Genomic DNA, 57,671 nt, shown 5'->3' with positions numbered 1-57,671 from the left:
GTGGATGCCGCACACGCTCCGCGGGGCAGCCTGCCTCGCGGAACGTGAACCGACCGCCTTCCTCGACCGCACCCTCGTTCGCACCCGTGGAGCCCGCGCATGAAACGCCTGATCAATCTGACACCCTCCCGTGGTGGCCGCTGGCTGCTCGGTGGCCTGCCCTTCGCGCTACTGGCCATCCTCTACATCGTGCAGTCCAACCAGCGACTGCTCGACAACCCGAATGACCGCCTGCTGCCGTCCTTCGCCGCCATGGGCGAGTCGTTCTCGCGACTGGCCACCGAGGTCAACGTGCGCACCGGCGACCTGCCGCTGTGGACCGACACCTTCGCCAGTCTCGAACGCCTGCTGGCCGGCGTGCTGATCAGTGCGCTGATCGGCCTGACCGTCGGCCTGCTCACCGGTGGCCTGCCGCTGCTGCGTGCCAAGCTGTCACCGCTGATCACCGTGCTGTCCCTGATTCCGCCGATGGCGATTCTACCGATCCTGTTCATCGCCTTCGGTACCGGCGAGCTGGCCAAGATCGCGCTGATCGTCATCGGCATCACGCCCTTCCTGATTCGCGACCTGCAGAATCAGGCCCTGCGCTTGCCCGATGAGCAGCTGATCAAGGCCCAGACGCTGGGCGCCAGCTCCTGGCAGGTGCTGACCCGCGTACTGCTGCCCCAGCTGACCCCGCGCCTTCTGAGCGCCACGCGCCTGGCACTCGGCAGCGCCTGGTTGTTCCTGATCGCCGCGGAAGCCATCGCTGCCCAGGACGGCCTCGGCTACCGCATCTTCCTGGTGCGTCGCTATCTGGCGATGGACGTCATCCTGCCCTACGTGGCCTGGATCACGCTGCTGGCCTTCCTGCTCGACCGTCTGCTGGTGCTCGTCTCGACCCGCGCCTTCCCCTGGTACCACGCTGAGGAGAGCCAATCATGAGCCTGATCCACGCCAAGGGTCTCGAGAAGCACTACGGCCAGCAGGTCGTGCTGGAACGCATGAACCTGACCGTCGAGGCCGGAGAATTCATCACTCTGGTCGGCGCCTCCGGCTGCGGCAAGACCACCTTCCTCAAGCTGCTGCTGGGCACCGAGGGCGTCTCGCGCGGTGAGCTGCTGCTCGATGGCAAGCCCATCCCCGGCGAGCCGGGCCCGGACCGCGGCATCGTCTTCCAGAAGTATTCCGTCTTCCCGCACCTCACTGTGCTGGGCAACGTGATCATGGCCGAGGAGCTCGCACGTGCCCCACTGACCGGCAAGCTGTTCGGGGCCAAGCGCCGTGAAGCGCGGGTCGCCGCCGAAGCGCGCCTGGAAGAAGTCGGCCTGTCCCACGCACTGGACAAGTACCCGCATGAGCTGTCCGGCGGCATGCAGCAGCGCCTCGCCATCGCCCAGGCGCTGATGATGAAGCCGCGCATCCTGCTGCTGGATGAGCCCTTCGGCGCGCTGGACCCGGGGATTCGCAAGGACATGCACCAGCTGATTTTGCGCCTGTGGGAAGAACAGCAGCTAACCATCTTCATGATCACCCACGACCTGAAAGAAGCCTTCGAGCTGGGCTCGCGTGTCTGGGTGTTCGACAAGGTGCGTGTCGATGCGCAGGCCCCGCAGGCCTATGGCTCGACCATCACCTATGACCTGCCCACCGAGCGTAGCAAGACCAAGGCGTCGTCCCAGCAGCCGGGCTCTGACCAGCCGGGCTCTGTCCAAACGGGCTCTGGCCAACCGACGCCCGAGCACGAAGCGCTGACGACACCAGCCCACTCCGTTTCCCAAGCCACTCTCACCGGAGGCCAATTCAATGAACATACCGCTTGATGCCGCAACCGCCGCCCGCGCCAGCTTCACCGCCAAGTATCAGACCCATCTGCCCGGCGGCCATCACTGGTCGATGCGCATGCCGCGTGGCAGCGCGCTCAAGCTGACCGCGAGCGAGGCCAACGCCAATGTCGGCCTGGTGATGTACAACCCGCTGGATACGCTTGAGCGCCTCAATCTGCCGGATACTCTCAAGGGGCAGCACACCTTCCGCCTCACCGAAGGCCACTGCCTGTATTCCGACATGGGCCGTATCTTCGCCTCCATCATCCAGGACGATCTCGGCTGGCATGACAGCGCCAGCGGCAACCTGATGGAGCATCACTTCGCCGCCAAGGGCTGGCACAAGAAGGCCTATCAGCAAGCCTTCAATGACTTCACGCCCAGCGGTCACGACAGCCTGCTGATCGAGATGGCCAAGTACGGTCTGGGCGAGCGCGATCTGTGCGCCAACCTCAACCTGTTCTCCCGCGTGCGCGCCGATGAAGACGCCAACCTGCACTACGTCGCGGACCACTGCGCCGCCGGCGACAGCGTCACCCTGCGCTTCGAGATGGACACCCTCGTCATGCTGCACACCTGTCCGCATCCGCTGGACCCCGCCGAGGACTATCCGCTGCGCGGCGTGGACATGACCTTCGGCACCGCGACGCCGATGGATGAGCACGACGCCTGCTATCTGTCGCGCCCCGAGAATGCCCGCGCCTACGCCAACAACCAGCTCTATCACCTGGCGGGCTGAGGCGTCCCCCGACAGCAGACGGACGCCACGCCGACTGGCTCGTGGCAACTGGAAACGACGCCCCAGATGACAAGGACAAAGGACATCCCCATGTGCACCTCGACACTCGAACACCCACATTCCCACACCCCAGCCGCGACTGACGGTGCCCCGCTGAGCTACGCCGACCCCGCACAGCAGCCGCGCGAGCTTGAGCGCACCGTCGAGGCCGGCGATCACTTCATCGGCCTGGTCCGCGCCGGCCAGCACCTGCGTATCACCGACCTGCACGGCAATCAGGCCGCCGACACCCTGTTCTTCTCCGCCGACGACACCGCCGAGCGCTACAGCGCGATGGACACCGTGCGCGAGCAGGGCAAGGTCTACCTGACCACCGGCACGGTGCTCTATTCCACGCGTGGCCGTGCGCTGCTGACCATCACCGGCGATACCTGCGGTCGGCATGACACCCTGGGCGGCGCTTGCTCCAGCGAGTCCAACACCGTGCGTTACGACCTGGAGAAGCGCCACATGCACTCCTGTCGCGACAACTGGATGCTGGCCATCGCCCGCTACCCGAAGTACGACCTGACCAAGCGCGACATCGGCCACAACATCAACTTCTTCATGAACGTGCCGGTCACCGCCGATGGCGGCCTGAGCTTCGAGGACGGCCTGTCCGGCCCGGGCAAGTACGTCGAGATGGTCGCCGAGCGTGACGTCTACGTGCTGCTCTCCAACTGCCCGCAGCTCAACAACCCCTGCAATGGCTACGACCCGACACCGGTCGCCATCCGCATCAGCGACTCGCCGCTAGGTTGAGCCGCCGTCACACAAGCACACGACAAGATAGGCCGAGCCCCGCCTGACGATGTCATCTCTCTTGCATCACTCGTCAGCCCCCGAGGCTCTGCCCGGCTACCGGACGACCGGCAGCTCACAGTTTGAAGGCGGGACGACCCGCCGCCGGAAGGATGACTCCGTCATGTTCCACAAGGTCCTGATTGCCAACCGTGGCGCCATCGCCACCCGAATCCAGCGCACGCTGCGTGCCCTCGGTGTCCAGAGCGTCGCCGTCTACGCAGAAGCCGACCGTGAATCCCCCTTCGTGCGCGAGGCCGATGAAGCCTACAGCCTCGGCGAAGGTGCCGCCGCCGAGACCTATCTCGACATCGACAAGCTGATCGCCATCGCCCGCGAGAGTGGCGCCCAGGCCGTGCACCCGGGCTATGGTTTCCTGTCCGAGAACACCCGCTTCATCCAGGCCTGTGACGCCGCCGGCCTTGTCTTCCTCGGCCCGACCGTCGAGCAGATCCACGCCTTCGGCCTCAAGCACGAAGCGCGCACCATCGCCGAGAACGCCGGCGTGCCGCTGGTGCCCGGCACCGGCCTGCTGGACGACGTCGAGAGCGCACTGAGCGAGGCCGCCCGTATCGGCTATCCGGTGATGCTCAAGTCCACCGCCGGCGGCGGCGGCATCGGCATGCAGGTCTGTGACGACGAAGCCTCCCTTACCCGCGCCTTCGATTCGGTCAAGGGCCTGGGCGAGCGCAACTTCGGTGATGGTGGCGTCTTCCTCGAGGCGTACATCGCCCGCGCCCGTCACCTTGAAGTGCAGCTGTTCGGCGATGGCGAAGGCACGGTGATCGCCCTTGGCGAGCGCGACTGCTCCAGTCAGCGCCGCCATCAGAAGGTCATCGAGGAATGCCCGGCACCCAACCTGCCCGAGCACGTTCGCGAAGACATGATCGCCACCGCCATCCGCCTGGGCGAGGCCGTCAATTACCGCAGCGCCGGCACCGTCGAATTCATCTATGACGCCGAGCGTCAGGCCTTCTACTTCCTGGAGGTCAATACGCGTCTGCAGGTCGAGCACGGTGTCACCGAACTTGTGTGGGGCGTGGACATCGTCGCCTGGATGCTCAAGTTGGGCGCCGGTGAGCTGGGCAATCTGCGCGAGCTGGTCGCGCCGCTGACTCCCCGCGGCCACGCCATGCAGGCACGTGTCTATGCCGAGAATCCGCAGCACGACTTCCGCCCTTCCAGCGGCCTGCTCACCGAGGTGGAGTTCGCCAATGACGCCGTGTCCGCCGCCCTCGCCGACGACAGCCAGCTGCGGGTGGATCACTCCATCGAGGCCGGCTTCGAGGTACCCGCCTGGTTCGACCCGATGCTGGCCAAGGTGATGGTGCACGCCCCGACCCGTGAGCAGGCGCGCGGCGACCTCTCCAAGGCACTGGCGGCCTCTCGCCTCTACGGCATCGAGACCAACCGTCAGTGGCTGTCGCACCTGCTGGAAGACCCGCGCTTCATCAATGTCGAGATCTACACCCGCTGGCTGGAAGGCCTCGAGTGGGCCGCGCCGACCTTCGAGGTACTCGTCCCCGGCACTCTGACCACCGTGCAGGACATGCCGGGTCGCCTGGGCCACTGGGATGTGGGCGTGCCGCCCTCCGGCCCCTTCGATGACTACGCCTTCCGTCTCGGCAATGCGTTGCTGGGCAATGCCGCCGATGCCGCAGGCCTCGAAATCACCCTCAATGGCCCGACGCTGCACTTCCACCGCGCCACGCGCGTGGTGCTGGCCGGCGCGCCGCTGCCCGCCACGCTGTCCGTTTCAGCACCGCAAGACGGCGCTGATGACGCCGCGACTCACGAGCTTGCCCTGTGGCAGGTACATGAGATCGCCGCTGGCAGCACCCTGAGTCTGGGCAAGGTCGCCGCTGGCGCGCGCGGCTATCTGCTGATCGCCGGCGGCATCGACTGCCCGCAGTATCTGGGCTCGCGCGCGACCTTCACCCTGGGCCAGTTCGGCGGCCATGCCGGACGTGCGCTGCGCAGTGGCGACACCCTGCCGCTGGCCGATCTCGCCGAGTGCCACCCGCCCGCCCTGACCCGGCTGCCCGAGGCGCTGATCCCGCAGGGCGCGAGCTTGGTCGCGGATGAACAAGGCGGGAACGCTCAAGACAGGACACAAGGCCGCGAATGGCAGATCGGCGTGCTCTATGGCCCACATGGGGCGCCGGACTTCTTCACCGAAGACGACATCAGCACCTTCTTCGGCCACCGCTGGGAAGTGCATTACAACTCCAGCCGCACCGGCGTACGGCTGATCGGCCCGCGTCCGCAGTGGGCGCGCGCCGATGGCGGCGAGGCCGGTCTTCACCCCTCCAATATCCACGACAACGCCTACGCCTTCGGCACCATCGACTTCACCGGCGACATGCCGGTCATCCTCGGTCCGGACGGCCCGTCGCTGGGCGGCTTCGTGTGTCCGGCCACCGTGGTGCGTGCCGAGCGCTGGAAGCTGGGCCAGCTGGCCGCCGGCGATCGCATCCGCTTCGTCGCGCTGACTCTGGAGGAAGCCCGCACCATCGAGGTGCAGCAGGACGCCGTGATCGCCGCCCTCGCCAGTGGCCAGCTCGACACTCTGGGACAGCGCCTGGCGGAGACCGGCGGCGCCATGCTGAGCGCCATCGCCGCGCAACGTCCGCGCCCCGATGACTCACCGGTGCTCAAATGCCTCAGTGCCGAGCAAGGCGGCGAGCAGATCGTCTATCGCCGCGCCGGGGATGACTTCCTGCTGATCGAATTCGGCCAGATGGAGCTGGATATCGCGCTGCGCTTCCGCGCCCACGCCTGGATGCTGTGGCTCAAGGAGCACCCCCTGCCCGGCCTGATGGAGATGACCCCCGGCATTCGCTCGCTGCAACTGCATTACGACCCGCGCAGCCTGTCACTCGCCACGCTGATGGCGCATCTCGAACAGGCCGAAGTCGCGCTCAAGGATGTCGAGGACATCGAGATCGAGGCGCGCACTGTGCACCTGCCGCTGTCCTGGGATGACCCGGCGTGTCAGCAGGCCATCGACAAGTACCAGCGCTCGGTGCGCCCGGACGCCCCCTGGTGCCCGAGCAATCTGGAATTCATTCGCCGCATCAATGGCCTCGCCGATGAGGCGGCAGTGCGCGAGACGGTGCTCAACGCCCGCTATCTGGTGATGGGCCTCGGCGATGTCTATCTCGGCGCGCCGGTGGCCACGCCGCTGGACCCGCGCCAGCGGCTGGTGACCACCAAGTACAACCCGGCACGCACCTGGACTGCCGAGAACTCGGTGGGCATCGGCGGCGCCTATCTGTGCGTGTATGGCATGGAAGGCCCGGGCGGTTATCAGTTCGTCGGCCGCACGCTGCAGATGTGGAATCGCTATCGCCGCACCGAACACTTCACCACCCCGTGGCTGCTGCGCGTGTTCGATCAGCTGCGCTTCCATCCGGTCAGCCATGAAGCGCTCGAGCAGATTCGCCGTGATCACCCTCAGGGGCGTTACGACCTCAAGATCGAGAAGACCCGCTTCCGTCTCGCCGATTATCAAGCACAGATCGCCGAACACCAGGCCGAGACCGATGCCTTCCGCGAACGTCGCCAAGCCGCCTTCCAGCAGGAAATCGACGACTGGCATGCGCGCGGCCAGTTCACCTTCGAGGATCAGATCAACGAGGTGCAGGAAGCCGACAGCCTGAGTGATGACGAGCTGGGCATCGAGACGCCGGTCACCGGCAGCCTGTGGAAGCTGGAAGTCGCCGAGGGCGATGACGTCGAGGCCGGCCAGGTGGTGGCGCTGGTCGAGTCGATGAAGATGGAAGTCGAGATTCGCACCCACACCGCTGGCCGTGTCGTGCGCCTGCCGATCAAGGAAGGCAGCGGCGTCGCCCCCGGCCAACCGCTGATCGTGCTGTCGACCGCCGTGGAAGCCACGGATTCCGCTGATGCCAGCGCATCAGACAACGCCCAATCGACCCTGTCCTCCGAGGAGACGCTGTGATGATGACCCATACCCCGCTCAACCTGAGCATCACGGCGCTGAGCAAGGCCTATCAGGCCGGTGAGATGACGCCGCGCCAACTGGTGGACGAGCTGCTGGCCGCGCAGGCCGAGACCGACGCCGCCTGGATCACCCGCCTGTCAGCACAGCAGCTGGAACCCTATCTGGCACGTCTGGACGACGTGGCGTCCGAGTCGCTGCCGCTCTACGGCATTCCCTTCGCGATCAAGGACAATATCGATCTCGCCGGCGTGACCACCACCGCCGGTTGCCCGGACTTTGCCTACACGCCGAGCGATGATGCCTTCGTGGTCAAGCAGTTGATCGCAGCAGGCGCGATTCCGATGGGCAAGACCAATCTGGACCAGTTCGCCACCGGCCTGGTCGGTGAACGCGCCCTGCCGGTCTACGGCACCCCGGCCAATGCCTTCGACCCCGCCTATGTGCCGGGTGGCTCCAGCAGTGGCTCCGCCGTCGTCACCGCCCAGGGCCAGGTCAGCTTCGCGCTGGGCACGGACACGGCGGGTTCCGGGCGGGTTCCGGCCTGCTTCAACAATCTGGTCGGCGTGAAGCCGACGCTTGGCCTGCTCAGCGCAGGCGGTGTGGTACCGGCCTGCGCGACGCTGGATACCATCTCCATCTTCGCGCTGGGCTGCGATGATGCCGCGAAGGTGCTGTCCGTCACCGCACAGTTCGATGCCGACAACCGCTGGGCGCGCGAGCATGACTTCAGCGTTCACGGCCAGGCCTATGGCGTGCTGCCAGACCTGGCTGGGCTGCGCATCGGCGTGCCGCCGCGAGCTCAGTGGCATACCGACAGCGATTACAGCGGCTACATGGAAGCCGCGATGCGCCAGTGCAAGGCGCTGGGGGCCGAGCTGGTCGAGCTGGATTGCAGCCCGCTGCTGGCCGCCGCGCGCCTGCTGTATGAAGGCCCCTGGGTGGCGGAGCGCTATCACGCGGTGCGCGAACTGATCGAGCGCAATCCCGAGGCGCTGCACCCGGTAACCCGCGAGATCACCCTCGGCGGTGCCACGCCTCTGGCCGTCGATGCCTTCGATGCGCGCTATCAGCTGGCCGAATACCGCCGTCAGGGCGAGGCGCTGCTGGCGCAGGTGGACGTGATGCTGGCACCGACCACGCCGCGCCTGCCGACCAAGGCGGAGCTGGCCGAGGCGCCGATCGCGGTCAATTCGGAGCTGGGCACCTGGACCAACTTCATGAACCTGCTGGATCTCAGCGCGCTGGCCGTGCCGGTGGGCTTCAACCGCCAGGGTCTGCCGGGGGGCGTGACGCTGTTCGCGCCGGCCTTCGAAGACCTGCAGCTGCTCAGCATCGCGCGTCTGCTCGAGCACGAATTCGCGCTGCCGCTGGGTGCCAGCGCCGTCGCCCGTCCTCAGGCGCGCCTCGCGGAAAGCCAGCTGCCCGCGGCGGCCAATGGCCGACTCGAGCTCGCCGTCTGTGGTGCGCACCTCAGTGGCATGCCGCTCAATCATCAGCTCACCCAGCGCGATGCCCGTCTGGTCGCCCGCACTCACAGCGCCCCGAGCTACCGACTCTATCAACTGGATGACGCGACACCCGCCAAACCGGCCATGCTGCGTGCCCCGCAAGACGGCACCAGCATCGCGCTGGAGGTCTGGTCTCTGCCCATCGGCAGTGTCGGCAGCTTCCTCGCCGGCATCCCCTTCCCGCTGGGACTGGGCCAGATCGAACTCGAAGATGGCCGCTGGGTCGCGGGCTTCATCTGCTCGGTGTCCGCTGACAGCGGCGTGCCGATGACGGACATCAGCGAGTACGGCGGCTGGAAGGCGTGGGTCGAGCGCGAGTAAGCGCGCCGTAACCCCTGATCCGCAACCTCTGATCCATAACCCTCAGCCGCCCTGCACCACAAGACAAAGAGCAACAGATCTGAAACGAAACGCCCCGCGACCGGATGAACGGTCGCGGGGCGTTTCAGTATGACGCTTGCGTGCGTGGCCTGAATGTGTCGAACACGTGGCCTGCATGAGTGGCCCGGCAGCTGTCTCTGGCCTTCCGCATGACCAGACCCATCGCCCGATAGCACCACGTCGGGCTCATGAAGTTCCCCGAAATTTTCATTCTTGGCATCCCGCAAAGCGTGTCTGGCATTTCGCAAAACAAAAGTGCCGCCAGCGGGTAAATAATAATGATTATTATAAACAACTAGGGAACGCAGTCTTGGCTCACTCACTCCGCCGTCCAGGTTTCACTCGCTCGCCACTCGCCCTCTCCATTGCGCTCGCGACCTCGTCACTGCTCAGTGCCACCGCTATCGCGGATGAGACTCGCACACTTGAGGCGATGACCATCGTCGGCGAGGCGCAAGGCGGCACCACGGAAGAGACTCAGGCGTATACGGTCGACTCCAGCACCAGCGCCAATGGCTTGACCCTGTCACCGCGCGAGACACCGCAGTCTGTCAGCTTTCTGACCCGCCAGCAGATGGATGATGAGGCGCTGACCAGCACCACGGAGGCGATCAACCGCCTGCCGGGCGTGTCCTCCAATCGCCTGGACGGCACCCGCGCCAGCTTCCAGTCGCGCGGCTATACCATCCGCAATTTCCAGTTCGATGGCCAACAGAGCAACACCAGCAGCTTCTGGCCGTTCGGCGACGCCGAGTGGGACACCGCCATCTATGATCGCGTCGAGGTAGTCCGCGGGGCCACCGGCCTGATGACAGGCGTCGGCGACCCGTCCGCCACCGTCAACTTCGTGCGCAAGAAGCCGCTGGACGAAGCCGCGGCCAGCGTGACAGGCGCAGTCGGCAGCTGGGACCGTCGGCGTGGCGTGGTGGATGTCAGCACGCCGCTGGATGATGCCGGCAAGGTCGGCGTGCGCTTCGTGGCCGCCAAGGACCGCTCCGACAGCTTCATGGATGATGTCGAGAATGACCGCGAGACCCTCTACGGGGTGATCGCCGCCGAATTGACGCCTGACACCGAGCTGAACGTCGGGGTCGAGTATCAGCGCTATGACCAGGATGGCGCCTATCTGGGCGTGCCGCTCTACTACACCGACGGCACGCGCACCGACTTCGACCAGTCGGTCGCCAACAATACCGAATGGGCGCACTTCTTCACCGAGAACACGCGCGGTTTCGCCGACCTGACCCACTACTTCGCCAACGGCTGGAAGGCGACCGCCGCCTACAGTCATGGCGATGCCAACTACGGGCTGACCTACAACTACCGTGGCGGCTATGTGGATCGTGACAACGGCATCCTCTACTACGACAGCAATCGCGAGTATCCGACGACCTCCTATCTGGTCGACTATCGCGGTGATCGCACCCAGAAGAACCTGAACCTGAGCGCCGAGGGTCCCTTCGAGCTGCTCGGTCGTGAGCACCAGCTGGGCTTTGGCTACATGCGGCTCAAGGAAGAGTACGAGATCTGGAGCCGCACCCCGGCGAGCGCCGTGCCGGCGCTGGGCAGCTTCACCGATCGCGATGACCCGGCGCTGGCCGAGCCGGAATGGGGCGAATGGGGCCTGACCGACGACACCGAAACCGAGCAGAGCGGTTTCTACGCCGTGACGCGCTTCTCGCTGGCTGACCCCGTGCACCTGATCATCGGCGCCCGCCTGACCGATTGGGAGATCGACCAGGACTACCGTGGCGAGCGCAGCTATGAATACAACGACGAGTTCACGCCCTATGCCGGCCTGATCGTCGACATTACCGACAACCTCACCGCCTATACCAGCTACACGCAGATCTTCAACACCCAGAGCGAACGTGCCCCCGATGGCGCCCTGCTCGACCCGCTCGAGGGCACCAGCTATGAAGCGGGCCTGAAGGCGGCGTTGTTCGAGGACCGCGCTGACGTGTCCTTCGCCGTCTTCCGCAGCGAGCAGGACAATCTGGCCGTCGAGATCCCCGGCGTCTATGTCGCCGGCACCACCGATCAGGCCTACACCGAGTCAGACGGCGCCGTGGTCGAAGGCTTCGAACTGGAAGTGGCCGGTGAAGTCGCGCCGGGCATCAATCTCTCCGCCAGCTACGCACTGGTGGACGCCGAGGACGCCGATGGCACCCAGCTCAATACCAGCTATCCGCGCCAGCAGGCCAAGGTCTACGCCACCTGGCAGCTGCCCGGCGACTGGTCGCGTCTGACGCTGGGCGCTGGTGGCACCTGGCAGGGTGATACCTACAAGGATACCGACACGCCCACCGGTACCGAGAAGGTCGGCCAGGGCGATGTCTTCCTCGCCAACGCCATGGCGCGCTATCGCTTCAATGACAACTTCAGCACCCAGCTCAACGTGTCCAACCTCTTCGATGAGGAGTACTACACGCAGCAGGGCTTCTACAGCCAGTACCTGTACGGCGCGCCGCGCAGTGCGCTGCTGAGCATGACCTACGACTTCTGAGCACGGGCCCGCCCTGTCGACAGGACACTCGTCTCCACACGTAACGCTTGCCTACCCACCGACAGCCCCTCCCCGCCAGGGGCTGTCATCTCATCTCTGGCCAGCAGCGTCTGCCGCCAGCCGATCACACAAGGAGTCTCCCTTGCGACTCACGCGACTTTCCTGCGCCATCGGCCTGACCACCGCCATGGCCGCCTGCTTCACACCTGCCGTACAGGCACACGAATCAGCGACTGCACACACGTCATCTGCCAGATCATCTGCCGCCTCCGCCGAGGCAACGGCGCAGTATCCGCTCACGATCGAACATGCCTTCGGTACCACCATCATCGAGAACAAGCCGCAACGTATCGCCACCGTCGCCTGGGCCAATCATGAAGTGCCGTTGGCACTGGGTGTGGTGCCGGTGGGCTTCCCCCGTCAGGACTTCGGGGATGATGACGGCGATGGCATGATGCCGTGGGTCAAGGCGCGCCTGGAAGCACTGGGGGCCGACTCGGCCAATCTGTTCGATCAGGGCAAGACCCTCGATTTCGATGCCGTGGCCGCCAGCCAGCCGGACGTCATCCTCGCCGCCTATTCAGGATTGAGCGAAGACGATTACGCCAAGCTCAGCAAGATCGCGCCGGTCGTGGCGCGCCCGGGGCCGCGCTGGTCTTCCAGCTGGCGCGACATGATTCGCCTCGACAGTGCCGGCATGGGCATGGCCGCCGAAGGGGAAGCACTGATCGAGCGTCTCGAGGCCCAGGTCGCCGAGAACATCGCCGCCCACCCGGAGATCAAGGGCAAGTCGGCCATCACCCTGCGCTATATCGACCCTGAAGACCCGACCCGGATCGCCTTCTACAACGACAACGATGCCCGGGGGCGCTTCCTTGCCGAGCTGGGGCTGACCTCCCCGTCCTTCGTGACGGCAAGTGCCAGCGACGGCAAGATTGGCGGGCGAGTGCCCCCGCAACAACTGGCGGAGCTGGCCGACGTCGATATCATCCTGACCTACGGCGGCCAGGCGCTGATTGAGCGCCTCAACCAGCATCTTGCGGACAATGACCTGCCCACCTTCAGCAACGACAGGGTCATCCTGCTGGAGAATGACCCGATGGGCACGGCGGCCAACCCGACACCGCTCTCGATGCCGGAAGTGCTCGATGCCTACGTAACCCAGCTTGCGCGGGCAGCGAAAGCCTCGAATGGCTGATGGTGACTGGCTTGTTCTACTGAAACAGGCGACTGGCTCATTCTACTGAACCAGGCGACTGGCTCAGAACAACTGAACCAGCCGGGCGCAGCTGAGACCCGCCACCTGAAAGACGAAAACCCCGCGACCGGTGACCCGGTCGCGGGGTTTTTCATGGAGCCTGAACTCGCCCGATCTACTTCTTGAGGCTGTCGATCAGCAGCTCAGCGACACCTTCGGAAGACATCGGGTTCTGACCGGTGATGATCAGGCCATCCTGAATCGCGAAGGAGGTGAAATCGGCCTTCTTCTCATAGATGCCGCCTTTCTGCTGCAGGGCATCTTCGACCAGGAACGGCACGACATTGGTGAGGCCGACGCCTTCTTCTTCGCCATTGGTGAAGCCGGTGACACGCACGCCGTCCACGAAGGGAGTGCCATCAGGCTTGCGGGCGTTCAGCAGCACTGCCGGGGCGTGGCAGACGGAGCTGACCAGCTTGCCAGCCGCATGGAACTGCTCGATCAGACGGATGGAATCCGCGTCGTTGGTCAGATCCCACAGCGGGCCGTGGCCACCCGGGTAGAAGATGGCGTCGAAGTCTTCGACCTTCATGTCTGCCAGCACGGCGGTGGTGGCGAGGTCCTGCTGAGCAGCGGCGTCCTTGTCGAAGCGACGCGTGGCATCCGTCTGGAAATCCTCGCCTTGGCTTGCCGGATCCAGCGGCGGTTGACCGCCCTTGGGAGAGGCCAGCGTCACCTCGATGCCGGCGTCCTTCATGACGTAGTAGGGAGCCGCCAGCTCTTCCAGCCAGAAGCCTGTCTTCTTGCCCGTGTCACCCAGCGTATCGTGGGATGTCACTACTACCAGAACCTTGCTCATGATGCTCTCCTCAACGTGCGGGATAGCCCGCAACGGTCACTTCACGAAAGATGTCGGCGACGTGATGGTCACCACGTGATGCTCACCACGTGATGGCCACCAAGTGGTGCTCGCCCTGTGTTGAATGAAGCTTACTGCTCACGCCACCATCGTCATAATCGATAGTCCGGATAGCCACTATCGCACACACAAATAGTTGTCTTGCGCCAGCGTGCTTATCGAGCGCACCCGCTCGACAACTCGCATGCCGGCAACCGGCTCAATAGGTCGGCATCAGATGCACTTCGCGGATATTGGCACGCGGCGAAGCACTGATGGCGTAGAGCACGGCATCCGCCACATCCTGCGGGTCCAGCTTGTCCGGCTTTGGCTGATCGAAGAAGGCGGTATTGACCATGCCCGGGGTAATGGTGGTGCAGCGGCCTTGCCACTCGGCCATTTCCATCGCCAGGTTCTGGCCAAAGCCGTAGGCAAACCACTTGCTGGAGCTGTAGATGGAGCCCGCATGATTGGCGCGGCCGGCCACGGAACTGGTGAGGATGAAGTGGCCCTTGCTCTCTCTCAGGTGCGGCAGGGTCGCGTGGGCGGTCCACAGCAGCGCATTGATGTTGATGTCGATGACTCGCTTCCACTCCTCGGGATCGCCGTTCTCGGTGCCTGCCTGGCTGACGCCGGTACCGGCATTGGCGAACGCCACATCCAGACGGCCATGCTGGGCGACGGCCTGCTCGACGACCTTGGCGAGTTGATCGTAGTCCGTCGCATCGGCGGCAATCGCCAGCACCTTGTCGCTGCCCAGTTCCTCGACCAGCGCATCGAGACGTTCCTTGCGACGGGCGGTCGCGACGACCTTGTGCCCGGCCTTCACCAGTGTGCGCGCGGTGGCCTCACCGATACCGCTTGAGGCGCCGGTGATCAGCACGATCTTTTCCTCTTCGGCTTGCGTCCGCTTCACATCACTCATGGCTCACTCCTGTGGGTCGCTTGGATCACTCGTCGTGTTCTGATCACTACCCTACCGCCTGAACTTGCCATCGTGATAATCGATAGTACAGATAGCTGCTATCATCCAGACAAATAGTGCTCACTCGCCCGAGTGCAACCGCGACACTCCGCCTGCTCTGGTAGTCATCATGAAGCTCAACTACGACCTCAACCTCCTGCGCACCTTCCATGCGCTGTATCTCGAGCAGAACGTCACGCGCGCCGGCGAGCGTCTGCACCTGAGTCAGCCCTCGGTGAGCGCGGCGCTCTCCAGGCTGCGCGAGCTGTTCAATGACCCGCTGTTCATCCGCGACCGCCAGCGCATGCGTCCTACCGAGAAGGCCGACCACCTGTTTCCGACCATCGAGGCGGCGCTGACCGACCTCGATGGCCTGATCAACAGCGAGCGGCACTTCGACCACACCACCGAAAGCCGTCATTTCGAGATCGCCGCCAACGACTACTTCGAGGTGCTGATCCTGCCGCAACTGGCGACGATCCTGCGTGAACAGGCGCCGGGCATCACCCTCCAGGTACGCCGTCTCTCGCAGGACATGAGCGAAGCCGGCGTGATGAGCGGCACGACGGACCTCGCCTTCGGGCGTCAGGTCGATCCGCCCGAGAATCTGGTGGTCAGGGAAGTGATCACGGAAGGCATCGACTGCCTGGTCGGCAACGGGCATCCGCTATTGGAGCGTCTGGATGATGAAGGCCGCATGACAAAGGCGGATTTCGAGCACCACGCCCATGTGCTGGTGCAACCCCATACCCGCCTGAAAAGCGGCATCTTCAAGCAGCTCGAGGGCCAGGGGCTCAAGCGTGAGGTGGCCCTGGCGGTCACCTACTTCATGGCCGTGCCCTCCCTGCTGGAGCGCTCGCCACTGATCGCGAGCCTGCCCACCGGGCTATGCCAGCACTTCTGCCGCCAGTTCGCCGTCACCCGTGTGGCACCGCCCCTCGCCTTCGCCTCCTTCCCCTTCCACTTGAGCTGGCATCGCCGCTATCAGAAGGACCCCGCGCATCGCTGGATCCGCGAGCAGATCATTGAATGCTGTCAGCGTCTGGCGGAGGGGCAGCAGATGCTGCCCTGATCCCTGAAGCCCTGTGCCCTGAGCCCTGTGCCATGAGCACAGAAAATAAGCGCCCGGCTACGAAAACGGCCCCTCACCATCCAGTGAGGGGCCGTTCTTGTCATGCCATGGGATTCAGCAGGCGAGCATCAGCCCTGCCTGGCCGCCAGGGCAGCACGATGGGCGTGCAGCTTCTGGTAGCTTTCGATCAGGCGCAGGTGGCGATCGAGCCCTTCCAGCTGCATGTTGGTCGGCTCCAGACCATGGAAGCGCACCTCGCCCTGCACGGAGCCCACCACGGCAGCCATGGTGTCTTCGCCGAACATGCGGCGGAAGTTGTAGAGGTAGTCCTCAAGCTCCAGCTCGTCATCCAGCGTGATCTCCAGCACCGCCTTCATGGCCTGATAATAGAGACCGCGCACGACGGTGTTGTCGTTGTACTGCAGGAACATCTCGACGCGATCCAGCGCGTCCTCGTGCTGACCCAGCGCGAGGTTGATCATCAGTTTCAGCTCGAGAATCGTCAGCTGGCCCCAGATGGTGTTCTCGTCGAACTCGATGCCGATCAGCGTCTTGATGTCCATGTGCTCATCAAGCTGGCTCTCTTCGAGACGCTCGCCTAGGTCCGCCAGCTGCTCATCATCGAGACGATGCAGATTGAGGATGTCCTCGCGGTAATCCAGCGCCATGTTGGTGTTGTCCCACACCAGGTCCTCGACCGGATAGACCTCGGAATAGCCCGGCACCAGGATACGGCACACCGGCGCGCCAAGATCCTCGTGCACCGCCATGTAGGCCTCCTTGCCGATCTCATCGAGGATGCCGAACAGGTTGGCGACTTCTTCTTCATTGCTGCCGGAGAAGTCCCACTCGACGAACTCGATATCGGTCTTGGAGCTGAAGAAGCGCCAGGAGACCAGACCCGAGGAGTCGATGAAGTGCTCGACGAAGTTGTTCGGCTCGGACACGGCCAGCGAGTTGAAGGTCGGCGGCATGAAGTCGTTGAGACCCTCGAAGCTGCGGCCCTGCATCAGCTCGGTCAGGCTGCGCTCGATGGCGACTTCAAAGCTCGGGTGCGCGCCGAAGGAGGCGAAGACACCGCCGGTCTTCGGGTTCATCAGCGTGACGCAGGCCACCGGGAACTGACCGCCCAGCGAGGCGTCCTTGACCAGAATCGGGAAGCCCTGGGCTTCCAGCGCCTCGATGCCTTCGACGATTTCCGGGTACTTGGCCAGCACCTCCTGCGGCACGTCCGGCAGGGTCAGTTCCTGCTCGAGAATCTCGCGCTTCACGGCACGCTCGAAGATCTCGGACAGACACTGCACCTGGGCTTCCGGCAGAGTATTGCCGGCGCTCATGCCGTTGCTGAGATACAGGTTCTCGATCAGGTTGGACGGGAAGTAGATCGTCTCACCGTCCGAACGGCGAGTGAACGGCAAGGACACGATGCCACGATCCGCACGCCCGGAATTGGTGTCGATCAGATTGGAGCCACCCAGCTCGCCGTCCGGATTGAAGATCTCCAGGCAGTAGTCATCCAGCACGCCTTCCGGGATCTCGTCGTTCGGGCCCGGCTGGAACCACTTCTCGTTCGGGTAGTGCACGAACTCGCTGTCAGCGATGGCTTCGCCGAAGAACTGATCGTTGTAGAAGAAGTTGCAGCTCAGGCGCTCGATGAACTCGCCCAGTGCCGAGCACAGCGCGCTCTCCTTGGTCGAACCCTTGCCGTTGGTGAAGCACATCGGCGAGGCGGCATCACGAATGTGCAGCGACCAGACGTGCGGCACGATGTTGCGCCAGGAGGCGATCTCGATCTTCATGCCGAGATCATTCAGCAGGCCCGTCATGTTGGCGATGGTCTGCTCCAGCGGCAGGTCCTTGCCTTCGATCCAGGTGCTCTGCCCTTCTGGCGGCTCCGCCATCAGCAATGCCTGGGCGTCCTCGTCGAGGTTGTCGACCGTCTCGATCTCGAAGCCCGGGCCGGTCTGGACGACCTTCTTCACCGTGCAACGATCGATGGAACGCAGGATGCCCTGACGGTCCTTGTCGGAGAGGTCTTCCGGCAGCTCCACCTGGATCTTGAAGATCTGGTTGTAGCGATTCTCCGGGTCGACGATGTTGTTCTGGGACAGGCGGATGTTCTCGGTCGGGATGTCCCGCGCCACGCAGTACACCTTCACGAAGTACGCCGCGCACAGCGCCGACGACGCCAGGAAGTAGTCGAACGGGCTCGGCGCCGACCCATCACCCTTGTAGCGGATGGGCTGATCGGTGATGACCGTGAAGTCGTCGAATTTCGCCTCGAGCCTCAGGTTGTCGAGAAAGTTGACCTTGATTTCCATGAACGATGCACCGCTGTGAAGAGTGTGGGCGCCAGCTCGCCAGTCTGACGGCTACGCGATGGCCGCCATTATCCAGATTTTGGGGGCCTGCGTCGCGGGTGAGGCGAAAAGCGAAAACGCCGTGTCTTCCTTGACGGTAGGGGGATTGTCACCTATTGGTTAATTTATACGTATAAATACAATAATTGATGCTTTGCCATGCCTGGTTCCCTGCCATCGACACGACAGGTCACAACCCGCCCCACCAACCACAATAAAGGGGAATGCAATGAGAAAGCGCTTCACGACCCGCAAGGTCGCCATCTACGGCAGCATGCTGCTGGGATTCTTGATGCTCGAGAGTCCATTGATGCTGATGGCCAACAAGATCGAGCCCATGGTGATGGGAGTTCCGTTCTTCCTCGTCTGGAACCTGGTGTGGTGGGGCTTCCTCACCGCCGTGTTCCTGTATGCCTACCTGACCAACTGGGGTAGCGCCAGAGCCCCTTCCACCGGCGGCAAGCGCTGAGGAGCTCACCATGACTGGAAGCATCTTGATCATCGCGGCCTTCATGATCATTCCCTTGATCGTCGGGCTCGTCTCGGCCCGCAAGTCCCAGACGACGAGCGAAGACTTCTTCGTTCAGGGGCGGGCCATGGGCAGCATTGCCGTATTCTTCACGGTGGCGGCCACCTGGTGGAGCGCCTTTGCCTTCCTGGGATCGAATGCCACCTTCTACACCAGTGGCCCGATCTATCTCACCGCGCTTGCGTGGAACCTGCTCTTCGGCTTCATGTACTACTGGGTGGGCAAGCGCGTCTGGTATCTCGGCAAGCGCTTTGACTACCTGACGCCGTCAGACCTGATGGGCGATTTCTACAACAGTGAAGCACTCAGAGTCCTCGTTGCCGTCATCACGCTGATCTTTACCGTGCCATACCTGCAGATCCAGCTGACAGGCGGCGCCTACCTGATCGAGGTCGCCTCCGGTGGCGTCGTGCCCTTCTGGCTGGCCGCACTGCTGTTCTACTTCATCATCATCGTCTATGTGTGGGTCGGCGGAATTCGCGCCATCGCCTGGACAGATGTGATCTACGGGGCGCTGCTGTTCTTCGGCATGATGTATGCGGGCTACTACATCGCCGGCCAGGCAGGTGGTCCGACCAGCATGTTCGCGCAGCTCGCCAGTGACTCGCCCGCACATCTGACGCTGCCGGGGCCGAATGGCAACATGGGCTACTCCATGTGGTTCTCGCTGTTCGTGATCGTGGCCATCGGTGCCTTCATGGGTCCCCAGATCTGGCTGCGCATGTATTCGGTGAAAAGCGGCAAGCTGTTCGGCTTGATGCCCTTCCTGCTGGGGCTCGCCGCCTTCGCCTATTTCGGCTCGGTACTCACGGGGTATACCGGTGTACTGCTGGAGCCTGGCCTGGAGAATGCTGACCAGATCCTGCCTGTCATGCTTATGAACTATGCGCCCTACCTGCTGGCATCACTGATCATGGCGGCTGGCGCGGCAGCGGCGATGTCCACCGCCAACTCCCAGATCCATGCGGTATCGACCGTCGTCACCATGGATATCTACAAGCGCTACGTGAACCCGCAAGCGGATCAGAAGCGCATCGTCCACATCGGGCGCCTGTCACTGGTCGGCTTCTCTCTGGCGGCCTACATCCTGGCACTGACCGTTCCGGGGCTGCTCGTCACGATCGGGATCGCGGCACTGGCGGGCACCGCTCAGCTGATCGTGCCGACACTGGGCGCCATCACCTGGCGTAAGGCACACCCGCAAGCGGCCTTCTGGGGCCTAATTCTGGGTATCGTGACCGTCCTCTGGCTGTCCTACGGCGCCAGCGTCAGCAACCCGCTTGGCCTGCATGCCGGCATCTGGGGCCTGATCCTCAATGCGTCAGCCTTCGTCATCATCAGCCTCGCCTTGCAGCGCAAGGATGCCGATGTGGTGGAACGCTTCGCGCAGGCGCGTCGGGATTACACCGCGGAATATCACCCGGAGCAGCTGGAAGATGATGCGGCTCCCTCACCTCAGGTGATCGAAGCCCGCTGACCAGCGACAAGGGCCTGCATTGCGCAGGCCCTTTTCATTGCCGAGCACATCTCACGTGCCGAGAACGTCCCACAAGCGATTACCTGATCACAGTACCTGATAGCCGGCACTTGATAGCCAATGGACAGGATCTGACATGACCCCAGCCTCTCTTCCCACGCAATTATCTGAATTGACCGCCACTGACGCCCTGACGCTATTTCGCCAGGGTGAGCTATCCCCTGTCGAGCTGACCCGGGATTGTCTGGAACGTATCGACACGCTCAACCCCAAGATCAATGCCTTCGTGCATATCGCCCATGATGGGGCAATGAAGGCGGCGAGAGACGCCGAAGCCCGCTGGATGAACGGCTCGCCCTGCGGCCCGCTGGACGGTGTACCGACAACACTCAAGGACCTGACGCTGTCCCGGGACATGCCAACCCGGTACGGCTCTGCCACCACATCACCCGACGGGGGGAGTGACGTCGATTCCCCCGTCGCCGCGAGCCTGCGCAAGGCAGGCGCCGTCTTTCTCGGCAAGACAGCCTCACCGGAGTACGGCTGGAAAGGAGTGACGGACAACCCGCTGCACGGCGTGACCCGCAACCCCTGGAATACCGCGCTGACGTCGGGTGGATCCTCAGGCGGGGCTGGAGCAGCGGCCGCGCTGAACCTGGGCATGCTCCATCAAGGAAGTGACGCGGGCGGTTCGATCCGCATACCCTGCAGCTTTACCGGCACCTTCGGCCTGAAACCCACGTTTGGCTGGATACCTCAATGGCCGACCAGCGCCATGTCGACACTCTCACACCTGGGACCGATGACGCGGACGGCGTCCGATAGCGCCCTGATGCTTGCCAGCATGGCAAGACCGGATGCCCGAGACGGATTGCTCGGCAACCCGCATGGTATTCATTGGAATGCGCCACTCCCATTGTCTCTTGAAGGATGGAAAATCGCTTACAGCCCGACGCTTGGGTATGTCGACGTTGCACAGGACATACGCCTGCGAGTGGACGAAGCGGTCGCTCTACTGTCGAGACTGGGCGCTGACGTCATCGAGATAGACCCCGGGTTTTCCTGTCCCCTCGATACCTTCAATACCTTGTGGTTCGCGGGTGCCACCCAGGTGGTCGAAAAGATGACCGACAGCCAGCGAGAGCAAATGGACCCGGGCTTGCTGGACATTGCAGAGCGCGGCAACAACATTTCCTTGTCGCAATATCTGGCGGCAAGACGAGAGCGGACTGCACTTTGCGCACACATGCAATCCTTCCACGAGCAATGGGATCTGCTTGTTACCCCCACCTTGCCCATTTCACCCTTTGTCGCTGGGCACAACGTCCCACCCGGCGAGAAATACACTGACTGGATGGACTGGACGCCGTTCAGCTACCCCTTCAACCTGACCCAACAACCCGCGGCATCACTCCCCTGCGGATTGGATGACAATGGGCTGCCTGTCGGACTGCATCTGGTGGGAGGAAAGTTCCAGGATATGAAAGTGATGCATGCGGCCATGTTGCTTGAGGAGATGCTTCCTGGCCTTGTCTATCCCAAGCCCTAGCCAAGAGAAGTCCATCAACCAGCCGCCGAGCTTATGGCATGCCTCAAGCCTCTGGCTTCAGCTCGCTTCACTCCTCACATCCCACCCCGCCCCGCCCCGCCCGAGCAATCGTGCGGGGCAGGCGTATTGATGAGAATCCTGATACCCACAGCATCAGGAATTTGATGCTAAAGATCGGCGCAGCCGTGTCAATAAAGGATTCAACAGTAAATAAACATTACTTCAGCACAATCGCATCAAGGATGTCCGCAGTCGATGACGGATTGATGCCTCCCCTCTCTTGCCAGGAACTCTCCCATGCTGCTCGATCGTGCCCAGGCCCTGCGCCGTGCGCTGGAAGACCACACTGCCTGCATCTTCTTTCGCCCGGATGGCAGCATTCTTGGCGCAAGCGACGCCTTTCTGTCAGCGACGGGCTATCGCCGTGATCAGGTCGTGGGGCAGCATCACCGCATGTTCTGCTCGAGCGAGGTCCATCAGGCCCCGGACTATCAACACTTCTGGCATCAGCTGGTCGCCGGCCATTCACGCGGTGGCACCTTCGAGCGACGTGATGCCAGAGGCGCGACCTTGTGGTTGGAGGCGACCTACCTGCCGGTCATGACTCGCCGCGGGCGTGTGCGCTACATCATCAAGATTGCCCGCGATGTCAGTGAGCGTCACGAGAGCGCCAGCAGTCAGGACGCCATTCTCACCGCGCTCAACACCTCGATGGCAGTGATCGAATTCGCGCCGGATGGCACCGTGCTCAAGGCCAACGACAACTTCCTCAAGGTGATGGGGTATCAGGCCCATGACGTCATCGGGCAGCATCATCGTCGCTTCTGCGCTGACAGCTTCTATGAGGAAAACCCCGACTTCTGGCGCGAGTTGGCCAACAACAGCTTCAAACAGGGGCGTTTTGCGCGCGTCACGGCCAATGGCAGCCCGATCTGGCTGGAAGCGACCTACAACCCGGTGCTCGATGCCTGCGGCAAGGTGGTTCGCGTCATCAAGTTCGCCAGCGATATCACCGCCGAGATGCAGCAGCATCAGGCAACGCGAGACGCCGTCACTGCCGCGCGCACCAGCGCCCAGCAGACGGAGACCATCGCCGCTGACGGCCTGACACAACTGGCGGCCGCCGTGGAGGATGTCACCCGCGCCGGCACGGAAGTCGCGACGGCGCGGCAGGTCATCGAGGCGCTCAATCATCATGTGAGAAGCATCAACCAGATGGCCGAAAGCATTTCCCACATTGCGCAGCAGACCAACCTGCTGGCCTTGAACGCGGCGGTCGAAGCCGCCCGCGCGGGGGATCATGGCAGAGGCTTTGCGGTGGTGGCCCACGAGGTTCGGCGCCTGTCACAGGCCACTACGCAATCCGCCGAGCAGATCAGCAAGGTATTGCGCGACAACACGGCCTTGATCCGCCAGGGGGGCGAGCGCATGAATACCGTCGTCATCCACAGTGAAGCCGGCCAGCAGAGCGTCGATCAGACCCAGGCGGTCATCGCCGAGATCCTGGCCGGTGCCCGGCAGGTCAGCGCCGCGATCGATCGCCTCTGAGGCTAGCCGGCGCCATCCATCCGCCAGCCGTTGCATGCCCTTGCATACGACGACGCCCCGCCCACGCTGAGAGATCATCAGCATGAGCGAGGCGTCATATTGCAGCGTGACAGCGGTTCCCGGCGCGCTTCAGCCAGCCAGAGAGCCGAGCGTCTTCTCCATCGTCGCGACCACTTCACGGCACAGCGCATCATCGAGTGCGTCGGCGTGCGGCGGTGCGAATCGCTGGGCGTCGTTGTCGAAGTACTGACCATTGGCGCCGGCGAATTCCTCATCCAGTGCCGCACGTACCAGGATATCAGCACCGATACCCAGGTCCTTGCCCGGCACGCCGAAGCCTTCCTTGACCATCTTGCTGGCCAGCAGAGAGCCCGGGTTGACCGCGATCAGGATCGGTCCCTGGCCTTCCCAGTCCTGGGCAAGCGTGCGGGTCCACATGGTGATCGCGAGCTTGCTCTGGGCATAGGCCGCGTAGTGGTCGTTGAACGCGACCTCTCCGATCAGCGCCTTCAGGTCCACGGAGGATTGAGCCGCCGAGGACAGGTTGACGACCCGCCCGGCCGGACGCAGTGCCGAAGCCAGTTTCTGGGTGAGCAGATACGGGGCAAGGGTGTTGACCACGAAGCGCAGGTCGAGACCGTCAGCCGTCACGACGCTGGGGGCCTGGAAGACACCGGCATTGTTGATCAGGACATCCAGACTGGCATTGGCCGCCAGCACTTCGCTTGCCAGTGAATCGATGGCGGCCAGATCGGACAGGTCGGCCACGAAACCTGCGACACGCTCAGCCCCTGCCAGCGTTGCAAGTTCGGCGACGACGCCATTGACCTTCTGCTCGCTGCGCCCGTGAATCAGCACGCGATGGCCGCGCTCCAGCAGGGCCTTGGCCGTGACCAGGCCGATGCCATCGGTAGAACCGGTGATAAGGATGGTTTTCATGCGCTCTCTCCTTGAAATGTCACACGACGCTTGAGACGCGAACGACAGGGCGTGCCCTATGGCCACACCCTGTCGTTCATCTGTGCCAGCGCAGTGTCAAATGCTGCCGCCTGGATGGCTGGCGGGTCTCGCTATCAGACCTCTCTATCAGGTCCCGCTATCAGACCTCGACGATGACCTTGCCGGTTGCCTTGCCGCTGCCCAGGCGGGCGTGGGCCTGGCCCACTTCCTCAAGCGGGAAGACCTGATCATCGATGATCGGCTTGAGCGCGCCGGCATCGGCGATACGCGCCATGTCGGCCAGAATCTCGTGGTGCTGCTGACGACGGAAGTCATGCAGCATCGGGATCAGCATGAAGACGACATGCAGTGACAGGCCCTTGAAGTGCGCGGTGGACAGGTCGATTTCCATGAAGGACACGGTCGTCGAGACATGGCCATTGAGCGCGGCAGCCTCGAAGGAGGTCGGCAGGTTGGCGCCGCCGACGGAGTCGAACACGATGTCGAAGCCCTTGCCGTCGGTGTGCTTGGCCACATAGTCGGCGACCTGCTCATTGCGGTAATTGATGGCACTGGCCCCCAGCCCTTCGACCAGCGTCTCGTGCTCATCACGACCGACGGTAGAGGCAACATCGGCACCGAAGTGACGGGCCAGCTGGATGGCGATGTGCCCCACACCACCCGCCCCACCGTGAACCAGCACCTTCTGACCGGCCTCGATGTTGGCGCGCTTGAGACCTTCATAAGCCGTGATGCCGACCAGCGGCAGCGCCGCGGCTTCCACCATGCTCAAGGACTTCGGCTTGTGGGCGATCAGGCGGACATCGGCGGCGATATACTCGGTCAGGGTGCCCGGAAGGTCGGCCAGGCCACCAGCACAACCATAGACTTCATCCCCGATGGCGTAGCCTTCGACGCCCTCGCCCACGGCTTCGACGGTACCGGCGAAGTCCATGCCCAGCAGCGACGGCAGTGCGGGAGACAGTGGCAGCTCAGGGCCCATCTCGCGAATCATGGTGTCGACGGTGTTGATACTCGTGGCGGCGATACGCACCAGTACCTGACCTGCCGCCGCTTGGGGCTTGGCGATTTCGGCCGCTTCGAACACCTCGGGACCACCGAATGATTTGACGAGCATCGCTTTCATGAGTCTGTCTCCTGCGTGGATGTGGAGCCAGCATAATTGTCATGGGCCTGAATGATAAACGGCGATAAACTACAATCAGTTTATTGGTTTTATTGAAAGTATTGGATGTATTGGGCGTGTTGGACGTATTGAGCTTGTTGGATGTAGTGGACGTCACGAACATTGCGCCAAGCCGTAGCTGGCGTGCCTCTCGCCATCGGGAGCCACGCACGTCGACGCAAATGAGGACACCCGCATGAATCTTGAGCACCTGAAGCTGTTCGTCCGCCTGGCCGCCGTGAACAGCATCAGTCAGGCCGGCGAGGACCTGGGACTGTCGCCCGCCGTCGCCAGCTCTCACTTGCGCAAGCTCGAGGACAGTCTGGGGGTGCGCCTGCTGCATCGCACCACGCGTCATGTGGCACTGAGCGAAGAAGGTCGTGCCTTTCTCCCCCATGCAGAGGAGGTACTGATCAGCGCTGAGGCCGCGCGGGCTGCCGTCGGCATCGGCACGACCTCCCCCAGCGGCACCTTGCGCATCACCGCATCCGCCTCCTTCGGGCGCATGCACCTGGTGCCGGGCCTGGCCGGTTTTCTCGAGCGCTGCCCTGATCTCGAACTGGACCTGCGACTGACCGACACCATCGTCGATCTGGTCGAGGGCGGCTTTGATATCGCCATCCGCAACTCCGCCCTCAAGGATTCCAGCCTGATCGCGCGGCGCCTGGCACCGGACAAGCGCATTCTGTGCGCCTCGCCGGACTATCTCGCGCGCCATGGCACACCGACGCATCCCTCGATGCTGCACGAACACGAATGCCTGACCCTGATCGGCATGGACCAGTGGTGCTTTCAGTGCGAGAACGGCGTCGAGCCGATTCGCGTCAAGGGGCGTATCCGCACCGACAATGGCGAAGCCGTTCGTGACGCCTGCGCCGCTGGCCTGGGCATCACCCTGTCCTCGACATGGAGCATTTACCGCCACCTGGCCGAAGGCAGCCTGGTAGAGGTGCTGCCCGAGACGCCCTTGATCAGCGAGACCGGCATCTGGGCGGTCTATCCCAGCAACCGCCAGCTGGCCCCCAAGGTGCGCGCCTTCCTGGACTACTTCTCCGAATACTTCGGCAGCCCGCCCTATTGGGATGTCCAACAGGGCTGAGACGCCGGAAAGCCCGACATACCGCCGCCAGCACCCAGCGCTGAAGCATCGGCTTGTAGTGAGCGAAGTCCGGCGTCTGCATGCCGGCCACCTTGGCGGCATCATCCAGGCGCCGCACCTTGAGAATGGCCGCAAGCTGGGGCAGCTGGGCAAAGGCCGCGGCCTCGTGCGGCTCCATCGCCCCGCCCTGCAGGGCCAGGCTATCCAGCGAGGCCTGTGACAGACAGGCGCGATAGCTCGGCTCCACCGCGACCAGATAACGCTTGGCCGCCACGTGCTGGCGTACCGGCTCGACGATCTCGGCCGGGAAGAAGCGCGCCAGCCAGTCGGCACCGCTGACCTGATGACGATTGTCCTGGCCGTTCATCAAGACCTCCGGCGGCAGCCCATTGGCGTAATGCCCCACGTCATGCAGCAAGGCGGCCAGAATCACCGACTCGGATTCCCCCTGCTGCTCGGCCAGATGCGCCGCCTGCAGCATGTGCTCGGCCATGGTCACCTCCTCGCCCAGATAGGAGTCCGCACCGTGCAGGGCGAAGATGTCCTCGATCAAGCCGACGATGCCCTCGGCGTTGGCAGGCTGCGTGATCATCGGGCGTTCTCCAGCAGATTGAGGGTGGAATACAGGCTGTCGAGATCGGCGTAGGCGCCCTGCAGATGACGATTGCCACCGGCCACGAAGGCGGTACGGGCATGCATCACGCGACTGTTGTCGAACAGCAGGCAGTCCCCCGGGGCAAGGCGCAGGCGCGTGGCCTGCTCCGGCTGACCGATCACGCGCGCCCAGTCGTGATAGGCACGATAGAAGGCGCGTTGCGCCTCAAGCGGCAGCGGCAGCGAGGCGATGGAGCGGTTGTTGTAACGCACCTGGCGGATGTTGCCCTTGTGGTCGGTCTCGATGAACGGCACCCAGCTTCTGAGATCGGCATGGTCCGCGTCATGAAAGCGGAACGGCACCCGCGTGCGCGTCAGCAGCGCGAAACTCTCGGGCGCCAGTTCGCGCAGGCGCTCGGCGGCGGCGAAGCCATCCACCAGCAGGGTCTGGCCGCCTTCCACCTCGTTGCTCAGGCAATGCAGCAGCTGGATGCTTGGCGCCGGGTCACGATAGGGGTTGTCGGTATGCGCCCCGAGTCCGAGATTGCTGAAGGCGAGATTGCTCGGCGAAACCTCGGTGCGGACATCGAACAGCTTGCCGTAATTGGTTTCGCGCACATACCCGAACTGCGCGATCACCTCGAGCACCTTGCCCGGCTCGACAGGCACGCCACGCAGGCACACCACCCCGGTGTCACGGACCCAGGCCAGTGCCTCGCGCCGCGCCTCTCCCCCGGCGATGACATCGGCCCACTCGACCCGGGCGACCGAGAACTCGCTGCCCTGCCACAGCGTCTTGTGCGCACTGCTGCGCTCATCGGGAAAGCCGGTACTCAAGGCGGCCAGCTCATCGACGCCGTAGCGAATCTCGCGTGCATTGCTCAGTGTCACTCGCAGGACGTCGCCCTCCTCAAGCGCCGCCTCGCTGATGGCGGCGTCCCAGTCGAGGTCGAGCACACTGTCCAGACGCTGGCCATTGGCATGGCGACGGGCGGGGTCATGGTCTTGCAGCCACAGCACATGCTGGGCAAGGGTCTGGCCATCATCCAGAGTCAGGTGAAGCTGTTCGGCGTCAAACGCGAGGCGAGGCATGCAGAGTCTTCCTGTCTGTCGAGTGCGATCACAAGCCGCAAGGCACGGCATGACGAACGGGTGTGGCTGGCGCTCATGTCAAACGAGCGATCCGCCAGTGAATGCCCGCCATGCTAGTGAACGCAGACCCGTGACCATAGCGAGACTTTCTGGCGGCGAGCCTTAGTTTTTATATGCGCACACTGTCACGTCATCGTCATGCACGGCTGCAAGAATGAGCGCCCGGCCGCGTGCCGCGGCAGGATCTGCAGTCATGGCTTCAGCACCAGCCGCCGATGCGGCGACTGGCTCAGTCAAGCTGGAGTTCTGCATGTCGCGTCCTGCCTATCACCCTTCCCAGCGCCTCGCTCAGCGCCTGCCCCCATTCAATGCCCTGACCGCCTTCGAGGCCACCGCACGCCTCGGCAGCCTGACCCGCGCCGCCGCCGAACTGTGCATTACCCAGGGCGCCGTCAGTCAGCGCGTCAAGCAGCTGGAAGACTTCCTCGCGGTCAGCCTGTTCGTGCGCCGCGGCAATCGCATCGAGCTGACCGACGAGGCGCATGCCTATCTGCCGCTGGTCAGTGGCGTGTTCGAGACCCTCAAGCGCGGCACCGCCACCCTCTTCCAGCACGATGAGCAACAGAGCCTGACGCTGCGCTCCAATCACAGCTTCGTCGAATACTGGCTGATCCCCAGGCTCAAGGACTTCCAGCGCCTGCATCCGAACATCCAGGTCACGGTGCTGCCGCACAACCAGGTACTCCCGGACGAGCAGCCCGATGTCGATATCGAGATCATCAATGGCTACGGCGGCTGGTGCGGGCGCGAGTACGAGAAACTGGCCGATGAGCAGTGGGTCGTCGTGGCCAGCCCCACCTTCCTGCATCACTCCCTCGCCCCCAATGCCTCACCCGCGAGTCCACTCGACGAGCTGGCCCGCGCGCCACGAATCGAGTGCATCGGCTACCGCGAAAGCTGGCTGGACTGGTTCCGACTGCAGAAGTTTCGCGGCCACATCCCGCCGGCCGGCCTCAAGTTCGGCAATGCCAGTCTGGCGATTGCCGCGGCACTCGAGGGACATGGCTTCCTGCTCGTCCGCCAGTCCTTCGTGATGGACCTGATCAAGAACGGACGCCTGCAACTGGCGCACGCCTTGCGCATGCCCAGCACCAGCAGCCAGTACCTGCTGGTGTCTCCGGAGCGCCGCCATGCCCCGGCGGTCAACGATTTCTGTGCCTGGTTGCGCAGCACCATGCACACCTCTCAGGCCAATCCTGTCACCAGCGAGATGCCCTCCCAGCCCCGCTAGCACGGGCAGGAAGACGCGAGCCTCAGAATTTCTAAGGCACAGTCGCAGTTTTTGTTACGGCCAACGGCCGGCATCTGTCACGGAAACGTCATCATCTGCGCCAAAGATGACGCCTCAAGACGACAGCGTTGACGCAGTTCGACCGTCCCGGCGGGCTGCGCCACGAGCCATCCAACGGCCTGCCTGTCGGCCTGACCCGGTTTTGCGGAACCTGCTTGCTGTCACTGATGACCGTACCTGACGACCGCCCCTGACCACTGTCCCTGACCACTGTCCCTGACGACCGTCCCTGACTATCGTCCCTGACCGTTGCCCTTGCCTGGAGCCTGACATGAAGAAGCCCTTGATCGCCGCCATCGGCCTTGCCGCCTTCGCCCAACTGGCCGTCCCCCAGCTGGCCCATGCCGAGACACTGCGCACCCCGCATTGGGTCGAGTTCAGTGGCAAGGAGTCGCTGGACCCCATCTCCCCGACGCGCTTCTACTCGGCCAACCAGCTGATCTACAGCCGCCTGGTCCGTCAGGGCAGCAAGGGCGAGCCGGTGTCGGACCTGGCCTCCGAGTGGCAGGCCAATCCCGCTGCCGATGAGTGGACCTTCACGCTGCGTGACGGAGTCAGCTTCCACAACGGCAAGGCGCTGAGCGCAAATGACGTCATCTACAGCTTCACGCGTCTGCTCGACCCCGAGCGCGATGCCCCGGCACGTGCCGCGCTGTCAGTCATCGAGGACGTCAGCGTCAATGAGGCCGGCCAGATCGTGTTCCGTCTCAGCCAGTCCCATGCTGACCTGCCGATTCTGCTGATGGATTACCGCGCCAAGATCGTGCCGGTCGGCTTTGATGACGACACCTCACTGCAGGGCATCGGCACCGGCCCCTTCAAGCTGGTCGAATTCGATCCGCAGGGCACCACCACCTTCGAGGCCTTTGCTGACTACTGGGAAGGCGCACCGAAGCTGGATGGCATGGACCTGATCGGCATTCCCGATGACAACGCCCGCACCCAGGCATTGCTGGCCGGCCAGATTGACTGGTCGGGCTGGAATGGCGTCAACGCCCAGCAGCTGCGCCTGTTCTCCAGCAACCCGGCCTACCACTACGACTCCATCGCCACCGGCGACTGGCGTGGCATGGTGTTCCGCGCCGACGACGAGGTCTTCCAGGATGTGCGCGTGCGCCGTGCGCTGCGTCTGGTGGCTGACCGTGAAGAGATGGTCAACCTGCTGTTCGGCAAGGGCGGCGCCACCATTACCTGTGACAATCCGGTCTGGAATGGCGATCAGTACAAGCTGGCGCAGCAATGCCCGCAGGACCTCGACACCGCTCGCAGCCTGTTGAGCGACGCGGGGTATGCCGATGGGCTGGAGATCGACGTTTACACCAGCGGCGTCGACAACTACTTCCGCCCGATGACGGAGCTCTACCAGCGTCAGGCAGCCGAGGCCGGCATCACCGTCAACGTGCACAACGTGCCCGCGGCGGATTACTGGAACACCGCCTGGATGAAGAAGCCGGCCTTCACCACGGCCTGGGGCCAGCGCCCGACAGATCAGGTGCTCAACGAGATCTTCCAGAGCGAGGCCAACTGGAACGAGTCGGCCTACAAGAATCCCGAATTCGATGCCCTGCTCGCCAAGGCGCGCGCCACTCTGGATGACGAAGCACGCACCGAGCTCTATCACCAGGCCCAGGCGCTGCTGACCGAGACCGGCGCGACGCTGATCCCCTTCCACCTCAACAACAACCGCGTCATGAAGCGTGAGGTGCATATCCCGGCAGTCGAACACTTCGCGATTCGCTGGCACCAGGTCGACAAGCAGGGAGAGAGCTGATGTCCCGCCCTGGCCTGATCCTGATTCTGATGGACGGCATCAGCAGTCAGCGCTTCGCCGAGACGCGGGCGCGCCTGCCGCATCTCGATGCCCTTGCCAGAGACGGCCTGCTGATCGAGCGCCTGGGTGCCGACACCAATGCCAATTCGATGCCCGCGCGAGCGGGCATCCTGACCGGGCAACCGGCTCAGGTGCACGGCATCTACTCAAACGGTATCTATTCCAACGGCATCCATTGCCCCGGTGCTGAGACGGAGACGGAGTTTGCGTCTGCTACAGGGACTGAGACGGATCGCGACAGTCACGCCTCAGACGCCAGCGCCACTGCAGGGCATTTTCGTCCAGCAGCGGTCGAGGACCTGCGTGGCGAGACACTGCTCGAGGCCGCGCGCGCGGCAGGACTGCGGGTGGCCAGCCTCGGCTTCGGGCTGGCCCGCCCCGAGAGCTGTGACTGGTATCTGTCGCCCTGGTGGGAGGACGGCGACCTGCGCGCCAAGGGCATGACCGCACCGCGTCTGAATCACTGGGATGCCCGCAATGACGCCCTGATGCGCGCGATGAGCAATGACCAGCAACTGCTCAACGAGGCACTGTCGCTGATCGAGCGCGAAACGCCAGAGCTGGTGTTGCTCGAACTCAACACCCCCGATTACTGCCTGCATGTGCATGGCAATGATGACGCCCTGGTCGATGGTGCCCTGATGATGGTCGATGCCCAGCTCGGCAGCCTGCTGGCCGGCCTTGAAGCCATCAACAAGCGCGAGGCCTATCACCTGTGTGTCTTCAGTGATCATGGTCATGCCCCGGTCCAGCGGGCGCTGGTGGCAGACCGCCTTCTACCGGATGTCGCGCTGCAATGTGATGGTGGCCTGTTGCTGGTGGCCTGTGATGATGACGAACGCCAACGCGAGCAGGCCGCACGCCTGGCCGAATTCGGCGTCACGCCGCTCGCGGCATCCGACTTCCTGCCCCCGGACGTGAAGCATATCCAGCTCTATCAGGCGCCGCCGGGCATGAGCTTCGAACCCGCCTGCAAGCATGCCCATCACGCAGAGCTGGTGGCAGCCCCCAGCTATGTCTCCACGCACGGTTTCGGCCCCGGTGCCACGTCGGACCAGCGCTTCGCCATTCTGCACGGCCCGTCAATCACTGCGGGCGAGCGCCTTGAGCTCGAGTCACTGGCCCTCCACCCGCGCCTGCGTCAGGTGCTGGGCCTGCCGCCCCTCGGTGAGGCTTCGACGCCACAGCGGGCACCTGATCTTCAAGAGGTGAACTGAGATGTGGGCAATGCTGTTGCAGCGCTGCCTGTACGGCGGCTTCACGCTGGTCTTCGTGGCCTGCGTGGTGTTCTGGGTGATCGAGATGCTGCCCGGCGACTTCTGCGTCAACTATCTGGGACGCAGCATGACACCGATCAATCTCGCCCAGTGTCGCGCCGAGCTTGGCCTGGACACGCCGGTGACGACACGCTTCGTCAGCTGGTGGGGGCAGTTGCTGAGTGGTGATTTCGGCACCTCGCTGACCAGTCGCGCACCGGTCAGCGATACCTTGATGCCGCGTCTGGCCAATACCTTGCTGCTGGGCGGCATCGCGACCGTGATGGCCATTCCGCTGGCCATCCTGCTGGGACTGATCGCGGCGCTCAAGCGCGACAGCTGGATCGACTCCAGCCTCTCCAGCCTGGTGCTGATCGCCATGACGGTGCCGGAATTCATCAGCGCCACCCTGCTGACCCTGGCCTTCGCCATCTGGCTGCCGTGGTTCCCTGCCATCACCGTGGCCGGCGCCAATGAGAGCCTGTGGAACCTGCTGCCCGGTGTCTGGCTGCCCGCCATCACGCTGGCGCTGGTGGCCATGGCACACATGATGCGCATGACCCGCTCCAACACCATCAGCGTGATGAACAGTGACTTCATGAACATGGCGCGTATCCGCCAGCTGCCGCGCTGGCGACTGGTGATCCGTCATCTGGCACCGGCCGCCCTGCTGCCGACCATCAGTCTGGCCGCCATGACCATCGCCTGGCTGCTGGGCGGCGTGGTGATCGTCGAACAGGTCTTCAACTATCCGGGGCTGGGGCGCCTGATGATCTCGGCCATCAATGACCGCGACATGCCGGTGGTGCAGGCCTGCGCACTGGTGCTCTCCGTCACCTATGTGCTGTGCAATCTGGTCGCCGACATGCTGGTCATCGTGCTCAATCCCAAACTCAAGACAGCCTGAGTCACTCATGAACGCTTCTTCCTCGACGACCGCACGCGGCCCGCGACTGGCCCTGGCCAGCCTGCCGGGTCAACACACCCTGGCGCTGCTGTGGGCCAATCGCCAGGGCCGCCTGGGCCTGGTGCTGATCGGCCTGCATCTTCTGCTGGCCGTCGCTGGCCGCTGGCTGGCGCCCCATGACATCTCTGCGGGTGACAGTCTCGCTTCACTGCTGCCCCCCAGTGCCGAACATTGGCTGGGCACCGACCAGCTCGGCCGCGATGTCCTCAGCCGCACCCTGGCCGGGGGCCGCGAGGCCATCTATACCTCGCTGCCGGCCGCCGTGCTGGCCGTGGTATGGGGCAGCGCCTGCGGCATGCTGTTGGCCATCATCGGTGGGCGGGTCGAGAACATCGCCATGCGTCTGGTGGACGCCCTGCTGTCGATTCCCTGGCTACTGTTCCTGCTGCTGGTCATCGGCGTGATGGGCCCCGGCCCGCTGGTCTTCATCCTGACTCTGGGCATCTTCTATGGCGTGGCGGTGGTGCGCGTGATGGTCACGGCGTGCCGCGAAGTGCTGTGCCTTGACTATATACAGGCCGCACGACTGCGCGGCGACAGCCTGATGCGCCTGCTGTGGCGCGAGATCAAACCCAATGTGCTCGACACCATCCTCGTCGAGTTGGCGATGCGCTGGTCCTGGGCATTGCTGGCCTTCAGCTCGCTGTCGTTTCTCGGCTTCGGCGTCTCCCCGCCGACCCCGGACTGGGGGCTGATGGTCGCCGATGGCCGCGGCTTCATGTCGTTTGCGCCCTGGGCCGTGCTGCCGCCCATCGTGGCGCTGTCCAGCCTGATCATCGCCATCAATCTGGTCGCCGACACCCTGGCCAAGACACTGGGCATCGACCGTGCGGGGCGCCCCGAATGATTCCGAACTCCAAAGGTGACGCCATGACGGACAACGCCGTGATCCGCGTTCGCGATCTCAACATCGGCTTTCATGATCGCCAGCAGACCTGGCGACCCGTGCTGCGCGGTATCGACCTGAGCCTGGGCCAGGGCGAGATTCTGGGTCTGGTGGGCGAGTCCGGCAGCGGCAAGAGCACCTTGGCCACGGCCATGCTGGGCCTGTTGCGTCGGGGCAGCCTGGTGCGCACCGGCGAGGTGAGTGTCGCCACACCTGCGCCCGCCTCTGGCTCCACTTCTGCCACTGCCTCCACTTCTGCCACTGCCTCCACCTCTGCCATCGCCTCTACCTCTACCAGTCATGACCCTCTTCACGACGAGCACCGCCAGCTGAGTTTTCATCATCAACCGGGGCGCTGGCTGGGCGAACTCAGGCTCGGGCTGGTGTCTCAGCATGCCGAAAAGGCCATGACGCCCCATCTCACGCTCGGCAGCCTGCTGTGCGAGACGCTGCTGTCACAGGGCGTGAAAGGCAAGGCGGAACGCGAACAGCAGGCCGTGGCATGGCTGCGACGCGTCCACCTCCCTCACCCCGAAGTGCTGATGCAGCGCTATCCGCACCAGCTTTCCGGCGGACAGCAGCAACGCGCCAGTCTGGCGCTGGCCCTGGCGCAACGCCCACGAGTGCTGGTGATGGATGAGCCGACCACCGGCCTAGATGCCAGCACCCAGAATGAGATTCTGGCGCTGTTGGCCTCGCTGCGCGCTGAGCTGGGCATGAGCATCGTCTTCGTCAGTCATGATCTGGGCGCGGTATCTCACCTGTGTGACCGCGTCGCGGTGATGTACGCCGGTCAGCTGGTGGAGGTCGCCGCGACTCGCGACTTCCTGAACGGCCCGCGCCATCCCTATGGTCACGCGCTGCTGGCCGCGACGCCGGGCAGTCAGTGCTATCGACCTGACGCTGCGCTGGAAGGCACGCCGCCCCTGGTGGGAAGCGCCATCAATGGGTGTGCCTTCGCACCGCGCTGTCCGCGCGCCAGTGAGACGTGCCGTGACAGCGTGCCGAGCTGGCAAGGTCGCTACGCCTGTCATCATGCGCTGGAAGGTCATGAATCAGTGGGCAGAGCGCATGCGGAGAGCGGAGAAAGTGCGAAAAGTGACGCAACGACCGATGAGCGGGCGGATAGCGTCAAGAACGACTCGCAGTCAGCCACGTCGCTGGACATCGCGCCGCTGCTGGCCGTGGAGTCGCTGAACCTGTGCTATCGCATGCCCGGCTGGCTGGCGCGCCTGCGCGGTGAAACGCCGGCACTCACCGTCAGCGATGTGGCATTCTCTCTCCAGCAAGGCGAGACGCTGGCCTTGATCGGCGAATCCGGCAGCGGCAAGACCTCTATCCTCAAGGCGCTGGCCGGCCTGCTCTCCCCCGTCTCCGGACAGCTCAGTCTGCGTCAGGAGTCCTTGGCGGGATTGGTCGCCGAGCGGCGTCCGGTGCAGCGTCAGAAGATCCAGTACATCTTCCAGCATGCCAGCACGGCACTGAATCCTCGTCTGACCGTGTTCGAATCCCTCGCGCCGGTGCTGTCTCGCTGGTTCGATCTCAAGGGCGATGGCGCCCGCCAGCGTGCCCAGTCGCTGTTGGAAGAGGTGCGCCTGCCCGCGCTCTATCTCGACCGTCTGCCCAGCCAGCTGTCGGGGGGCGAGCAGCAGCGCGTCGCCATTGCCCGCGCGCTGGCCGCCGAGCCCGACATCCTGCTGTGTGACGAGATCACCTCGGCGCTGGATGTCTCGGTTCAGGCCGCCATCATCCGCCTGCTGCAACGCCTCAAGCGTGAGCGCGGCCTGAGCCTGGTCTTCGTCACCCATGACCTGGGGCTGGTCAGTCATTTCGCGGACCGCGTACTGGTGCTGCGCAATGGCCGCACCGAGCACCTGGGAGATGTCGCAAGCCTCGCCACAGGGGACCTGCCGCCCTATGTGCAAACCCTGATGGAGGCCAAGCTGGTCGCGGCATGACCCGGCTTTCTGTCCCACCATTCTGTCCCGCCCGCCTGTCCCGCCTGTCCCGGCTGCCTCTCCCAGCTGCGGATCATCGCTGCTGATTACCTTCATGCAACGAAAAAAGCCCACCAATGGCGGGCAGGGAATGTCGGGACAGGACATTCAGGACAGGAAAGCGTTTGAGCAAGGGCTCTGCAGTTGACGACGAGTGCGCATTTCCACACTGGCTTCCACTCAGCCAAAACACTTGCTCAAGCGTTCTTCTCTCTCACGTATTCTTCTCTGGGACACTGACCATCATGACGCGACACGATGGTCAGTGGGTCCATTCAGCAACTGACAGGGGCAAGTCGATGGCATATCGGCATCCTTGGCTGTCTTGCAGAGTCGGAGGATGTTCATCCGCCGACGAGAGATCATGCGCTTTCGTTCAAGGCATGCTCGACGCGTGTAGCAGAGACACTCTTGCCGGCATCGTTGACGTAATCAGCCGAATCGCTCGCCAGTGCACGGGTGGTGCCCTGGATGCCGGCGTTGCTGATGGACTTCTGGACGCGGCTGGCAGCGACACTCATGCCGGTTTCCACGGCGTCATCGTGATGCAGTGCGGCTTGCTGAGTCACCGGCTGTGCCTGGCCCATGATCACGCGATCACTGAGGGTGGCACGGACGCGGGCATCGGCTTCGCTGTCATTGGCAGAAGCCACGCCAGTGGCGGCAACGGACAGTGCGGCAATGGCAAATAGAGACTTGAGGGATTGCATGGGGGTTCTCCTGTCGAAAAAGGTCATGTCAGTGCAGACACCTGGCCTGCAAGCGCCTGACGCAGACGTCGGGCGTCTCAGACGTTGACGTCGCTCACGGCGTGACGAACACGGGTGCCGGCAACGCTATCGCCGGAATCATTGGCGACATCGAATTCCTGCAGATGGATGGAGCGATCATGGCCACGGATCTCGTCATCACCGGATGCCACCTGGAAACGGCCAGCAGCGGTGCTCATGCCGGTTTCCGCGAAGGTCGCCTGGGCGGTCGGAGCTTGCTGGGCAGAGCCATGGATGACGCTGTCACTGACGTTGTGCTGGACGCGCTTGGCAGCCGGGCTATCGTCGGCGGCGAAGGACGCAGTGCTGACGGTGGCGAGTGCGGCAGCGGCGATCAGAGTCTTGAGAGTGTTCATGGTGTATCTCCTCGATAAAAAGCAAAGCGATGATCAGACCCGGCAACCCAGGTCAGGCTTGACGATGGTTCAGACGTTGCTGTCGTTCAGGGCATGCTGGACGCGAGTCGCTGCGACACTCTTGCCGGCATCGTTATCGAATGCCTGGCTGGCAGTGGCCACGGTGTGCGACTGACCATGGATGCGATCGGCACTGATGGACTGCTGAATGCGACCTGCCGCGACGCTCATGCCGGTTTCCGCGAAGCTGGCTTGCTGGGTAGCGGCTGACTGAGCGGTGCCGACGACGACATCCTGGCTGATGGACTGCTGGACACGCTGGGCGGCCGGGCTGTCATCCGCGGCGAAGGTGGCGGTGCTGACGGTAGCGAGAGCGGCGGCGGCGATCAGAGTCTTGATGGTTTTCATGATGATTCTCCTCGATGAACAAAGTGGTCAGTGGGCGTGAGTGCCCGGGCAAGACGACTGAATGGCTCAGACGTTGCTGTCGCTCAGAGCGTGCTGAACGCGGGTAGCAGCGACACTCTTGCCGGCGTCATTGTCGAAGGCCTGCTCGCGGCTGACGGTGGCAACACCCTTGCCTTCGATGGCGGACTGATTGAGGGCAGTCTCGACACGACCTGCGGCAACGCTCATGCCGGTATCGGCGAAGGTGGCCTGGGCAGTCGGTGCCTGCTGGGCAGTGCCGACGACGACGTCCTGGCTGACGGACTGCTGAACACGCTGTGCGGCCGGGCTGTCATCCGCTGCGAAGGAGGCAGTGCTCACGGTAGCGAGAGCGGCGGCGGCGATCAGAGTCTTGAGGTTCAGAGTTTTCATGATGATTTTCCTTTGCTTGTCCTGGGCGATGTTGCCCTTGTGATGTCGTGTGCAGTCTCGGCTGCACCCGCCTAACTTGTTAACAGACTAATTATTATTGCGCTATCACACTAGCCATGTCGCTGGCAGCTCACTGTTTCCATCAAAGAACCAGATTGCGATGCCTTGTCATTGCCTCGGTACCCGTAAGTGGTTAAGTCCCTCACCACGCAAAACCCTTGCAAGCTTTTTGCATCACTTCTGTACAACCATGAAGGTGCATGTCGCCAGTGATCGAATGTCGATCAGTCACTCAGGTCTGCTCCGGTACCGCTGCCTGACACTTCAACTTTGGTCGCGATCATGAGGAAGGCATTCGTCAGCAGTATGTCTTTCTACCCTGCTGAAACCCTCACCGTTGTGCTTGTAGAGTCTTACGCTTGCGCCAACGGGTTGGATGCATGCCATCTTCAAAAAAGTGGAAGACGTCTTGACAGGCGCCAGCCATCGACCGAATCCAGACTGCCGTTTCGTGCAATGTGGAATGAGCGCATTGTGGACGAAACCCGCCACGCGAGATATCCCTCCACTGGAACAGCATTGATTCCAATCACGAACCAATGCGTCACTCACCTGACCCGCTGGACAGACGCTCATCTACGACTTTGGTAATAAGCATAGTATTATCAACCGCTTACGAAGCCCGTGGACGCCCTCTCAAGTCACCTGTTTCAAGCACTCCCTGCGCCTCTGCGCTCCCCTTGCATCGCGACGGGCGATGAAAATTGTTGTCCAGACACGAAAACGCGGAGCCATTGGAAGATGGCTCCGCGTTTTTTCATGCTGCTGCACCGCGCCTCAATAGCCCGGGTATTTCTCCCAGGCCCACTTTTCATCCTTGCCCCCACCATCGGTGTAGAGCTCCCAGCGGGGGCAGTCGTGCAGGTCTTTGGCGATCTCGCCGATGACGTCACGCAGTTCAAGGGGCGCCAGCCAGTCACTCGGTATCGCCTCCTCGCCCCATTGCGCCCCGAGCAGATTGCCCGTGATGGCCCCGGTGGAATCCGAATCCCCATCGTGATTGACCGCGAGCTGAATCGCAGAGCGGTAATCCCGGGCAGTGAGCGCGCAGTAGACAGCGATTGCCAAGGCTTCTTCCGCGATCCACCCCAGCCCCAGCAATACCACTGCGGCCGGCGCCGACGTTTCGGACTCGGCCAGCGCGCGGGCTTGCTCCAGGGCCTGCAGAGTGTCATCACAGCTCGGCTTGCGCTCGAGAATACGCAGAGCATGCGCGAGTGCCTGTGCCATCGAATCCCCCGCCACCAGACACTGGATCATCACCGCCAGCACGCCGCCGGTCAGCTGGCCGGTCACGTGCCCATGGGTCAGCGCACAGACCTCTTCTCCGAGTTCGAAGCACATCTCATGGGAGGCTCCCATCGCATGCGCGAACAAGCCGACAGGTGCCACACGCATCACCCCACCACAGCCCTTGCTGTCGTTTTGCGCCTTGTCACCGTAGGCACGCATCTGCTTGAGCGCTGACAGGCATGTCATGCCCGGGGCGCGCCGCGAATGGAGCTCGCGCTGCTTGATCAGCCAGCCACTGTCCAACCATTCCTGCTCGGTCTCCTGCCGCGAGCGTTCGCCTTGGGTGTAAAGCCAGCGCTCGTAGGCGCTGCTGACCAGACCACTTTGCGTCGTGATGCCTCTCAAGCAGCCACGCACATGACTGCGCAGCAGGCCCTCGGCAGTAAACAGCGTCATCTGCGTATCATCGGTAATCCGCCCCAGCCCACCATAGGCCGGTGCATAGTCGGCTATTCCATCACTGCCGAAGCGCGCCTGGATCTCCTCGTGCGACAGGAATTCCACCGCCGCCCCCAGGGCGTCACCCACCGCACCGCCCAACAGGCAACCACGAAACCGCGATGTCATCTCAAGCGTCATGTGCCTCTCCCCTGCGTGACCTTCAGGTGGCGTCAGCCACCCTCAATACGTCTTACGCTATCAGCATCTGCGCATTTGCTGAAAAGCAGGCTCAACCAGTGGTGCGCATAATCAGGCAGAACTGGATGGGCGCTCAGTATCGGCAGGCGTGAGGTTGGCAGCACCGATGACAAGGCCGATGACAAGGCCGACGATAGAGACCCTCATACAGGAACGGCCGCCCAGGGGCGGCCGTTCTTCTTCATGCAGTTGTGACTTTCCGCGGTGTGCTCTCAGCGATCACTCTACTGCTCGATCTACACGGAGGTTCAGGAGGCCAGCTTGAGGATATCTTCATACAAGGCTCTCGAAAGCGTGACGCCCTCTTCTTGATGCTTCTGGCGAGCTTTGAAGCGACGCTCGGAGGATAGCCTTGCGCCCTGCTGCTTCACGAGCTCGAACAGCCTTTCAGAGCGCAGCATGTGCTGCTGGGTGCTACCGCCAGTGAGGCGCACGGGATCTATCGCGATGATCAACTCCCCATGATATGGCAGGCTCCCCTTGCCCTGATCGTGTTCGCTGGACTCGATACTCAGCATGTCGCCGATCAGCGGCCCTGCAATCAACTCGATCATGATCGCCAGCGCAGAGCCCTTGTGATCACCGAAGGGCAGCATCGCGCCATGGTCCAGCACTTCTGTCGGGTCCTGTGACGGCTCGCCCGCTCGATCGACACCCCAGCCGAGCGGAATCTTGTCCCCTTGGCGACGATGCAGCTCGATATCGCCACGCGCGATGGCACTGGTGGCGAAGTCGAATACGTACGGGTTACCGTCCTCGCGCGGCCAGCCAAAGGCGAGGGGATTGGTCCCCAGCAGAGGCTGACTGCCACCATACGGGGCCATGTACGACTGGGTCGGATTGCAGGCGATAGCGACCAGCCCTTCACGCGTCAGCCGCTCGATCTCTACCCACAATGCCGTGCCATGCACGCAATGATTGATGGCCAGAATGGCAATGCCATTGGCTCGCGCCTTGTCGAGCAGCTCAGGCACGCCCTGCTGGAAGGCCAGCGACGAGAAGCCCCCCCTGGCATCCACCTTGACGATGGAGGGCGCCGTATCCTCGACGATCGGCACGGCGTCCGGCACCACACCGCCATTGTTCAGTGTCGCGACGAACCCCATCAGGCGATAGAGCCCATGGGAGCGACAACCGTCCATTTCCGCCGCTACCAACGCGTCACTCATGGCATCGACATGTGGCTCACTGAACCCATGGTGGCTCAGCACCTCGTGACATAGCGTCTTGAGCGCTGCCCGATCGAGATTGACGTCCATTCCTGTCTCTTCCTGTGTTGCATCACTCATACGAACTCATTCCTTTCCAATAAGGTGTCCATCATTTCCATGACGGTCCGCTGATGGCATCAGGCAACCACAGCGCCAGTCCCGGGAAGACCAGGATCAGCGCCAACACCACCAGCTGCAGGAAGATGAAGGGCATCACTCCCTTGTACATGTGCTTCAGCGTCACTTCAGGAGGCGTGATGGCACGCAGATAGAAGATGGAGGGCGCCAACGGCGGTGTCAGATAACTCGTCTGCATCACGATCAGGAAGGCCACGCAGAACCAGATCTCATCGAACCCGAGCAGGCCGATGACCGGCATCGCCACGGGGATGACGATCAGGACCACCGAGATCATGTCGAGCACGAAACCGGCCAGGAAGGCGATCAGGAGGATGGCGCCAAGAATCAGCCACGGGCTCAAGCCGGTATCCAGCAGCAACGACTGTACGGTGGCCATCCCGCCGGAGGCGAAGAAGACGCCCGCGAACATGTTGCCGCCCAGCACGATCAGCAGAATCATCGCGGTGATGTTGAGTGTGCGTACCGCCGCGTTCCACAGGATGGACAGCGTGAGATTGCGATACCCCAGTGCCAGCAATACGGAGCCGAGCGCCCCACAGGCCGCCGCTTCCGTCGGCGTGGCGATGCCCATCAGAATCGTGCCCAGCACCACCAGGATCAGACTCATGGTCGGCAGCAGCGCACTCAGGGTAATGGTGAGCAGCTTGCCCCACCCCGGATGCTGCTCATCTTCCTTGAGTCGCGGCGCAAGTGCTGGCTTCAGCGCACAGACCACGACGATATAGAGGAGGAACAGCAGCGCCATCAACAGCCCCGGGATCAGCAGACCACTGAACAGTGATCCGACAGAGACCCCGGCTACAGGCCCGAGAATGACCACGGTAATGGAAGGCGGAATCGCCGTGCCCAATGAGCCACTGGCACAGATGGTGCCGGAGATCAGCGACTTGTCGTAGTGATGCTTGAGCATGACCGGCACGGCCAGCATGCCGATCACCGCCTCGGTGGCCCCGACGACACCACTGGCGGCGGCGAAGATGGTGCCCATGATGACCGCACCGACGCCCAGCCCGCCGGGCATCCGACGTGTCCACAGATGGATGGCCCCGAACAGTCGCTCGGCAATGCCGGAATTCTCGAGCATCGCGCCCATGAAGATGAACAAGGGCACGGCAGCCAGAATGGAATTGGACGCCGTGTCCTCGATCTTGGTCAGCAGTTGATAGGCCGCGGCATCCCCGAACTGGGCAACACCAAAGACGGTAGCGACAACGATCATCGAGAACGCGATCGGGAAACCGAGCACGATCAGAGCGATGAGCGCAGGGAACATGATGAGGGCAATGAAGTCGCTCATGAGGACACCTCCGCGCCATGATCATGGCCCAGCAGTGTGCTCCAGAGCTTCAACATCTCCGCGATCACCTGCAGCGTCAGATAGACGAAGCCCAGCCACCACACGCCGAAGACCGGCCAGATCACCGGATTCCAGGCAGAACGTCCGGAGCGCTCATTGCTGGAGAACGCCTCGAGCGCATAGAGCGACAGCTCCCAGACAAGCCACATCAGTACCGGCAGCAACACCGCATAACAGGCCAGATGAACTCCAGCCCTGAGACGCGGTGCAAAATTCTGGCTCAACACATCCACACTAACGTGCTGGCCGACACGCAGGGCATTTGCCATGCCAAGCATGAAGATGGCGCCCATCACCATGTAGCTGACTTCAAACGCCCATAAGGTGGGCTTTCCCAGCACATAACGACTGAAGACTTCATAGACCAACGCAAGCACCAGCGGCAGTATCAAGACTGCCCCCAGATACCCGGCCCAGCGGGTCTGGCGCTCAATGACAGCGACGATTTTCATGGCAACTCACCAGGATGACGACAAGGAGAGAGCCCGGGCGATACAGGTATCGCCCGGGCCAGAGACATCATTCAAGAGGAATCAGCGTCCCATTTCCCCGATCGGCAAACGGTAGTCCTGCCAGGTCGTCATGCTCTGTTTGAAGGTACGTTGCGACTCAAGCACACGTGCGAACCACTCATTCTCGCCCGCCTTCTCATCTTCCCAGGCACGGGTCTCTTCGTAGATGGCATCGATGAAGGATTGAACCAGCTGCACGATTTCGTTGGGGCCTTCCTCCAGCTCCTTGAAGGCCTTGAGATCGGCAAAGGAGCTATCCAGCCAGGACTCGAACACGCTCAGCTTGCCCGCGAGGCGCAACTGGTTCTGCTGGGCTTCGCTCAGCCCGTCCCAGGCATCGACATTCACTTCACACTCCAGAATGCCGCCCGACTGATGGATGCCGGGCAAGATGACGTACTGCGCGACATTCTGGAAACCCGTCGGCTTGTTGAGCTCAGGACTCCCCCACTCCGCGGCATCGATTACACCGCGATCCAACGCCGTATAGATGTCACTGCCGGCCATCACCACGGTAGAGGCCCCAAGACGTGAGGCGATTTCAGCCCAGGCACCCGAGGTTCTCAGGCGCAGTCCCTGGAAGTCCTCAAGCGTCTGCACCTTCTTGCTCGAGTGCAGGAAAATCTCGGTGCCCAGGGTCGAGCACGGGAAGGCCACGACGCCGAACACCTCGCGACGGAAGGCTTCATAGAGCTCGACACCGCCGCCCTCGTACATCCACAGCATGAATTCTTCCGGTGTCAGGCCGCTGGAGTGCCCGGCCAGCAGCGCTGCCGTCGGGTCAGTTCCGTAGTCATAGTTGATGTAGTTGTGACTGATCTGCGCGACACCGGACTTCACGGTATTGGTGACGCGCAGCGCGCCGCCCAGGGTGCCACCGGGGAATACCTGGATGCTCACGTCGCCATTCGTCAATTCGCTTGCATAGTCCGCGAAGGTCTTGGCATCCCGTTCAAGCCAGGGCCCACCGCCCCACGGGGTCGCCATCTTCCACTCGACGTCCGCCGCCTGAGTCGTGGCAGTCGCCAACAGGCTGGCAGCGATACCCATGCCGAGGAGCTGTTTCTTGAAGTCGTACATTTTTGTTTTCCCAAGATTATTTTAATTAGAGTGCAATGCCATGCGTACCTGCAGGCGAATGCCTGATACAGGCTGAGGCCTGATACACGCCCAGTGGGCGGCCACTGTCGATTGCGCATTCGCCTCCACAATTGCATATACGCAATATTGGGTCAAATGTGGATACCTGCTCGACATTTTGCTCGTGGAAGCCCTAAATGGACGCCATCATGGCGCTTACGCCTCTCTCCTGCCGTGGCATGACTTGATGACTCGCGCCCATGTGCCACACAGGCGCTGAGCAACGGCAAACGGCGACAGACGCCACCCAGCAGACAAACTCGATGGAGCACGCTGACATGACACCCCACCAGGAAACGCCGATCGCGCTGAAGCACCGAGAACGCAAGGCAGGCGCCATTGGTGACAATCTCAAGGCACTACGCAAGGAGAAGGGACTGACCATCGCGGCCGTGGCCAGCGCGTCAGGTATCTCGGCGGCCAGCGTGTCGAGAATCGAGAATGGACGTATCTCGCCGACCTTCGAGGCGATCGTGAATCTCGCTAGGGGCCTGAAGGTGGATGTCAGCGAGCTGTTCTATCACACGGAGGACGCGGCATTTCGGGGTTGGCTCGCGTTGACGCGAGCACAGGAGGGAGACGTCATCGAGACGCCCAACTACCGCTATCGACCGCTCTGCAACAATGTGGCGTCCAAGGAATACATGGTATTGGAAACCACCGTGCTCAATCGCAGTCTCGAGGAGTTCGGCGGCCTGCAAAAACATTCCGGCCAGGAACAGATCATCGTGACCAGCGGCGAGGTGACGGTCTGGACCGAACTCTACGACCCCATCAAGCTCAAGGTCGGTGACAGCCTGGCCTTCGACAGCACCCTCGGACACGCCATCACCTACAACGGTGACACCCCCGCGACCATGACCTGGGTATGCAGTGCCTACGCGTGAGGGGATCGAGCCTCATGTGGACAGCACTTTCCACTGAAGATCGGACATGAAAAAGGGGCCTCATCAGAGGCCCCTTTTTCATCGTCTTGCTTAGCGCAGCCTGTTGGCCACTAATTCAGCGATTGAGAATGATGGCCGTGATCGCGCCACCCGCCACCGCGGCCAGCACATAGCGCCCATCGATGTTCAGCCAACGATGACCGCGCGGCGGTTTGGACAGATGACGATGGTGCCAGTCCTTCACCCAGTAGCGGCTGTCGGAGTAGTAATGACGCGGCAGGTGGTCGCCACGGCGCCACTGGTGATGGCGTCGCGCCTCATGACGGCGGCGTTCATGGTGGCGCTGCTGCTTGTGGTGCTTCTTGTGCTGTTTGCCGTGATGGCCGCGGTCGTGGTGGCCATGCCCACGGTCATGATGCCCATGGCCTCTATCGTGCGGTCCTGCCTGAGCCAGCGGGGCTCCCAGCAGCGTGAATATCATCATCAGAATGGTCAGTGTGCGCGTTCGCATGGCTGGCCTCCTCGCCTTGCCCCGTCGCCAATCAAGCGCCGGGAGTCATGTTGGGGCTTCCTGGTTAGGAAACAGTGTTGCGCAACCTTAGCGAGAACTGGGGGACGCCGCAAGATGTCTCATTTTTCTCGTTCTTTGTCGTTATTTCATGCACTTTCCGTCGCATTGTGCCGAAACCGATGTCGCCACTGACCAACACCCACCTTTATATGTCGCCACCTCTATAGCGCTCTTTATAGTGCTCTCTCGCAGCGACCCGACTTTCGCTGCCCTTTCCGCTGCCCTTTCCGCTGCCCTTTCCGCTGCCCTCTCCGCTGCCCCATTTCCCCTTTCGACTCCCGGGCCTCGATCAGGAGACTGCTGAGGCATGGCAAGAAAGCGACGATGCCGGGTACGCCGATCGCACCACATCGGTGCAAGACCACCCTCAGAGTTGTGAGATATCTGGCCCTGGATCGTTGGCCGTTTTAGCCAGGACACAATGCTTCAGGCGCCGAACGGGGTGTGAGAACGGAAAAATTCATTTTGCTGAATCGTGTCATTGAATCGAGACACCCTCGCGCAAGCCCTGATTTCATGCGGCCTTCAGCGCTTTCCTGACTTCCATAGCCATGATCACTCGAGGTCATAGCCCAAAGTTCAAGCACGCGGGCTTTGCGTTTTGATGACCATTCACCGATCATTTGCACCACACCTGAGTCATTTGATCGATAATAGACGATCTACCCTCGTCATCGCCGACAGGATCGCCAAGGCGGCTGCGTGACATCTCGGGTAGGAGCAGCAAGACAAGCCGTAAAAAAACAGGAGCCAATCATGGCCAGTACTGCGCCAGATTTGGATCGGCAGATCGCCCATATGGACGATGAGCTACTGCCGGTGCCACGTCATAAACTGCACCGGTGGCCACACTTTGCCGGTCTCTATGCCGCCGAGCACGTTGCCGCGACCGAGTTCGTCATCGGTGCCACCTTCGTGGCGCTCGGTGCCGGTATCTGGGATATCCTGCTGGGCCTGCTGATCGGTAATGGCCTCGCAGTGCTCAGCTTCTGGTTGATCACGACGCCAATCGCGATCGAGACCCGTCTGAGCCTCTTCACCTATCTTCACCGTATTGCCGGTGATTCGATGTCACGGCTCTACAATTGGGCCAACGTGGTCATATTCACCGCCATATCGGCGGCCATGATTACCGTTTCCGCCACGGCGGTCAGGCTGCTGTTCGACATCCCGGCCCAGACCCAGGCCTATCCCACCAGCTTCGAGTTCATCCTGCTGGCACTGGCCGTGGCGGCCATTGTGGTGCTGGTCGCGGTCTATGGCTTCAACGCCCTGACCGAATTCGCCAGCATCTGTGCCCCGTGGCTGATGCTGATGTTCACCGTCGGCGGCATGGTTCTGCTGCCGGAACTGGCGGAGTCCGTCACTGGTGAAACCAGCCTGAACAGTTTCTCGAGTTTCATTGATGTCGCCGGCAGTACCGTCTTCACCGGGATCAACTCCCAGGGCGAAGCGGGCATCGGCATCTGGGAAGTCATCGGCTTCTCCTGGGCGGCCAACACCTTCTCCCACTTCGGTCTGATCGACATGGCGCTGCTGCGCTATGCCAAGCGTATGCGCTCCGGCCTTGCGACCAGCACCGGCATGATGTTCGGCCACTATGTCGCCTGGATCTCCGCCGGTCTGATGGGCGCGGCCACCGCAGCCGTCGCCGGTATCAGCATCGATGTGCTGGAACCGGGCGAAGTGGCGTTGCACGCCCTTGGCGCCGCTGGCTTCGTTATCGTGGTCGTCGCAGGCTGGACCACCGCCAACGCCAACCTGTACCGCGCGGGCCTTGCCGCCCAGTCGGCCATGCCGAACCTGTCGCGCAACAAGGCGACGCTGGCCGTGGGTATCTGCGTTGCCGTGCTCAGCTGCTTCCCGTTCGTCTATCGCAGCATGCTGCCGCTGCTGACCTATGCGGGCCTGGTGCTGGTGCCGGTCGGCGGGATCATCTTCGCTGAGCATCACCTGTTCCCGAAACTCGGCTTCAGCCGTTACTGGGCGCGCTACAAGGGCGTGAAGCACAACACGCCGGCACTGGCAACCTGGGCGCTGTCACTGATCTTCGGCTTTGGCCTCGAGACGGTCGACGTGATCCCGTTCTACTACCTGTTCCTGCCGACCTGGTTCGTCTCCATCATCCTCTACACCCTGATGGCCAGATCTGCCGGTGCAGCCGACTCCTACCCGAAAGCCGAAGCGGCCGAGCGGGAATTCCAGGAGCGTGTCGAAGCCCTGCACGCCAAGCAGGCCGAGACCACCAACCACGCACCGGTCAAGGACACTTCGGGTCTGACCAAGGCCATCAAGGCCGTCTGGATGGTGCTGGGCCTGGCGGTGCCGATGGTCCTCGCGCTGCGCGTACTCTTCGGCAGCCCGGACCTGGCCAGCTACGAAGCGAATCGTGAGTTGTTCTATGACGTGACCATCTGGTCGACGATCATCTACTTCATCTTCGCGTACTGGGAGCTGCAGCGCAGCAAGGCGCTGTTCAACAAGCAGTCCCCCAAGCAAGCGGCCACCGCTAGCTGAGTCGGCAGGGGCTTGCCCCCTGCCATGCCAGCGGCGAAGGAAGCCTGAATCACACGGGTGACCTTCGCCGCTGGCCGTTACGACCTACCCTTTCTTTACCCATCTCGACTCGACCGCGACACGCGGCAGGAGACCTCCCCATGACCCGTCTCTCCAATGCCAGTCTGACTCAGCTGGACGCCAAGGTAGCCACTCCGAACTATGACCGCACTGCGGTCAGCGCCGGTATCGTCCACTTCGGCGTGGGCGGTTTCCATCGTGCGCACCAGGCCATGTACCTCGACGAGCTGATGAATCAGGGCAAGGCGCTGGACTGGGGCATCGTCGGCGTCGGCGTGATGCCGGGCGACCGCCGCATGCAGGAAGCCCTGGCCTCGCAGGACCACCTCTACACCGTGGTACTCAAGCACCCGGACGGCAACTATGAGCCGCGCGTGGTGGGTTCCATCATCGATTACCGCTTTGCCCCGGACTCCCCGGATGCCGTCATCGAGCTGATGGCCGACCCGGCGATCCGCATCGTCTCGCTGACCGTCACCGAAGGTGGCTACAACTTCCACCCGGTCACCGGCGAATTCAATCTCGAGAACGCCGACGTCCAGCACGACCTGGCCAACCCGGGGGAAGCCAAGACCAGCTTCGGCCTGATCACCGAAGCCCTGGCACGTCGTCGCGAGCGTGGCGTCGCCCCGTTCACCGTGATGTCCTGTGACAACATCGAAGGCAACGGCAACGTCGCTCACAAGATGTTCACTGCCTACGCGCGCGCACGTGATGCAGAACTGGCGACATGGATCGAAGCCGAAGTGCCCTTCCCCAACTCCATGGTCGACCGCATCACGCCGGTGACCACGCCGGCTGACATCGAAGAGCTGTCCTCACGTTTCGGCGTGGAAGACGCCTGGCCGGTGGTCTGCGAGCCCTTCACCCAGTGGGTGCTGGAAGACCACTTCGCCAATGGCCGCCCGGCCTTTGAAGATGCCGGCGTGCAGCCGGTGGAAGATGTCGAGCCCTATGAGCTGATGAAGCTGCGTCTGCTCAACGCCGGTCACCAGGCGCTGTGCTACTTCGGCTACCTGGCCGGCTATCGCTACGCCCATGAAGCCTGCAACGACCCGCTGATCGTCGACTTCCTGCTCGGCTACATGAACGAGGAAGCTCGCCCGACGCTGGCTCAGCTGCCGGGTATCGATCTCGACGCCCATTGCCGCACGCTGATCGAGCGTTTCGCCAACCCAGAAGTCAAGGACACCCTCGCGCGTCTGTGCGCCGAGACCTCCGACCGTATTCCGAAGTTCCTGATCCCGGTGGCACACGCACAGCTCAAGACCGATGGCGAACTGCGTCGTACCGCAGCCGTCGTGGCCAGCTGGGCACGTTATGCCGAAGGCGTGGACGAGCAAGGCGAGACCATCGATGTGGTCGACCCGCTGAAGGACGAGCTGATGGAGCGTGCCAGCCGTCAGCGCGAAGAGCCGACCGCCTTCCTGGACAACCGTGAACTATTCGGTGACCTGGTCGACCAGCCGCGCTTCCGCGATGCCTACCTCAAGGCCCTGAAGAGCCTGCACGACAACGGTGCCCGCGCCACGCTGGAAATGCTGGTGGCAGACGCCAAGTAAGCATGGCGGTGCAGGGGCTCACGACAGCGTGATGCCCCGCCAGCGCCCGCAGAAAGACAAAAGCGAGACAGGCAGCCGCCTGTCTCGCTTTTTTGGTGCCTCATGCCACGCCTTTCCTCACACCAGCGCAACGGTCCACAGTCCCGCCAGCATGATGACGATGCCGATCCACTTGGCGATGGCCGCTCGCTCGCGCAACCAGAGCACCCCGAGCATCACGCCCAGCGGGATCGACAGTTGACGCATTGCAACGACGAGGCTGACCTCCGCCGTCAGCGTCATGGCAACCAGCACCAGCCCGTAGGTCGCCATCACCATCACGCCGGTCAGCACCATGCTGCCCCGCTCCCCCCGCCATAGCGCGGGCAGGCGGCGACGCTCTGCCGGCAGCAACATCACCAGCAGCGCGCCCCAAGCGACGGTCATGATGGCCTGCAACACCAGAAAGACAGCGCCCGCCGAGGTGGGCGAGTAACCGACACTCACCATGATATCCAGCGCCTGCTTGTCGATCAGCGAATAGCCGGTGGTGCCGACTGCTGCCAGCAGCGCGAACCCCAACGCGGGCGTCAGGTAGGTCGAGGGGCGCAGGCCCTGCGGACTGCTCAAGGGCAGCACCAACGCGCCGAGCACGATCAGCCCCATGCCGACCAGATCCAACGCCGTGAGTGCCTGACTGCCCAGCAGACTCAGTGACACCAGCGGCACCAGCACCACCGGCAAGGCCCGCGCGATGGGATACAGCACACTGACCTCGCCGCGCGCATAGGCCCAGGCAAGTCCGCCCATGTAGAGCACCTGACAGAGGCCGGTGGCCACCAGCCAGCCCCAGAATTCAGTGGGCAGCACGGCAAACGATGGCCCCAGTCCCAGCAGCGGCGCAAAGATCAGCGCACCACTGGCCATGGCCAGCATGAAGAAGGCCAGCGACGGCGCCCGCCCCTTGCCGAGCAGATTCCAGCCGGCATGCAGACAGACCGAGATCAGGATGAGTCCCAGCGCCAGTGGGCTCAAGAGGCACTCACGGCAATCGTGTGGGCTTGAACTTGAGCTTGAGCTTGAACATGAAATTGGGCTTGAGAGTGAGCTTGCCCGTGCATGGGGACAGGCATGCGGACGGGCATGCGGGAATTACGGGCTTTCAGGGCAACCAGGCGGCAATCGCCAATGAGCATATGTCCTTACCTTTTGCGAGAAGACGCCAGCCTCAAGGCCTTGTGCAAGGACCCGAGGCTGGCGCCTGAAGGGGTGGAGTGAAGTGGTGGGGTGAAATGGTAGATCAAGGTGGGCGAGCGAGGTGACAGGCAGGCCTGGCGTCGCCACCCCGTCACCAGGCTGTCAGGGGCGCTCACCGCGCGCCAGACGCGCCTCGATCTCGCGGATCACCTCGGGCAGCTGCGCGATGGTGTCGATCATGAAGTGCGGCCCGGACGGCGTGAACTGGGCTTCGATGGCGCTACGCCTTTCGTTGAGCTCTGCCTCCGACAGGTCCATGAACACCGCGTGATCCAGCCCCATGGCGTTGCCGGAGCAGGTCAGCGCGACCGTCCACATGCCGGCGCTGCGACCTTCCAGCAGCCCCGGCGCCGTGTCATCCACTTTCACACAGGCCGCCACGTCAGTGATGCCCAGCGCGATGACATTGGCCAGAGACTGCGCCGGAGAGGGTCGCCCTTTGGGCACCTCATCAGTGGCCACGACATGGTCCACCACCAGCCCATTGCCCTTGCCCCGTGCGACCACCTGCTCGAGCACCTCTCGGGGGTAGCCGGAGCAGGAGCCGATCTTGATGCCCTTGTCGCGCAACCCGTTGATGACCTCGAGCGCGCCGGGAATCAGTGCGGAGTGCGCCCCGATCTTGTCGATCTGCAGCGGCATGAAGCGCTCATAAAGCGCCGTGACATCGGCATCACTCGGGGCGTGGCCACAGGCTGCCTCGAAACGGGCCGCGATCGCTGGGTCATCACACAGGGTGCGGATGTGTTCCCATTTGCCCATGCCCATCGGGCCGCGCGCCTCTTCCAGACTGATGGCCACGCCGATTTCCGCGAAGGCCTCGACGAAGATCTGGGTCGGCGCGAAGGAGCCGAAATCCACCAGGGTGCCGGCCCAATCGAAGATGGCAGCCTGCAGACGATCCGGGGTGTGATATTGCATGACAGTTCTCCAGTCAGTTAAGTGCGACAGCGCCAGCGCACGGGCGGGCATCGTCGACACCCAGGGTGGCCAGCGCGTCATCCACGGCGGCCAGAAGTTGATCCATCACGCGGACATCCAGCTGCCCGATGCTGCCGATGCGGAAGCTCTCCACGTCGGTGAGCTTGCCCGGGTAGATGATGAAGCCACGTGCCTTGAGCTCGGCGTAGAAACGTGAAAAGTCGAAGTCCGGGTGTGCCGGGCTCAGGAAGGTGGTGATGATCGGCGACAGCCAGGCATCGTCGAGCAGGGTCGTGAAGCCGCGCTGACGCATGCCTGCCACCAGTCGCTGCATGTTGGCGTGATACCGGGCGTGGCGACCCGCGACGCCGCCCTCCTCGGCGTGTTCCTTCAGCGCCTGGTGAAAAGCCGCCACCACGTGAGTCGGCGGGGTATAACGCCATTGGCCGGTGCGCTTGAGGTACTGCCATTGATCGTGCAGGTCCAGCGACAGTGAGTGGCTACGCCCCTGTGCCGCCTGCAGCGCATCGCGCCGGGCGATCACGAAGCCGAACCCCGGCACCCCCTCGAAGCATTTGTTGGCCGAGGAGATCAGCGCCAGAAACGGGGTACGTTGCGCATCGATCTCCAGCGCCCCGAAGCCACTCATCGAATCGAGGATCAGCTCACGGCCGTGTGCTGCCACCACCTCGGCGATGTCCGCCACCGGATTGAGCATCCCGGAGCTTGTCTCGCAGTGAATCATGGCGACATGGCCGATCTCGGGCCTTGCCGCGAGTCTGTCGGCCACGGCCTTGGCACACGGCGCCTCGGCATCGCCCCACGCCAGCACGTCGCAGTCGCGCCCCATGCGGGTCAGTAGACTGACCAGCCGCTTGCCATAGGCGCCATTGACCAGCACCAGCGTCGTACTCGTCGGCTCGATCAGACTGCCCAGCGCCGCCTCGACCGCGAAGGTACCGCTGCCCTGCATCGGCACGCACTCATGGTGCTCACTGGCATTGGCACAGCGGAGCAACTGCTGGCAGATCTCGGCGGTCTTGGTGTTGAAGTCCTGATCCCAGGAGCCCCAGTCCTTCATCATGGCGGCCTTGACGCTCTCACTGGTGGTCAAGGGACCGGGAGTCAGCAGGTACGGATGTTGAATACTCATTGGTATATACCAGTTAATTTGCACAAAAAAAAGACGGCCAACGGCGTAATCAGGTCGCCTGTCGCCAGCGTTGGGCACGGGTCAACAGCAGATGACTGACCACCGCATGCAGCAGCTTGACGCCCAGACAGGTGAAGAAGATCAGCACTGCCATGGCGGCCGCGCTGGCGAAGTGCCCGGCTTCGTCGAGATGCATCACCGCGATGGAGGCCAGTCGGGTATCGCTGTTGTAGAGAAATACCACCGCCGAGACGGTCGTCATCGCGTTCATGAACAGATAGGCCGAGATATCCAGCACTGACGGCAGAGACACCGGCAAGGTGATGCGGCAGAAGGTCTTCCAGAACGGCACCTTGAGTGAGGCACCGACCGCCTCGAATTCCCCATCGAGCTGCTTGAGCGCGGTCACCGAGGTCAGGTGGCAGACGGTATAAAAATGCACCAGGGTGTTGAGCACCAGAATCGCGAAGGTGCCGTAGATCCAGTTCAGCGGGTTGTCGGCCTGGTTGAAGTAGAAGATGTAGGACAGACCCAGCACCATGCCCGGCACGGCCATCGGCATCATCGCCATGAAGTGCAGTCCCTGGCGCAGCGGGCGATAGCCCTGACTCTTCTCGGTCAGCCAGGCGTTGAAGAAGATGACCAGCGTGCCGATCAAGGTGGCCCAGAAGGCCAGCGTCAGCGAGTTGAGCCACGCGTCCCAGCCACCACCCGCCAGCGCCTTGAAGGCGTAGTGATCGAGGGTCAGGCTCAGGTTGTAGGGCCAGAACTGCACGAGCGAGGCATAGATGGCGGTGCCGATCACGGCCAGAATCGCGGCGGCCACGCCATAGCAGAGCAGCGCGAAGACCCAGTCACGCAGCGGGCTTGGCGTCGGCTGCCAGGGCACGGCGCGCGCCGAGAGCTGCGCGACCTGACGGCGCTGGATCCAGCGGTCCACCGCGAAGGACAGCAAGGCCGGCAACAGCAGGATGACGCTGACCACCGCGCCCATCTGGAAGTTCTGCTGCCCCACCACCTGACGATAGACATCGGTGGCCAGCACACTGAACTGCCCGCCAATGATCTTCGGCACGCCGAAATCGGTGATCGCCAGCGTGAAGGCCACGAAGGCACAGGAGATGATGCCGTAGCGCGCACCCGGCAAGGTGATGGTCAGAAAGCTGCGCCATTTGGGCGTTCCCAGCGCGTCCGCGGCTTCATAGAGACGGGCATCGCTGTTGCTGAGCGCCGTCATCATGATCATCAGCGCATGCGGGAAGATCCAGAATGTCATGCCCATCACGATGCCGATGGGGCCGTAGATGCTCTCCCCCAGCAGCACATCCTTGAACCAGCCCTGATTGCCGAAAAGATACACCAGACTGATGGCTGGCAGCAGTGACGGAGCCAGTAGCGGCAGGATGGACAGCATGCGGAAGACGCGCTTGCCCGGCATGCAGGTGCGGGTGGTGCCGTACGCGCACAGGAAGGCCAGACTCACCACCGTCAGGGTACTGATCAACGCGATGCTGACGGAATTGATGATCGAGCCGACCAGCGCCGGCGTCTGCACATAGCGCGCGAAGTTGGCCAGGCCGACGAAGTCGCCGCTGCGGTCCTGCACGCTCTTGATCAGCATGGTGGCCAGCGGCAACAGCAGCCCGATGACCAGCAGCGCCAGGGCCAGCAGCAACATCAACAGACGCAAGCCGGACTCGCCTGACAGCCGACCCGACAAGGACAATGCGCGCGCCATCATGCCTGCGCCTCCACCAACGGATACAGGCGGATCGCCTCGGACGGCAGACGCACACCCACCCGAGCACCGACCCGCACGCCCAGTGACTCACTGTCCTTGAGCGCCACATCCGCCGACAGTGTCTGCCCACAGCCCTCAAGCGTCAGAGTGATACGCAGGAAGGCGCCGAGAAACTCGACGTGCTCCACCTGCGCCGACAGCCCCTCCCCCACTGCGCACAGCGAGACGGCTTCCGGGCGAATGGCCAGACGCGCCTGATCCAGCCCCTCAAGATCATGCGCCGCGCATTCCAGACGCTGCTGACCCAGACGCAGGGTACTGGCGTTCTCGGGACAGCATTGCAGGAAGTTCATGCTGCCGATGAATTCGGCCACGAAGGCGCTCGCCGGCCGACGGTAGATCTCGGCAGGGGTGCCGATCTGCTCGATCACGCCATGGTTCATCACCACGATGCGGTCCGCCATGGCCAGGGCCTCTTCTTGGTCGTGGGTCACCATGATGGTGGTGACGCCCAGCCGTGCCTGCAGTGCCTTGATCTGACTGCGCAGATGCAGGCGTACGCGCGCATCCAGTGCTGAAAGCGGCTCATCGAGCAACAGCAGCCCCGGCTCGGTCGCCAGCGCCCGCGCCAGTGCCACGCGTTGCTGCTGGCCCCCGGACAGGGCCGCCGGATACTTGCCTTCACTGCCGGCCAGGTCCACCAGGGTGAGCAGCTCCGTCACGCGACGACGCATCGCGTCACGCGCATCGCGCCGATTGCGCAGCCCATAGGCCACGTTGTCGAACACGGTGAGATTGGGGAACAGCGCATAGGACTGGAAGACGATGCCGAAGTCGCGCGCCTGGGGCGGCAGACGCGAGATGTCCTGGCCGCGCTGGTGGATGGTGCCTTCGCTCTGCGGCGCAAGCCCGGCGATGGCGCGCAGCAAGGTGGTCTTGCCACAGCCAGAGGGGCCGAGGAAGCACACGAACTCGCCCTCGCGGATCGCAAGGTCGATCTCGCTCAGGGCCGTGAACTGGCCATAGCGCTTGGTGAGGCCGCTGATTTTGAGGTGAATGCTGTCTGACGACGCAGAACGCGTGGTGAGTGCCTGAGGCGCTGCGTCACGCGCAGGCGCCCGGGCTGCAGGGCCGGAGACCGCGCGAGGCGAGGCGCCGGCAGTCGCTGGCGGCGCTTGGCGCGAGGCGTGATGACGCGGGGGTGCGGTCACAAGAGACATGCGAGAAACTCCCGACCCCGGCGCAATGCGCCGGGGCAATGACGAAGGTGGCTGGGCGTGACTTACTGACTGTCGGACTTGCCGTCGTAACGGCGCTGCCATTCGGCGAGCACTTCATCCCGCTGGTTGGCCGCCTTGGCAAAGTCAGCCTCGATCATCATCTCGGTGATGTTGGCCGGATAATGCTCGATCGGCTTGGCCACCCCCGGATAGGCCACGACCGCATAGCCTTCGTTGTAGAGTTCATTGGCCGGCTTGGACACTGCCCAATCCATCAGTGTCTGCGCCGCCTCACGCTTGTCGGTGCCCTTCATGATCGCCGCGGCTTCCATGTCCCAGCCCAGCCCTTCCACGGGGAAGACCAGGTCCACCGGTGCGCCCTGTGCCTTGAGGCGCGCGCCTCGGAAGGCGAAGGACACACCGACCACGGCCTCGCCGGAACCGGCCAGATTGCAAGGTGCGGAGCCTGAGTGGGTGTAGCGGGCAATGTTGTCGTGCAGGCGGTCCATGTACTCCCAGCCGCCCTCGTCACCCCACAGCTGCAACCAGCTGGCGACATCCAGATAACCGGTACCGGAAGAACTCGGGTTGGGCATGATCACGTGGCCCTTGAACTCAGGACGCGTGAGGTCTTCCCAGGACGTCGGCTTGGGCACTCCCAGTCGCTCACCTTCGACGGTGTTGTAGCAGAGCGAGGCGACCCAGGCGTCCATCCCGACCCAGGACGGGTCCTGGCCATCACGGTAGGCGGGGTCGACGAACTTGCTATTCAGCGCCTCGACACCCTTGGGGGCATAACGCGACAGCATGCCTTCCTTCTCGAGCACCAGCAGGCTGGTCGCGGCCAGGCCCCACACCACATCCGCCTGCGGGTTGTCCTTCTCGGCCAGCAATCGTGCGGTGATCACGCCCGTGGAGTCGCGCACCCATTTGATGTCGATATCCGGATGCGCCTGCTGGAAGCGC

45 protein-coding genes and 1 pseudogene (1 of these 46 only partly in view) are annotated in these 57,671 nt (G+C 63.1%); 23 read left to right on the top strand and 23 right to left on the bottom strand.

Annotated elements, in window-relative coordinates; all coding sequences use genetic code 11:
- The first annotated feature begins 99 nt into the window (after positions 1-99).
- From H2O77_RS07330 to H2O77_RS07295, 8 genes are all read left to right on the top strand, one after another.
- The gene (locus H2O77_RS07330; RefSeq protein ID WP_043332237.1) at positions 100-924 is read left to right on the top strand and encodes an ABC transporter permease subunit; all 825 of its coding nucleotides are present in this window, start codon (positions 100-102) and stop codon (positions 922-924) included.
- Positions 921-1,802, top strand: coding sequence for an ABC transporter ATP-binding protein (locus H2O77_RS07325; RefSeq protein WP_215824286.1), 882 nt, complete (start codon positions 921-923; stop codon positions 1,800-1,802). Before H2O77_RS07330 ends, H2O77_RS07325 begins: the two co-directional genes overlap by 4 nt.
- Positions 1,786-2,544: an urea amidolyase associated protein UAAP1 gene (locus H2O77_RS07320; protein WP_215824285.1), complete on the top strand. Its 759-nt coding sequence runs from the start codon at positions 1,786-1,788 to the stop codon at positions 2,542-2,544. Before H2O77_RS07325 ends, H2O77_RS07320 begins: the two co-directional genes overlap by 17 nt.
- Before the next feature lie 90 nt (positions 2,545-2,634).
- Positions 2,635-3,345, top strand: coding sequence for an urea amidolyase associated protein UAAP2 (locus H2O77_RS07315; RefSeq protein ID WP_215824284.1), 711 nt, complete (start codon positions 2,635-2,637; stop codon positions 3,343-3,345).
- A gap of 163 nt (positions 3,346-3,508) precedes the next feature.
- Positions 3,509-7,348, top strand: a complete 3,840-nt coding sequence (gene uca / locus H2O77_RS07310) for an urea carboxylase (protein ID WP_215824283.1) — start codon at positions 3,509-3,511, stop codon at positions 7,346-7,348.
- The gene (gene atzF, locus H2O77_RS07305) at positions 7,348-9,180 is read left to right on the top strand and encodes an allophanate hydrolase (RefSeq protein ID WP_240548742.1); all 1,833 of its coding nucleotides are present in this window, start codon (positions 7,348-7,350) and stop codon (positions 9,178-9,180) included. Before uca ends, atzF begins: the two co-directional genes overlap by 1 nt.
- A gap of 370 nt (positions 9,181-9,550) precedes the next feature.
- On the top strand, positions 9,551-11,746 hold the full coding sequence (locus tag H2O77_RS07300) for a TonB-dependent siderophore receptor (protein ID WP_215824282.1): 2,196 nt from the start codon (positions 9,551-9,553) through the stop codon (positions 11,744-11,746).
- 142 nt (positions 11,747-11,888) lie between these two features.
- Entirely contained in the window at positions 11,889-12,944 is a 1,056-nt protein-coding gene (locus H2O77_RS07295) for an ABC transporter substrate-binding protein (protein WP_215824281.1), read from the top strand.
- Positions 12,945-13,119: 175 nt separating this feature from the next.
- On the opposite strand, the gene H2O77_RS07290 is transcribed toward H2O77_RS07295, so the two are convergent.
- Positions 13,120-13,803, bottom strand: coding sequence for a type 1 glutamine amidotransferase domain-containing protein (locus H2O77_RS07290; protein ID WP_215824280.1), 684 nt, complete (start codon positions 13,801-13,803; stop codon positions 13,120-13,122).
- Positions 13,804-14,062: 259 nt separating this feature from the next.
- Positions 14,063-14,767 (bottom strand): SDR family oxidoreductase, encoded by a 705-nt coding sequence (locus tag H2O77_RS07285; protein ID WP_107335024.1) that lies wholly within the window; start codon positions 14,765-14,767, stop codon positions 14,063-14,065.
- A 169-nt stretch (positions 14,768-14,936) separates the two neighbouring features.
- Here H2O77_RS07285 and H2O77_RS07280 point away from each other — a divergent pair, with 169 nt between their 5' ends.
- Entirely contained in the window at positions 14,937-15,878 is a 942-nt protein-coding gene (locus H2O77_RS07280) for a LysR substrate-binding domain-containing protein (RefSeq protein WP_215824279.1), read from the top strand.
- 128 nt (positions 15,879-16,006) lie between these two features.
- Here H2O77_RS07280 and H2O77_RS07275 read toward each other — a convergent pair whose 3' ends face one another.
- A complete protein-coding gene (locus H2O77_RS07275; protein ID WP_215824278.1) occupies positions 16,007-18,199 on the bottom strand; it encodes an OsmC domain/YcaO domain-containing protein in 2,193 nt (730 codons plus the stop codon).
- 268 nt (positions 18,200-18,467) lie between these two features.
- Between H2O77_RS07275 and H2O77_RS07270 the strand changes: the two genes are divergently transcribed.
- The 4 genes from H2O77_RS07270 (at position 18,468) to H2O77_RS18050 (ending at position 23,341) form a co-directional block, all read left to right on the top strand.
- Entirely contained in the window at positions 18,468-18,707 is a 240-nt protein-coding gene (locus tag H2O77_RS07270) for a hypothetical protein (protein ID WP_107335026.1), read from the top strand.
- A 10-nt stretch (positions 18,708-18,717) separates the two neighbouring features.
- On the top strand, positions 18,718-20,244 hold the full coding sequence (locus tag H2O77_RS07265; protein ID WP_215824277.1) for a sodium:solute symporter family protein: 1,527 nt from the start codon (positions 18,718-18,720) through the stop codon (positions 20,242-20,244).
- A gap of 136 nt (positions 20,245-20,380) precedes the next feature.
- Positions 20,381-21,793 carry an amidase gene (locus tag H2O77_RS07260; RefSeq protein ID WP_215824276.1) on the top strand — a complete coding sequence of 471 codons (1,413 nt, stop codon included), beginning with the start codon at positions 20,381-20,383 and terminating at the stop codon, positions 21,791-21,793.
- 297 nt (positions 21,794-22,090) lie between these two features.
- The gene (locus tag H2O77_RS18050; protein ID WP_215824275.1) at positions 22,091-23,341 is read left to right on the top strand and encodes a methyl-accepting chemotaxis protein; all 1,251 of its coding nucleotides are present in this window, start codon (positions 22,091-22,093) and stop codon (positions 23,339-23,341) included.
- A gap of 129 nt (positions 23,342-23,470) precedes the next feature.
- Here H2O77_RS18050 and H2O77_RS07250 read toward each other — a convergent pair whose 3' ends face one another.
- Both H2O77_RS07250 and H2O77_RS07245 read right to left on the bottom strand, forming a co-directional pair.
- On the bottom strand, positions 23,471-24,280 hold the full coding sequence (locus H2O77_RS07250; protein ID WP_215824274.1) for an SDR family NAD(P)-dependent oxidoreductase: 810 nt from the start codon (positions 24,278-24,280) through the stop codon (positions 23,471-23,473).
- A gap of 160 nt (positions 24,281-24,440) precedes the next feature.
- Positions 24,441-25,427, bottom strand: coding sequence for a zinc-dependent alcohol dehydrogenase family protein (locus H2O77_RS07245; protein WP_215824273.1), 987 nt, complete (start codon positions 25,425-25,427; stop codon positions 24,441-24,443).
- Positions 25,428-25,662: 235 nt separating this feature from the next.
- Here H2O77_RS07245 and H2O77_RS07240 point away from each other — a divergent pair, with 235 nt between their 5' ends.
- Positions 25,663-26,565, top strand: coding sequence for a LysR family transcriptional regulator (locus H2O77_RS07240; RefSeq protein ID WP_043332286.1), 903 nt, complete (start codon positions 25,663-25,665; stop codon positions 26,563-26,565).
- Between the two features lie 286 nt (positions 26,566-26,851).
- Here H2O77_RS07240 and H2O77_RS17875 read toward each other — a convergent pair.
- Both H2O77_RS17875 and H2O77_RS07235 read right to left on the bottom strand, forming a co-directional pair.
- A pseudogene (locus tag H2O77_RS17875) lies at positions 26,852-27,046 on the bottom strand (HD domain-containing protein); the annotation flags it as partial.
- Between the two features lie 107 nt (positions 27,047-27,153).
- Positions 27,154-28,251 carry a TauD/TfdA family dioxygenase gene (locus H2O77_RS07235; protein WP_175090541.1) on the bottom strand — a complete coding sequence of 366 codons (1,098 nt, stop codon included), beginning with the start codon at positions 28,249-28,251 and terminating at the stop codon, positions 27,154-27,156.
- Between the two features lie 253 nt (positions 28,252-28,504).
- On the opposite strand from H2O77_RS07235, the gene H2O77_RS07230 reads away from it, so the two are divergent.
- From H2O77_RS07230 to H2O77_RS18045, 6 genes are all read left to right on the top strand, one after another.
- The gene (locus H2O77_RS07230) at positions 28,505-29,542 is read left to right on the top strand and encodes a LysR substrate-binding domain-containing protein (protein ID WP_052384372.1); all 1,038 of its coding nucleotides are present in this window, start codon (positions 28,505-28,507) and stop codon (positions 29,540-29,542) included.
- Between the two features lie 331 nt (positions 29,543-29,873).
- Positions 29,874-31,373: an ABC transporter substrate-binding protein gene (locus tag H2O77_RS07225; protein WP_153635521.1), complete on the top strand. Its 1,500-nt coding sequence runs from the start codon at positions 29,874-29,876 to the stop codon at positions 31,371-31,373.
- Positions 31,373-32,650 carry an alkaline phosphatase family protein gene (locus tag H2O77_RS07220; protein WP_215824272.1) on the top strand — a complete coding sequence of 426 codons (1,278 nt, stop codon included), beginning with the start codon at positions 31,373-31,375 and terminating at the stop codon, positions 32,648-32,650. The genes H2O77_RS07225 and H2O77_RS07220 overlap by 1 nt, the downstream gene beginning before the upstream one ends.
- 1 nt (position 32,651) lies before the next feature.
- Entirely contained in the window at positions 32,652-33,596 is a 945-nt protein-coding gene (locus H2O77_RS07215) for an ABC transporter permease (protein WP_043332301.1), read from the top strand.
- Between the two features lie 7 nt (positions 33,597-33,603).
- Positions 33,604-34,503 (top strand): ABC transporter permease, encoded by a 900-nt coding sequence (locus H2O77_RS07210; RefSeq protein ID WP_043332303.1) that lies wholly within the window; start codon positions 33,604-33,606, stop codon positions 34,501-34,503.
- Positions 34,504-34,526: 23 nt separating this feature from the next.
- Entirely contained in the window at positions 34,527-36,500 is a 1,974-nt protein-coding gene (locus H2O77_RS18045) for an ABC transporter ATP-binding protein (protein ID WP_215824271.1), read from the top strand.
- A gap of 401 nt (positions 36,501-36,901) precedes the next feature.
- Here the strand turns inward: H2O77_RS18045 and H2O77_RS07200 are convergent, their stop codons facing one another.
- From H2O77_RS07200 to H2O77_RS07160, 9 genes are all read right to left on the bottom strand, one after another.
- On the bottom strand, positions 36,902-37,249 hold the full coding sequence (locus H2O77_RS07200; RefSeq protein ID WP_043332305.1) for a hypothetical protein: 348 nt from the start codon (positions 37,247-37,249) through the stop codon (positions 36,902-36,904).
- A 77-nt stretch (positions 37,250-37,326) separates the two neighbouring features.
- The gene (locus tag H2O77_RS07195; protein WP_043332307.1) at positions 37,327-37,665 is read right to left on the bottom strand and encodes a hypothetical protein; all 339 of its coding nucleotides are present in this window, start codon (positions 37,663-37,665) and stop codon (positions 37,327-37,329) included.
- 69 nt (positions 37,666-37,734) lie between these two features.
- Positions 37,735-38,073, bottom strand: a complete 339-nt coding sequence (locus H2O77_RS07190) for a hypothetical protein (protein ID WP_054555881.1) — start codon at positions 38,071-38,073, stop codon at positions 37,735-37,737.
- 66 nt (positions 38,074-38,139) lie between these two features.
- Entirely contained in the window at positions 38,140-38,484 is a 345-nt protein-coding gene (locus H2O77_RS07185; protein WP_043334022.1) for a hypothetical protein, read from the bottom strand.
- A gap of 837 nt (positions 38,485-39,321) precedes the next feature.
- Complete coding sequence (locus tag H2O77_RS07180) at positions 39,322-40,416, bottom strand: ADP-ribosylglycohydrolase family protein (RefSeq protein WP_043334023.1); 1,095 nt, start codon at positions 40,414-40,416, stop codon at positions 39,322-39,324.
- A 308-nt stretch (positions 40,417-40,724) separates the two neighbouring features.
- A complete protein-coding gene (locus H2O77_RS07175; protein WP_084589470.1) occupies positions 40,725-41,765 on the bottom strand; it encodes an Ldh family oxidoreductase in 1,041 nt (346 codons plus the stop codon).
- A 31-nt stretch (positions 41,766-41,796) separates the two neighbouring features.
- Positions 41,797-43,125 carry a TRAP transporter large permease subunit gene (locus H2O77_RS07170; protein ID WP_240548741.1) on the bottom strand — a complete coding sequence of 443 codons (1,329 nt, stop codon included), beginning with the start codon at positions 43,123-43,125 and terminating at the stop codon, positions 41,797-41,799.
- Positions 43,122-43,637, bottom strand: coding sequence for a TRAP transporter small permease subunit (locus H2O77_RS07165; protein WP_043334025.1), 516 nt, complete (start codon positions 43,635-43,637; stop codon positions 43,122-43,124). Before H2O77_RS07165 ends, H2O77_RS07170 begins: the two co-directional genes overlap by 4 nt.
- Positions 43,638-43,718: 81 nt before the next feature.
- On the bottom strand, positions 43,719-44,777 hold the full coding sequence (locus tag H2O77_RS07160; RefSeq protein WP_215824270.1) for a C4-dicarboxylate ABC transporter substrate-binding protein: 1,059 nt from the start codon (positions 44,775-44,777) through the stop codon (positions 43,719-43,721).
- Between the two features lie 338 nt (positions 44,778-45,115).
- Between H2O77_RS07160 and H2O77_RS07155 the strand changes: the two genes are divergently transcribed.
- Entirely contained in the window at positions 45,116-45,724 is a 609-nt protein-coding gene (locus H2O77_RS07155) for an XRE family transcriptional regulator (RefSeq protein ID WP_052384620.1), read from the top strand.
- 115 nt (positions 45,725-45,839) lie between these two features.
- On the opposite strand, the gene H2O77_RS07150 is transcribed toward H2O77_RS07155, so the two are convergent.
- Positions 45,840-46,235: an RcnB family protein gene (locus H2O77_RS07150; RefSeq protein WP_043334027.1), complete on the bottom strand. Its 396-nt coding sequence runs from the start codon at positions 46,233-46,235 to the stop codon at positions 45,840-45,842.
- An 816-nt stretch (positions 46,236-47,051) separates the two neighbouring features.
- Between H2O77_RS07150 and H2O77_RS07145 the strand changes: the two genes are divergently transcribed.
- Positions 47,052-48,812 (top strand): hypothetical protein, encoded by a 1,761-nt coding sequence (locus tag H2O77_RS07145; RefSeq protein ID WP_153635513.1) that lies wholly within the window; start codon positions 47,052-47,054, stop codon positions 48,810-48,812.
- A gap of 140 nt (positions 48,813-48,952) precedes the next feature.
- A complete protein-coding gene (locus H2O77_RS07140) occupies positions 48,953-50,434 on the top strand; it encodes a mannitol dehydrogenase family protein (protein ID WP_215824269.1) in 1,482 nt (493 codons plus the stop codon).
- Between the two features lie 117 nt (positions 50,435-50,551).
- Here the strand turns inward: H2O77_RS07140 and H2O77_RS07135 are convergent, their stop codons facing one another.
- The 6 genes from H2O77_RS07135 to H2O77_RS07110 all read right to left on the bottom strand — a co-directional run.
- The gene (locus H2O77_RS07135; RefSeq protein ID WP_153635511.1) at positions 50,552-51,448 is read right to left on the bottom strand and encodes a drug/metabolite transporter; all 897 of its coding nucleotides are present in this window, start codon (positions 51,446-51,448) and stop codon (positions 50,552-50,554) included.
- A 324-nt stretch (positions 51,449-51,772) separates the two neighbouring features.
- Entirely contained in the window at positions 51,773-52,591 is an 819-nt protein-coding gene (gene phnX, locus H2O77_RS07130; RefSeq protein WP_153635510.1) for a phosphonoacetaldehyde hydrolase, read from the bottom strand.
- 13 nt (positions 52,592-52,604) lie between these two features.
- Entirely contained in the window at positions 52,605-53,744 is a 1,140-nt protein-coding gene (locus H2O77_RS07125; RefSeq protein WP_153635509.1) for a 2-aminoethylphosphonate--pyruvate transaminase, read from the bottom strand.
- 49 nt (positions 53,745-53,793) lie between these two features.
- Positions 53,794-55,485, bottom strand: a complete 1,692-nt coding sequence (locus H2O77_RS07120; RefSeq protein WP_215824268.1) for a putative 2-aminoethylphosphonate ABC transporter permease subunit — start codon at positions 55,483-55,485, stop codon at positions 53,794-53,796.
- On the bottom strand, positions 55,482-56,705 hold the full coding sequence (locus H2O77_RS07115) for a putative 2-aminoethylphosphonate ABC transporter ATP-binding protein (protein WP_215824267.1): 1,224 nt from the start codon (positions 56,703-56,705) through the stop codon (positions 55,482-55,484). The genes H2O77_RS07120 and H2O77_RS07115 overlap by 4 nt, the downstream gene beginning before the upstream one ends.
- Positions 56,706-56,767: 62 nt before the next feature.
- A protein-coding gene (locus tag H2O77_RS07110) for a putative 2-aminoethylphosphonate ABC transporter substrate-binding protein (protein ID WP_215824266.1) crosses the window boundary here: on the bottom strand, positions 56,768-57,671 show its 3' portion. 143 nt of this gene lie beyond the right edge of the window; the window shows 904 of its 1,047 coding nt (coding positions 144-1,047); its start codon lies beyond the right edge, outside the window — the gene reads right to left on this strand; the stop codon is at positions 56,768-56,770.

The organism is Cobetia sp. 4B (assembly GCF_018831605.1).
Taxonomy (GTDB): domain Bacteria; phylum Pseudomonadota; class Gammaproteobacteria; order Pseudomonadales; family Halomonadaceae; genus Cobetia; species Cobetia amphilecti.
This window is presented reverse-complemented; position numbering and strand designations above follow the sequence as displayed.

Bases quoted from the DNA above. Each gene is read 5' to 3' on its own strand.
- H2O77_RS07140 (WP_215824269.1), top strand. From the start codon at position 48,953: ATGACCCGTCTCTCCAATGCCAGTCTGACTCAGCTGGACGCCAAGGTA.
- H2O77_RS07325 (WP_215824286.1), top strand. From the start codon at position 921: ATGAGCCTGATCCACGCCAAGGGTCTCGAGAAGCACTACGGCCAGCAG.
- atzF (WP_240548742.1), top strand. From the start codon at position 7,348: ATGATGACCCATACCCCGCTCAACCTGAGCATCACGGCGCTGAGCAAG.
- H2O77_RS07120 (WP_215824268.1), bottom strand. From the start codon at position 55,485: ATGATGGCGCGCGCATTGTCCTTGTCGGGTCGGCTGTCAGGCGAGTCC.
- H2O77_RS18050 (WP_215824275.1), top strand. From the start codon at position 22,091: ATGCTGCTCGATCGTGCCCAGGCCCTGCGCCGTGCGCTGGAAGACCAC.
- H2O77_RS07280 (WP_215824279.1), top strand. From the start codon at position 14,937: ATGAAGCTCAACTACGACCTCAACCTCCTGCGCACCTTCCATGCGCTG.
- H2O77_RS07145 (WP_153635513.1), top strand. From the start codon at position 47,052: ATGGCCAGTACTGCGCCAGATTTGGATCGGCAGATCGCCCATATGGAC.
- H2O77_RS07150 (WP_043334027.1), bottom strand. From the start codon at position 46,235: ATGCGAACGCGCACACTGACCATTCTGATGATGATATTCACGCTGCTG.
- H2O77_RS07320 (WP_215824285.1), top strand. From the start codon at position 1,786: ATGAACATACCGCTTGATGCCGCAACCGCCGCCCGCGCCAGCTTCACC.
- H2O77_RS18045 (WP_215824271.1), top strand. From the start codon at position 34,527: ATGACGGACAACGCCGTGATCCGCGTTCGCGATCTCAACATCGGCTTT.
- H2O77_RS07160 (WP_215824270.1), bottom strand. From the start codon at position 44,777: ATGTACGACTTCAAGAAACAGCTCCTCGGCATGGGTATCGCTGCCAGC.
- H2O77_RS07185 (WP_043334022.1), bottom strand. From the start codon at position 38,484: ATGAAAACTCTGAACCTCAAGACTCTGATCGCCGCCGCCGCTCTCGCT.
- H2O77_RS07265 (WP_215824277.1), top strand. From the start codon at position 18,718: ATGACTGGAAGCATCTTGATCATCGCGGCCTTCATGATCATTCCCTTG.
- H2O77_RS07245 (WP_215824273.1), bottom strand. From the start codon at position 25,427: ATGAAAGCGATGCTCGTCAAATCATTCGGTGGTCCCGAGGTGTTCGAA.
- H2O77_RS07240 (WP_043332286.1), top strand. From the start codon at position 25,663: ATGAATCTTGAGCACCTGAAGCTGTTCGTCCGCCTGGCCGCCGTGAAC.
- H2O77_RS07290 (WP_215824280.1), bottom strand. From the start codon at position 13,803: ATGAGCAAGGTTCTGGTAGTAGTGACATCCCACGATACGCTGGGTGAC.
- H2O77_RS07270 (WP_107335026.1), top strand. From the start codon at position 18,468: ATGAGAAAGCGCTTCACGACCCGCAAGGTCGCCATCTACGGCAGCATG.
- uca (WP_215824283.1), top strand. From the start codon at position 3,509: ATGTTCCACAAGGTCCTGATTGCCAACCGTGGCGCCATCGCCACCCGA.
- H2O77_RS07115 (WP_215824267.1), bottom strand. From the start codon at position 56,705: ATGTCTCTTGTGACCGCACCCCCGCGTCATCACGCCTCGCGCCAAGCG.
- H2O77_RS07210 (WP_043332303.1), top strand. From the start codon at position 33,604: ATGAACGCTTCTTCCTCGACGACCGCACGCGGCCCGCGACTGGCCCTG.
- H2O77_RS07225 (WP_153635521.1), top strand. From the start codon at position 29,874: ATGAAGAAGCCCTTGATCGCCGCCATCGGCCTTGCCGCCTTCGCCCAA.
- H2O77_RS07330 (WP_043332237.1), top strand. From the start codon at position 100: ATGAAACGCCTGATCAATCTGACACCCTCCCGTGGTGGCCGCTGGCTG.
- H2O77_RS07125 (WP_153635509.1), bottom strand. From the start codon at position 53,744: ATGAGTATTCAACATCCGTACCTGCTGACTCCCGGTCCCTTGACCACC.
- H2O77_RS07260 (WP_215824276.1), top strand. From the start codon at position 20,381: ATGACCCCAGCCTCTCTTCCCACGCAATTATCTGAATTGACCGCCACT.
- H2O77_RS07175 (WP_084589470.1), bottom strand. From the start codon at position 41,765: ATGAGTGATGCAACACAGGAAGAGACAGGAATGGACGTCAATCTCGAT.
- H2O77_RS07250 (WP_215824274.1), bottom strand. From the start codon at position 24,280: ATGAAAACCATCCTTATCACCGGTTCTACCGATGGCATCGGCCTGGTC.
- H2O77_RS07235 (WP_175090541.1), bottom strand. From the start codon at position 28,251: ATGCCTCGCCTCGCGTTTGACGCCGAACAGCTTCACCTGACTCTGGAT.
- phnX (WP_153635510.1), bottom strand. From the start codon at position 52,591: ATGCAATATCACACCCCGGATCGTCTGCAGGCTGCCATCTTCGATTGG.
- H2O77_RS07230 (WP_052384372.1), top strand. From the start codon at position 28,505: ATGGCTTCAGCACCAGCCGCCGATGCGGCGACTGGCTCAGTCAAGCTG.
- H2O77_RS07155 (WP_052384620.1), top strand. From the start codon at position 45,116: ATGACACCCCACCAGGAAACGCCGATCGCGCTGAAGCACCGAGAACGC.
- H2O77_RS07180 (WP_043334023.1), bottom strand. From the start codon at position 40,416: ATGACGCTTGAGATGACATCGCGGTTTCGTGGTTGCCTGTTGGGCGGT.
- H2O77_RS07315 (WP_215824284.1), top strand. From the start codon at position 2,635: ATGTGCACCTCGACACTCGAACACCCACATTCCCACACCCCAGCCGCG.
- H2O77_RS07285 (WP_107335024.1), bottom strand. From the start codon at position 14,767: ATGAGTGATGTGAAGCGGACGCAAGCCGAAGAGGAAAAGATCGTGCTG.
- H2O77_RS07190 (WP_054555881.1), bottom strand. From the start codon at position 38,073: ATGAAAACCATCAAGACTCTGATCGCCGCCGCCGCTCTCGCTACCGTC.
- H2O77_RS07170 (WP_240548741.1), bottom strand. From the start codon at position 43,125: ATGAGCGACTTCATTGCCCTCATCATGTTCCCTGCGCTCATCGCTCTG.
- H2O77_RS07215 (WP_043332301.1), top strand. From the start codon at position 32,652: ATGTGGGCAATGCTGTTGCAGCGCTGCCTGTACGGCGGCTTCACGCTG.
- H2O77_RS07220 (WP_215824272.1), top strand. From the start codon at position 31,373: ATGTCCCGCCCTGGCCTGATCCTGATTCTGATGGACGGCATCAGCAGT.
- H2O77_RS07165 (WP_043334025.1), bottom strand. From the start codon at position 43,637: ATGAAAATCGTCGCTGTCATTGAGCGCCAGACCCGCTGGGCCGGGTAT.
- H2O77_RS07195 (WP_043332307.1), bottom strand. From the start codon at position 37,665: ATGAACACTCTCAAGACTCTGATCGCCGCTGCCGCACTCGCCACCGTC.
- H2O77_RS07275 (WP_215824278.1), bottom strand. From the start codon at position 18,199: ATGGAAATCAAGGTCAACTTTCTCGACAACCTGAGGCTCGAGGCGAAA.
- H2O77_RS07200 (WP_043332305.1), bottom strand. From the start codon at position 37,249: ATGCAATCCCTCAAGTCTCTATTTGCCATTGCCGCACTGTCCGTTGCC.